The sequence below is a fragment of the Streptococcus sp. SP1 genome (assembly GCF_030440005.1).
In the GTDB taxonomy this organism is placed as follows: Bacteria; Bacillota; Bacilli; order Lactobacillales; family Streptococcaceae; genus Streptococcus; species Streptococcus parasanguinis.
In genome coordinates this window covers 1-43,114 of sequence record NZ_JAQFJJ010000016.1, presented here as the reverse complement: position 1 = coordinate 43,114, position 43,114 = coordinate 1, and the positions used below count along the sequence as shown (strand labels likewise).

At 37.9% G+C, this 43,114-nt stretch carries 44 protein-coding genes, 2 tRNA genes and 4 pseudogenes; 47 read left to right on the top strand and 3 right to left on the bottom strand.

Annotation, left to right across the window (positions count from 1 at the left end):
* The 27 genes and pseudogenes from PCY07_RS08720 to PCY07_RS08590 form a co-directional block, all read left to right on the top strand.
* Nucleotides 1-492, top strand: a 492-nt coding sequence (locus tag PCY07_RS08720; protein ID WP_301556733.1) for a TIGR01440 family protein, incomplete at its 5' end; no start/stop codon positions are given.
* A 128-nt stretch (nucleotides 493-620) separates the two neighbouring features.
* A complete protein-coding gene (gene tig / locus PCY07_RS08715; RefSeq protein ID WP_301354992.1) occupies nucleotides 621-1,904 on the top strand; it encodes a trigger factor in 1,284 nt (427 codons plus the stop codon).
* A gap of 371 nt (nucleotides 1,905-2,275) precedes the next feature.
* Entirely contained in the window at nucleotides 2,276-2,860 is a 585-nt protein-coding gene (gene rpoE / locus PCY07_RS08710; RefSeq protein WP_003004516.1) for a DNA-directed RNA polymerase subunit delta, read from the top strand.
* Between the two features lie 261 nt (nucleotides 2,861-3,121).
* Entirely contained in the window at nucleotides 3,122-3,817 is a 696-nt protein-coding gene (locus PCY07_RS08705; protein ID WP_301354993.1) for a B3/4 domain-containing protein, read from the top strand.
* Nucleotides 3,818-3,990: 173 nt separating this feature from the next.
* Nucleotides 3,991-5,604, top strand: a complete 1,614-nt coding sequence (locus PCY07_RS08700) for a CTP synthase (RefSeq protein ID WP_003004055.1) — start codon at nucleotides 3,991-3,993, stop codon at nucleotides 5,602-5,604.
* Between the two features lie 124 nt (nucleotides 5,605-5,728).
* A tRNA-Leu gene (locus tag PCY07_RS08695) sits at nucleotides 5,729-5,814 on the top strand.
* Between the two features lie 81 nt (nucleotides 5,815-5,895).
* A complete protein-coding gene (locus PCY07_RS08690) occupies nucleotides 5,896-6,348 on the top strand; it encodes a hypothetical protein (RefSeq protein ID WP_301354994.1) in 453 nt (150 codons plus the stop codon).
* Between the two features lie 189 nt (nucleotides 6,349-6,537).
* Complete coding sequence (locus PCY07_RS08685; RefSeq protein WP_003004573.1) at nucleotides 6,538-7,419, top strand: class II fructose-bisphosphate aldolase; 882 nt, start codon at nucleotides 6,538-6,540, stop codon at nucleotides 7,417-7,419.
* A gap of 83 nt (nucleotides 7,420-7,502) precedes the next feature.
* Complete coding sequence (locus tag PCY07_RS08680) at nucleotides 7,503-8,438, top strand: alpha/beta hydrolase (protein ID WP_301355022.1); 936 nt, start codon at nucleotides 7,503-7,505, stop codon at nucleotides 8,436-8,438.
* A 55-nt stretch (nucleotides 8,439-8,493) separates the two neighbouring features.
* Nucleotides 8,494-9,048: pseudogene (locus PCY07_RS08675) on the top strand (histidine phosphatase family protein).
* Between the two features lie 68 nt (nucleotides 9,049-9,116).
* Entirely contained in the window at nucleotides 9,117-9,464 is a 348-nt protein-coding gene (locus tag PCY07_RS08670) for a hypothetical protein (RefSeq protein ID WP_301354995.1), read from the top strand.
* A 37-nt stretch (nucleotides 9,465-9,501) separates the two neighbouring features.
* Entirely contained in the window at nucleotides 9,502-9,900 is a 399-nt protein-coding gene (locus PCY07_RS08665; protein WP_301354996.1) for a hypothetical protein, read from the top strand.
* 53 nt (nucleotides 9,901-9,953) lie between these two features.
* Nucleotides 9,954-10,361: a hypothetical protein gene (locus PCY07_RS08660; protein WP_014712923.1), complete on the top strand. Its 408-nt coding sequence runs from the start codon at nucleotides 9,954-9,956 to the stop codon at nucleotides 10,359-10,361.
* A gap of 380 nt (nucleotides 10,362-10,741) precedes the next feature.
* On the top strand, nucleotides 10,742-11,734 hold the full coding sequence (locus PCY07_RS08655; RefSeq protein ID WP_301354997.1) for an ATP-binding cassette domain-containing protein: 993 nt from the start codon (nucleotides 10,742-10,744) through the stop codon (nucleotides 11,732-11,734).
* A 1-nt stretch (nucleotide 11,735) separates the two neighbouring features.
* Complete coding sequence (locus PCY07_RS08650; RefSeq protein ID WP_301354998.1) at nucleotides 11,736-12,554, top strand: ABC-2 family transporter protein; 819 nt, start codon at nucleotides 11,736-11,738, stop codon at nucleotides 12,552-12,554.
* A 1-nt stretch (nucleotide 12,555) separates the two neighbouring features.
* Nucleotides 12,556-13,341 (top strand): ABC transporter permease, encoded by a 786-nt coding sequence (locus tag PCY07_RS08645; RefSeq protein WP_301354999.1) that lies wholly within the window; start codon nucleotides 12,556-12,558, stop codon nucleotides 13,339-13,341.
* Nucleotides 13,342-13,379: 38 nt separating this feature from the next.
* Nucleotides 13,380-13,841: a GNAT family N-acetyltransferase gene (locus tag PCY07_RS08640; RefSeq protein ID WP_301355000.1), complete on the top strand. Its 462-nt coding sequence runs from the start codon at nucleotides 13,380-13,382 to the stop codon at nucleotides 13,839-13,841.
* 46 nt (nucleotides 13,842-13,887) lie between these two features.
* Nucleotides 13,888-13,960 (top strand) — tRNA-Thr (locus PCY07_RS08635).
* A gap of 278 nt (nucleotides 13,961-14,238) precedes the next feature.
* Nucleotides 14,239-14,883: a hypothetical protein gene (locus PCY07_RS08630; RefSeq protein WP_301355001.1), complete on the top strand. Its 645-nt coding sequence runs from the start codon at nucleotides 14,239-14,241 to the stop codon at nucleotides 14,881-14,883.
* Nucleotides 14,884-15,278: 395 nt separating this feature from the next.
* Entirely contained in the window at nucleotides 15,279-16,397 is a 1,119-nt protein-coding gene (locus PCY07_RS08625; protein ID WP_301355002.1) for a hypothetical protein, read from the top strand.
* A 104-nt stretch (nucleotides 16,398-16,501) separates the two neighbouring features.
* Nucleotides 16,502-17,389, top strand: a complete 888-nt coding sequence (gene abiGI, locus PCY07_RS08620) for an abortive phage resistance protein AbiGI (protein WP_301355003.1) — start codon at nucleotides 16,502-16,504, stop codon at nucleotides 17,387-17,389.
* Entirely contained in the window at nucleotides 17,390-18,574 is a 1,185-nt protein-coding gene (locus PCY07_RS08615; protein WP_301355004.1) for an abortive infection system toxin AbiGii family protein, read from the top strand.
* Nucleotides 18,575-19,083: 509 nt separating this feature from the next.
* Complete coding sequence (gene pezA / locus PCY07_RS08610) at nucleotides 19,084-19,560, top strand: type II toxin-antitoxin system antitoxin PezA (protein WP_301355005.1); 477 nt, start codon at nucleotides 19,084-19,086, stop codon at nucleotides 19,558-19,560.
* Nucleotides 19,560-20,345 carry a type II toxin-antitoxin system toxin PezT gene (gene pezT, locus PCY07_RS08605; RefSeq protein ID WP_301355006.1) on the top strand — a complete coding sequence of 262 codons (786 nt, stop codon included), beginning with the start codon at nucleotides 19,560-19,562 and terminating at the stop codon, nucleotides 20,343-20,345. The genes pezA and pezT overlap by 1 nt, the downstream gene beginning before the upstream one ends.
* Nucleotides 20,335-22,374: pseudogene (locus tag PCY07_RS08600) on the top strand (ATP-dependent endonuclease). Before pezT ends, PCY07_RS08600 begins: the two are co-directional and overlap by 11 nt.
* Complete coding sequence (locus PCY07_RS08595) at nucleotides 22,356-24,281, top strand: ATP-dependent helicase (protein WP_301355007.1); 1,926 nt, start codon at nucleotides 22,356-22,358, stop codon at nucleotides 24,279-24,281. Before PCY07_RS08600 ends, PCY07_RS08595 begins: the two are co-directional and overlap by 19 nt.
* Before the next feature lie 43 nt (nucleotides 24,282-24,324).
* Nucleotides 24,325-24,915 (top strand): hypothetical protein, encoded by a 591-nt coding sequence (locus PCY07_RS08590; protein ID WP_070659545.1) that lies wholly within the window; start codon nucleotides 24,325-24,327, stop codon nucleotides 24,913-24,915.
* Nucleotides 24,916-25,190: 275 nt separating this feature from the next.
* Here PCY07_RS08590 and PCY07_RS08585 read toward each other — a convergent pair whose 3' ends face one another.
* The gene (locus PCY07_RS08585) at nucleotides 25,191-25,553 is read right to left on the bottom strand and encodes a MerR family transcriptional regulator (protein WP_070659547.1); all 363 of its coding nucleotides are present in this window, start codon (nucleotides 25,551-25,553) and stop codon (nucleotides 25,191-25,193) included.
* 119 nt (nucleotides 25,554-25,672) lie between these two features.
* Between PCY07_RS08585 and PCY07_RS08580 the strand changes: the two are divergent.
* Both PCY07_RS08580 and PCY07_RS08575 read left to right on the top strand, forming a co-directional pair.
* Nucleotides 25,673-25,921: pseudogene (locus PCY07_RS08580) on the top strand (acetyl-CoA C-acyltransferase); the annotation flags it as partial.
* 13 nt (nucleotides 25,922-25,934) lie between these two features.
* On the top strand, nucleotides 25,935-26,690 hold the full coding sequence (locus tag PCY07_RS08575) for an SDR family oxidoreductase (RefSeq protein ID WP_070659551.1): 756 nt from the start codon (nucleotides 25,935-25,937) through the stop codon (nucleotides 26,688-26,690).
* Between the two features lie 180 nt (nucleotides 26,691-26,870).
* Here PCY07_RS08575 and PCY07_RS08570 read toward each other — a convergent pair whose 3' ends face one another.
* Together PCY07_RS08570 and PCY07_RS08565 are read right to left on the bottom strand one after the other, a co-directional pair.
* Nucleotides 26,871-27,482 (bottom strand): Fic family protein, encoded by a 612-nt coding sequence (locus tag PCY07_RS08570; RefSeq protein WP_049518566.1) that lies wholly within the window; start codon nucleotides 27,480-27,482, stop codon nucleotides 26,871-26,873.
* On the bottom strand, nucleotides 27,475-27,663 hold the full coding sequence (locus tag PCY07_RS08565; protein WP_014713950.1) for a hypothetical protein: 189 nt from the start codon (nucleotides 27,661-27,663) through the stop codon (nucleotides 27,475-27,477). Before PCY07_RS08565 ends, PCY07_RS08570 begins: the two co-directional genes overlap by 8 nt.
* A 136-nt stretch (nucleotides 27,664-27,799) precedes the next feature.
* On the opposite strand from PCY07_RS08565, the pseudogene PCY07_RS08560 reads away from it, so the two are divergent.
* The 18 genes and pseudogenes from PCY07_RS08560 to PCY07_RS08475 all read left to right on the top strand — a co-directional run.
* Nucleotides 27,800-28,300: pseudogene (locus tag PCY07_RS08560) on the top strand (hypothetical protein).
* Between the two features lie 527 nt (nucleotides 28,301-28,827).
* The gene (locus PCY07_RS08555) at nucleotides 28,828-29,139 is read left to right on the top strand and encodes a hypothetical protein (RefSeq protein WP_041826524.1); all 312 of its coding nucleotides are present in this window, start codon (nucleotides 28,828-28,830) and stop codon (nucleotides 29,137-29,139) included.
* Nucleotides 29,140-29,439: 300 nt separating this feature from the next.
* Nucleotides 29,440-29,886, top strand: coding sequence for a LytTR family DNA-binding domain-containing protein (locus tag PCY07_RS08550; RefSeq protein ID WP_003004160.1), 447 nt, complete (start codon nucleotides 29,440-29,442; stop codon nucleotides 29,884-29,886).
* A 4-nt stretch (nucleotides 29,887-29,890) separates the two neighbouring features.
* Nucleotides 29,891-30,586 carry a hypothetical protein gene (locus PCY07_RS08545; RefSeq protein WP_301355008.1) on the top strand — a complete coding sequence of 232 codons (696 nt, stop codon included), beginning with the start codon at nucleotides 29,891-29,893 and terminating at the stop codon, nucleotides 30,584-30,586.
* Nucleotides 30,587-30,704: 118 nt separating this feature from the next.
* Nucleotides 30,705-30,893: a 50S ribosomal protein L28 gene (gene rpmB / locus PCY07_RS08540; protein ID WP_001140948.1), complete on the top strand. Its 189-nt coding sequence runs from the start codon at nucleotides 30,705-30,707 to the stop codon at nucleotides 30,891-30,893.
* Nucleotides 30,894-31,035: 142 nt separating this feature from the next.
* A complete protein-coding gene (locus PCY07_RS08535; RefSeq protein WP_003004393.1) occupies nucleotides 31,036-31,401 on the top strand; it encodes an Asp23/Gls24 family envelope stress response protein in 366 nt (121 codons plus the stop codon).
* 2 nt (nucleotides 31,402-31,403) lie between these two features.
* On the top strand, nucleotides 31,404-33,068 hold the full coding sequence (locus PCY07_RS08530) for a DAK2 domain-containing protein (RefSeq protein ID WP_013904691.1): 1,665 nt from the start codon (nucleotides 31,404-31,406) through the stop codon (nucleotides 33,066-33,068).
* 283 nt (nucleotides 33,069-33,351) lie between these two features.
* A complete protein-coding gene (locus tag PCY07_RS08525; protein WP_195190098.1) occupies nucleotides 33,352-33,906 on the top strand; it encodes an SP0191 family lipoprotein in 555 nt (184 codons plus the stop codon).
* Nucleotides 33,907-34,042: 136 nt separating this feature from the next.
* A complete protein-coding gene (locus PCY07_RS08520; RefSeq protein ID WP_061591342.1) occupies nucleotides 34,043-34,234 on the top strand; it encodes a hypothetical protein in 192 nt (63 codons plus the stop codon).
* Between the two features lie 72 nt (nucleotides 34,235-34,306).
* The gene (locus tag PCY07_RS08515) at nucleotides 34,307-35,224 is read left to right on the top strand and encodes an ABC transporter ATP-binding protein (protein ID WP_301355009.1); all 918 of its coding nucleotides are present in this window, start codon (nucleotides 34,307-34,309) and stop codon (nucleotides 35,222-35,224) included.
* Nucleotides 35,193-35,933, top strand: a complete 741-nt coding sequence (locus PCY07_RS08510; RefSeq protein ID WP_301355010.1) for an ABC transporter permease — start codon at nucleotides 35,193-35,195, stop codon at nucleotides 35,931-35,933. The genes PCY07_RS08515 and PCY07_RS08510 overlap by 32 nt, the downstream gene beginning before the upstream one ends.
* A complete protein-coding gene (locus tag PCY07_RS08505) occupies nucleotides 35,930-37,027 on the top strand; it encodes a sensor histidine kinase (RefSeq protein ID WP_301355011.1) in 1,098 nt (365 codons plus the stop codon). The genes PCY07_RS08510 and PCY07_RS08505 overlap by 4 nt, the downstream gene beginning before the upstream one ends.
* 1 nt (nucleotide 37,028) lies before the next feature.
* Complete coding sequence (locus tag PCY07_RS08500; protein ID WP_013904695.1) at nucleotides 37,029-37,628, top strand: response regulator transcription factor; 600 nt, start codon at nucleotides 37,029-37,031, stop codon at nucleotides 37,626-37,628.
* A 187-nt stretch (nucleotides 37,629-37,815) separates the two neighbouring features.
* On the top strand, nucleotides 37,816-39,516 hold the full coding sequence (locus tag PCY07_RS08495; RefSeq protein ID WP_301355012.1) for an acetolactate synthase large subunit: 1,701 nt from the start codon (nucleotides 37,816-37,818) through the stop codon (nucleotides 39,514-39,516).
* Nucleotides 39,509-39,985 (top strand): acetolactate synthase small subunit, encoded by a 477-nt coding sequence (gene ilvN, locus PCY07_RS08490; protein ID WP_023919316.1) that lies wholly within the window; start codon nucleotides 39,509-39,511, stop codon nucleotides 39,983-39,985. Before PCY07_RS08495 ends, ilvN begins: the two co-directional genes overlap by 8 nt.
* Before the next feature lie 68 nt (nucleotides 39,986-40,053).
* Nucleotides 40,054-41,076 (top strand): ketol-acid reductoisomerase, encoded by a 1,023-nt coding sequence (ilvC, locus tag PCY07_RS08485; RefSeq protein ID WP_003010246.1) that lies wholly within the window; start codon nucleotides 40,054-40,056, stop codon nucleotides 41,074-41,076.
* 71 nt (nucleotides 41,077-41,147) lie between these two features.
* Entirely contained in the window at nucleotides 41,148-42,398 is a 1,251-nt protein-coding gene (gene ilvA / locus PCY07_RS08480; RefSeq protein WP_003015520.1) for a threonine ammonia-lyase IlvA, read from the top strand.
* A 136-nt stretch (nucleotides 42,399-42,534) separates the two neighbouring features.
* A partial coding sequence (locus tag PCY07_RS08475; RefSeq protein WP_301556732.1) for an SPFH domain-containing protein occupies nucleotides 42,535-43,114 on the top strand: 580 nt, incomplete at its 3' end.

Here is a 43,114-nt window from a genome sequence, read left to right as displayed (position 1 = left end):
CAAGGACAAATCCTCGTCCTCGGGATGTCTTCAAGTGAAGTTGCAGGAGGACAAATTGGAAAAGCCTCCAACATCGACATTGCCGAAGCTATTGTCCAGACCTTGCTAGATGAGTTGAATCCAAGAGGGATTTATCTGGCGGTACAAGGATGTGAGCATCTCAATCGCGCCTTGGTGGTCGAAAGAGAATTGGCAGACAAGAAAGAGCTAGAAATCGTCAATGTCCTTCCGAGTCTCCATGCAGGAGGTGCTGGACAACTCGCAGCTTTCAAGTATTTTAAGGATCCTGTTGAGGTGGAATTTATCACAGCTCAAGCGGGGTTAGACATTGGAGATACCTCGGTGGGGATGCACGTCAAACACGTGCAAGTTCCAATTCGCCCTATCTTGCGTGAACTAGGTGGCGCCCACGTCACAGCCCTCACTAGTCGGCCAAAATTGATCGGCGGTGCCCGTGCTCTCTACCTCGATGATCCCATCCGAAAATCATAATCAGAACTAGCTTTTAAGGGCTAGTTTTTTTGGATGAAAAGAGAGGCAAAAACGTTTTAAAACTTGCAATTTCAAAGTTTTGTGGTAAAATTATAAGGAATGACTATATTATTTTAAGGAGAGACAGAATGTCTGTATCATTTGAAAACAAAGAAACTAACCACGGTGTATTGACTTTCACAATCAGCCAAGAGCAAATCAAACCTGCTTTGGACCGTGTGTTTGAGTCAGTTAAGAAAACTTTGAACGTACCTGGATTCCGTAAAGGTCATATTCCACGTCCAATCTTCAACCAACGTTTTGGTGAAGAAGCTCTTTACCAAGATGCTTTGAACGATCTTCTTCCAGCAGCATACGAAGCAGCTGTTAAAGAAGCTGGAATCGAAGTTGTTGCACAACCAACTTTCGATGTTGTATCTATGGAAAAAGGTCAAGACTGGACATTGACAGCAGCTGTTGTAACAAAACCTGAAGTAAAATTGGGTGCTTACAAAGACCTTGAAGTATCAGTAGAAGTTTCTAAAGAAGTAACAGACGCTGATGTGGATGCTCGTATCGAACGCGAACGCAACAACTTGGCTGAATTGGTTGTTAAAGAAGGTGCTGCAGCAGAAGGTGACACAGTTGTGATCGACTTTGTAGGTTCTATCGACGGTGTTGAATTCGATGGTGGTAAAGGTGACAACTTCTCACTTGGACTTGGTTCAGGTCAATTCATCCCAGGTTTCGAAGACCAATTGGTTGGACACTCTGCTGGTGAAACAGTTGACGTGATCGTAACCTTCCCAGAAGATTATCAAGCAACTGACCTTGCAGGTAAAGAAGCGAAATTCGTGACAACTATCCACGAAGTAAAAGCAAAAGAAGTACCAGCTCTTGACGATGAATTGGCAAAAGACATCGACGAAGAAGTTGAAACTCTTGACGAATTGAAAGAAAAATACCGCAAAGAATTGGCAGCAGCTAAAGAAGAAGCATACAACGATGCAGTAGAAGCAGCAGCAATCGATCTTGCCGTTGAAAACGCTGAAATCGTTGAACTTCCAGAAGAAATGATCCACGAAGAAGTACACCGTTCAATCAACGAGTTCCTTGGAAACATGCAACGTCAAGGTATCTCACCTGAAATGTACTTCCAAATCACTGGAACAACTCAAGAAGATCTTCACAAACAATACGAAGCAGAAGCTGAAAGCCGTACGAAGACAAACCTTGTGGTTGAAGCAGTAGCGAAAGCAGAAGGCTTCGAAGCAACTGAAGAAGAAATCAATGCTGAAATCGAACAATTGGCAGCAGATTACAACATGCCAGTTGAACAAGTTCGCAACCTTCTTTCACCAGAAATGTTGAAACATGACATCACAGTGAAGAAAGCAGTGAACGTGATCACAAGCACAGCAAAAGTAAAATAATTTAGATAAAAAAGGCTGGGCAACAACTGTCCAGCCTTTGATGTTTGATAGAAATAACTGTATGACGCAGTGGTTGATTGGCATCTTTGTTCGCCTTTAAGCTCCAAAGATGACCTAATCAACTGTGCGGGGGTGGGAAAACGAACTCTTTTTAACTAGTCGGAGTTCTTTCCCACTCCCTTTTCTGATTTCATGGAGAATCCTGGAATTTTCCTTTGACGAAAGGGGAAATTTATCGTACAATAGAGTGTAACGATAAAATGCGTGATAGATTTAGTGACGAGAAGTTTTCAATCTATCATTGAGGATAGGATGAGGTTGAAGACCGGATCCTTCTCCATTTAGGAAATGAAACATAAGGAGATTTACCCTTGGAATTAGAAGTATTTGCTGGACAAGAAAAAAGTGAACTTTCTATGATTGAAGTGGCGCGTGCGATTTTGGAATTACGCGGACGTGACCATGAAATGTACTTTAGCGATCTTGTAAATGAAATTCAAAATTACCTTGAAAAATCAAACAGCGAGATCCGTGAAGCTCTTCCATTATTCTACACAGAATTGAATGTAGATGGAAGCTTTATCCCGCTTGGAGATAACAAATGGGGTCTTCGTTCATGGTATGCCATCGATGAAGTTGACGAAGAAATCATCGCTCTTGAAGAAACAGACGAAGATGAAACTCCTAAGAAACGGAAGAAAAAACGTGTCAATGCCTTCATGGATGGAGACGAAGATGCGATCGACTACAACGACGATGATCCAGAAGACGAAGAAGTTTACGAAGCAGATCCAGCTCTTTCATATGATGAAGAAAATCCAGATGATGAAAAGAGTGAAGTCGAAGCTTACGATGCTGAAATCAATGAAATCGTACCAGATGATTTGGGTGAGGAAGTTGAATTAAGCGAAGAAGACGACGAAGAAGAGGATGCTGAAGACGAGGAAGAAGAATAAATCATAAGAAGAGGCTGGGACAAAAGTCCTAGCCTCTCAATTGTTTTTGGATTGTCGAGCAAGACGCAGTGGTTGAGTGGGCTCTACTACGCTGATTTCATCAGCTTTTACAGCCCTACTCAACTGTGCGGAGGTGGGACGACGAAATCGAATTCTAACGAATGACCGATTTCTGTCCCACTCTCTTTTTGTTTGCATTGAAAAAAGTGGCGAAATGGTGTATGATAAACGTGTAAGGATTCCCAATAGGAGGTGTTCCAGATGGACTTTCGTTTAGATCAAAGTTTAGTAGCTCTTGGTATTGATACAGTTGTGGTCGGAATTGCTAGAAATGTGGATCCTCAAGCAGTTTTGCCCCCTTCTTTTCTTGAAAAGAAGAAAGAGCTTGAACAATGGGCGCTCCAGTGTCAGATAGAAGAAGTAGTGGCATCTCCTGTCATCAAAGGGTATACAGACCTCTTGCAAAAAGTAGGGCGTAGCATCAAGAAAAATCCACCAACAGTCCTAGCTCTTATCCGAAATATCCAGCATCGAGGTGCTCTTCCTCAGATCAATAGCATCATTGATATCTATAATGTCGAATCTCTGAAGTCTTTTCTAGCGATCGGAGGACATGACCTAGATAAGATTGAGGGACCGATTGAATTTACAGTGAGTCAAAGAGACGATATCTTCCTCCCGATCCTTTCTAGCGAAAAACATGTCGCACCGACAGATCCTGTCTACCGGGATCAAAAAGGAGTTCTGGCTTGGTTGGATGTACGCGATAGTGACCATTACAAATTTGAGGAGACTACGCAAAACGCCCTCTTTGTCATCCAAGGAAATACCGAGACGTCAGTCGAGATGCGTTTAGAAGCGCTGGAACGAATCCACAAGGACCTTGCTTCTTGCATGCCTCGGCTTCAATTTGAGAAATTTCTCGTCACACAAAATGGAGTGGAAAAGGTCGTGTAAACAGAGAAAATAATTTTCATGAAATTTTCAATTTGACAAAGTAATTCATTTGCGGTAAGATATTGTTCGGGCACCTCATTTTGAGGTCGGAGCTCCCTAAGGATTAGGGAGCTATTTTTGTTTTTTCTGCAAAGAGGAATGGCCTCTACAACATTAGAAGAAGAGGAAAGCACATGTCAACAAAATATATTTTTGTCACGGGTGGTGTCGTATCATCCATCGGAAAAGGGATTGTCGCAGCAAGTCTTGGTCGCTTGCTCAAAAATCGTGGATTGAAAGTGACGATCCAAAAATTTGACCCTTATATCAATATTGACCCAGGGACAATGAGTCCTTACCAACACGGGGAAGTATTTGTCACAGACGATGGCGCAGAGACAGACTTGGACCTTGGTCACTATGAACGCTTCATTGATATCAATCTGAATAAGTATTCAAATGTGACAACAGGGAAAATTTATAGCGAAGTCCTTCGCAAGGAACGTCGTGGAGAATACTTGGGTGCGACTGTACAGGTGATTCCTCATATTACAGATGCCTTGAAAGAAAAGATCAAACGAGCAGCGACGACGACGGATTCAGATGTCATCATCACAGAAGTCGGGGGAACAGTTGGAGACATTGAGTCCCTTCCTTTCCTTGAAGCTCTTCGTCAAATGAAGGCAGATGTCGGTGCTGAAAACGTTATGTACATCCACACCACTCTTCTACCTTACTTGAAGGCTGCGGGAGAAATGAAAACCAAGCCGACCCAACACTCTGTGAAAGAATTGCGTGGTCTTGGAATTCAACCAAATATGTTGGTCATCCGTACAGAAAAACCAGCTGGTCAAGGAATTAAGAACAAGTTGGCTCAATTCTGTGATGTGGCACCAGAAGCTGTCATCGAGTCACTTGATGTGGAACATTTGTACCAAATCCCATTGAACTTGCAAGCACAAAATATGGACCAAATCGTTTGTGACCATTTGAAATTGGATGTTCCTGCAGCAGATATGACAGAATGGTCTGCAATGGTCGACAAGGTCATGAACCTCAAGAAGCAGGTCAAGATTTCCTTGGTTGGAAAATACGTAGAATTGCAAGATGCCTACATTTCTGTCGTTGAGGCCTTGAAGCACTCAGGGTATGCCAATGATGCAGAGGTCAAGATTAATTGGGTCAATGCCAATGATGTGACAGCTGAAAATGTGGCAGAACTCCTTGGAGATGCGGATGGGATCATTGTCCCAGGTGGTTTTGGTCAACGGGGAACAGAAGGAAAAATTCAAGCCATCAAGTATGCGCGTGAACAAGACGTCCCAATGTTGGGTGTCTGCTTGGGTATGCAGTTAACCTGTATCGAATTTGCCCGTCACGTTTTAGGCTTGGAAGGGGCCAATTCATCCGAATTGGATCCAGAAACCAAGTATCCAATTATCGATATCATGCGGGACCAAATTGATGTGGAAGACATGGGAGGAACGCTCCGTCTCGGTCTTTACCCATCTAAACTCAAACGAGGATCAAAAGCAGCCGCTGCCTATGACAATCAAGAAGTGGTACAACGTCGCCACCGTCACCGTTATGAGTTTAACAATGCTTTCCGTGAACAGTTCGAAGAAGCAGGATTTGTCTTCTCAGGCGTTTCACCAGACAACCGTTTGGTCGAAATCGTTGAAATCCCAGAAAACAAATTCTTTGTTGCTTGCCAATACCACCCAGAATTGTCAAGCCGTCCAAACCGCCCAGAAGGACTTTACACAGCCTTTATCACAGCGGCAGTTGAAAACCACGATAGCAAATAAAAATCAAGGGAGCAGGTCGAAGGACCTGCTCCCTTTTTGTGAAAAAATGACAAACTCTGAAAAAAGTTTGAAAAAAATCTTGACAAAAAAGTCGTTGATTGATATACTAGTAAAGTACTCAATCGCGGGGATGGCGGAATTGGCAGACGCGCAGGACTAAGGATCCTGTGACCGCTTTAGGTCGTGAGGGTTCAAGTCCCTCTCTCCGCATCGGATCAAGATAGCTTCGGCTATCTTTTTTTTGTTTTCAAATTTCTTTGTGGTAGAATAGGTGTGAGATGAGGTGAGAACATGAAGAAAAAGTATCTGGTTTTGGTCGATGGCCTCTTTGCACTATTGGGAAGTGCCATTAATTTTTTCGGTCCTATCCTGATTTTAGCGATGGCGATAGGCGCATACAAGGATACTTTTAGATATTTTATTGCCTTAAACATATGGAATGTTTTCATTTTTTTAGTGGCGATTGCTTCTAAGTATCTGCTCAGAGATGAAAAAAGAATCAAAAAATGGATTCTTCATCTCTTTCTGATAGCGGGCTTTATTCTCTTTCTTGCGTCAATCCTTGCTGTGGGTGAGAATATTCCCGTTCTTGAGGGTTTGGTAAACGAACTTCTTGGGAAAATGTTTACTGACAGTCAGTTATTTGCTGCTTATTTCTATTCTCAATGGGTTGCAGCGGTATCCTTTGTGATTTGCGGGATTGCTTTTCTCCTTTCGTTAAAAAATTTTAAAGAGAAAGATTGAAAGGGGCTTAAGCTCCTTTTTTGCTTTTTGAATAGGATGGAAGTCTTAGGAGGGAGAGGGTTCCTCCTCATTTATCAGAAGAAATCACGTAAAGCTAATGGAAAGACTAGCAATTTCATCTAAAAAGTGATAAAATAAACAATGTAAGTGGGATTAGCCCCACAAAAATTTATAGGAGGCCTATAACAAATGGCAATCGTTTCAGCAGAAAAATTTGTCCAAGCAGCTCGTGACAATGGTTATGCAGTTGGTGGATTTAACACAAACAACCTTGAGTGGACTCAAGCTATCTTGCGTGCAGCAGAAGCTAAGAAAGCTCCAGTACTTATCCAAACTTCTATGGGTGCTGCTAAATACATGGGTGGTTACAAAGTATGTAAAGCCCTTATTGAAAACCTTGTAGAATCAATGGGTATCACTGTACCAGTTGCTATTCACCTTGACCATGGTCACTACGACGATGCTCTTGAATGTATCGAAGCTGGTTACACTTCAATCATGTTTGACGGTTCACACCTTCCAGTTGAAGAAAACCTTAAATTGGCGAAAGATGTCGTTGAAAAAGCTCATGCTAAAGGTATCTCAGTAGAAGCTGAAGTTGGTACTATCGGTGGTGAAGAAGACGGTATCATCGGTGACGGTGAATTGGCACCAATCGAAGATGCTAAAGCAATGGTTGCTACAGGAATCGACTTCTTGGCTGCAGGTATCGGTAACATCCACGGTCCTTACCCAGCAAACTGGAAAGGTCTTCACCTTGACCACTTGCAAAAATTGACTGAAGCTGTTCCAGGATTCCCAATCGTATTGCACGGTGGATCAGGTATCCCTGACGATCAAATCCAAGCAGCGATCAAACTTGGTGTTGCGAAAGTTAACGTTAACACTGAATGCCAAATCGCGTTTGCAAATGCTACTCGTCAATTCGTACGTGAATACGATGCAAACGAAGCAGAATACGACAAGAAGAAACTCTTCGACCCACGTAAATTCTTGAAACCAGGTTTCGAAGCAATTACAGCAGCTGTTGAAGAACGTATCGATGTATTCGGTTCAGAAGGCAAAGCTTAATAAAAACAGGAAAACAAGGTCCCATGTGGATCTTGTTTTTTTGTTTGGGAAAAGTTGCTTCCGGGATTTAATTTTTGTACAATATGCCTATGAAAAAAATTAAACAGTTTAGCTGGATCATTTTTGTTGTTCTTATCCTTTTTCTAGGAGGTACATTTGGTTTTCACCAACTTAGTTTGCAAAAAGAAAGTAAGCTTCTCATGCCTATAGGTAAGAAGGTTGTAGTCAATGGACATCAAATGAATGTATACATTAAAGGTGAAGAATCTGAAACGATAGTATTTCTTTCAGGTGCAGGTATTGCTTCACCTATATTAGACTTTAAGAATATAACAGATTCCCTATCCCAAAAATACAAAGTAGTCGTCGTAGAGCGAGCGGGATATGGTTTTAGTGAAGATAGTGATCAATCAAGAGATGTGATGACGGTTCTTTCTGAGACCCGTCAAGCTTTGTCTCAAGCCGAAGTTTCGGGGCCTTATGTGATTGTTTCTCATTCAATGGCTAGTCTTGAAAGTCTGGCTTGGCAGGAAAAGTATCCTGATGAAGTGAAAGCCTTGGTTGGTCTGGATTGGGCATTACCAGCAAGTTATGAGGACTTAAAGGATAATCAGACCTTGCTTTCTGTGGCTTATTGGAGCAGTAAGATTGGCTTATTACGCTATTTCCCTGAGTCCTTTTATATAAAAAATCCAACTCTGACTGAAACTGAACGACAACAATATAAATTACTAGCATATAAGCAGTTGATGTCACTAGCCATGCTTCATGAATCCCGTTTGGTAAAGGAAAATGCCAAGAAAGTTCCCTCAAACATTAATCCGAAAATTCCGGCCTTACTAATAGTTTCTAATGGTGATGGTACTAGCTTTAGCCAATCAGAATGGCAGCGCTACGCAGAGAAATTTGCTAGTGAACAGTCTAATGTTCAAGTCATCTATATGGATGCACCACATGACCTCTATCATTATCAAAATAATGAACTTGTTTCTCGAATTGAAGAATTTTTAACAGAGTAACTGTGATTTAGAAAGTTATTTTGAACTGATGCCAATAATTGAGAGGTGACATTTTATGAAGAACACTTATATTGTACTTAGACATGCTCATTCAAGATTCTAGAGTGATGATTTTAATAGAACATTGTCGGAAAAAGGATTTTCTTCTCTTGAACAGTTGGAGTTTTTAAATGCTTGTAAAATAGATTACTTTATTTCAAGCCCTTATAAGCGAGCTTTTGAGACAGTAAATAGTTTTCCCGTTCATTTTGATAAGATAGTACTTGATAATCGTTTACGTGAAAGAACATTATCCTCAAGATTTATTGAAGATACTGAGTTTGAAAAAACAATTCAATATTTATGGCAAAATCCAGATAAATCTCTTATTGGAGGCGAGTCTAATAGAGAAGCATTGAAGAGAATATTAGATTTGTTAGAGGACTTGGAAGAAAGATATTCAGATAAAACCATTTTACTGAGTTCTCATGGAAATTTGCTAGGAATTTTAATCAATCATTTTGATTCAAGTTTTGATTATAAAAAATGGGAACAGATGACCTTTCCAGATTGCTTTCTAGTTGACAAAGATGAGAGTGTGAAAAGAATTATGCCAGATACTTTTAGGTAATCATTTAGCTCAATCTATGTGATTTTTGTTTTCTGTTATTGTAAATAGAATAGAAAGGAAAAATAGCCATGATATTCGATCAGTCCTTGCAAGCCTACGTTCATGAAGTAGATAATGTTCTTGTAGCTTGGGAAGAAAAACCAAGTGGAAATTTTGAGATGGAAGCTCAGTTGCTTGCAGCCAATTACCATAAAAATCTTTACCGTATTCTTGCATTTATACTGCCTCATTTACAAGAATTTTATGGGTATTTCACAGATGAAGAAGCTACTGAAAAGTTGGGTAAAGCCATCATCGAGCCAGAAAGACAAACCGTTACTTTCTGCGATCAAACTTTTGATGATATTCATATCTTTTCTTTTGACTATCAGGGGCAGGCATTTGAGAGTCTGGAGAATTTTGCCATTGATGGTTAAGGTCTGTTTTCAGTTTTAAAAAGAAGGAGAGAGACAGATGAGTACTGCTGATTTTGTCTTTATTGAGAGTAAAACCCCCATATTCCTAGATTTACAAGCCTTTTGTACTTCTTTGAGAGAAAAATTCCCAGGTATTTTGATCAGAGAAAGGACTAATCCTGAAAAAGCTTACTCGCTTTCTTGGGATTATCAAAGTCCTCAGCTTACCTTGGAAAGTTCTTTGAGTAGCAAGAAAAATGTTTTTGTGATTGATTACTTTGATTCAACGAACAGGTTACAGGATTATGACTCCTATATCATCTGGCTTCGGAAATGGTTTCCACCTGAAGAGAAGGTTTCCTTTTGTGATGAAGGATATGAGTATGTGTTTGAACTTCTTAGTGATTTATCCCAAAAGGAGTTTGAAAACTACTTACGAACAAGGTTTGATGAGTGAAGAAGAAGTTCGAAAACGAATAATGATATGGAACAGTTGAAAAGGAGAATCAGATGCTTACTAAAGATGATATGTTAGTTGCTTTGCATGATGCAATTACTGAAGACCAAGAATTTGAGTTGGCAGACGAGATTGTAGATGCCATGGAGGCTTACCCTCAACCCTTTGATTTGGTTGACCCCGTCTTAGACTTTATTTCCAAGCATCCAGAAGTAGATTTTGGGGCTCCAGGTGAGTTGGTTCACTTTGTGGAGCGATTTTATCATCAAGGCTATGAGGAATTATTGATGGAGTCAGTTCTAAAAAGTCCAACTGTGCATAACATCTGGATGCTTCATCGATGCTATAATGACAATGATCCAAATCTAGTCCGGCAGATTCAGACTTTGGTTGGAGAACTGAAGAAGGATAAGACTCTTGATTCACAAGTAAGAAGCATGATTGAAGACTTAACTTGGTAGAGGGAGGTGATGCAGCATCACCTTTTTATCTTTTCTTAGGGATAAAAATTTTCGATATAAATTAACACTTGTTTTCCGTAGACATTTGCACTATAAAAGGGTGTTATTAGGGCTTTCTTTCATTATGTTGAAAAAGAAGGCAGTTTTTTTGGTATTTTAAGGAAACGATGAAACCAGAATTTTTGATTAAAAGTTTCATTTTAAGAGAGAAATCTCTAATTTCATAATCAATAAGCAAACGCTTGCATTCCTTTTTTTATTAGATTATAATAGGTTGGTATAAAGCCTTCTGTAATAATATTGAGAAAGTGTAGAAAGTAAGGATTTAGAATATTTGTAGTCAAAAATACAATGTTGCTTCTTACGATAGGGAGATAGATATGGCAATGATAGAAGTGCAACATCTTCAGAAAAATTTTGTGAAGACAGTTAAGGAGCCGGGGTTAAAGGGAGCTTTGCGCTCCTTTATTCATCCTGAAAAGCAGACCTTTGAAGCGGTCAAGGATTTAACTTTTGAAGTTCCAAAAGGGCAGATTTTAGGATTTATCGGGGCAAATGGTGCTGGGAAGTCAACCACCATCAAAATGCTGACAGGAATTTTGAAGCCCACATCTGGCTTTTGTCGGATTAACGGCAAGATTCCCCAGGATAATCGCCAAGATTATGTCAAGGATATTGGAGTCGTTTTCGGACAACGCACCCAGCTATGGTGGGATTTGGCTTTGCAAGAGACCTACACGGTTTTGAAAGAGATCTATGATGTACCGGACTCGCTTTTCCATAAGCGCATGGACTTTTTGAATGAAGTTTTGGATTTGAAGGAATTTATCAAGGATCCTGTGCGGACTCTTTCACTAGGTCAACGGATGCGGGCGGATATTGCGGCTTCCTTGCTTCACAATCCCAAAGTTCTCTTTTTAGATGAACCGACAATTGGTTTGGATGTGTCGGTCAAGGATAATATTCGTCGGGCAATTACTCAGATCAATCAAGAGGAAGAGACAACTATTCTCTTGACTACTCATGATTTGAGTGATATTGAGCAACTCTGTGATCGGATTTTTATGATTGATAAGGGGCAAGAGATTTTTGATGGGACGGTTAGCCAGCTCAAGGAAACCTTTGGCAAGATGAAGACTCTCTCCTTCGATCTGACGCCAGGTCAAAGTCATCTAGTCTCCCATTATGAGGGCTTGCCTGATATGTCCATTGATAGACAAGGAAATACTCTCAATATTGAATTCGATAGTTCCCGCTACCAGTCGGCCGATATTATCAAGCAAACCTTATCTGATTTTGAAGTTCGTGATTTGAAGATGGTAGATACAGATATTGAAGATATTATCCGTCGCTTCTATCGAAAGGAGCTCTAAGATGGTCAAATTGTGGAGACGTTATAAACCCTTTATCAATGCAGGGATTCAGGAGTTGATTAGCTATCGAGTTAACTTTATTCTCTATCGGATTGGTGATGTCATGGGGGCTTTTGTGGCCTTTTATCTCTGGAAGGCTGTCTTTGATTCCTCCCAGGAGCCTTTGATTCAGGGCTTCAGTATGGCGGATATCACCCTCTACATCATCATGAGTTTTGTGACCAATCTTTTGACCAGGTCTGATAGCTCCTTTATGATTGGTGATGAGGTCAAGGATGGTTCCATTATCATGCGCTTGTTGCGACCAGTGCATTTTACGGCTTCTTACCTCTTTACGGAGCTTGGTTCCAAGTGGTTGATTTTTATCTCTGTTGGACTGCCATTTTTATGTGTCATTGTTTTGATGAAAATCTTGTCTGGGCAAGGTATTGTAGAAGTACTGGGATTAACCATCCTTTATCTCTTTAGCTTAACCTTGGCTTATCTGATTAACTTTTTCTTTAATATCTGCTTTGGATTTTCAGCTTTTGTATTTAAAAACTTATGGGGTTCCAATCTACTCAAGACTTCAATAGTGGACTTTATGTCTGGCAGTTTGATTCCCTTAACGTTTTTTCCAAAGGTGGTTTCAGATATTCTCTCCTTATTGCCATTTTCATCCTTAATTTACACTCCGGTCATGATTATTGTTGGGAAATACGATGCCAGTCAGATTCTTCAAGCACTTTTGCTTCAGTTTTTCTGGCTTATAGTGATGGTGGGCTTGTCTCAGTTGATTTGGAAACGAGTCCAGTCATTTATCACCATTCAGGGAGGTTAGTATGAAAAAATATCAACGCATGCATCTGATTTTTATCAGACAATACATCAAGCAAATCATGGAATACAAGGTGGATTTTGTGGTAGGTGTGTTGGGAGTCTTTCTGACTCAAGGCCTAAACCTCTTGTTTCTCAATGTCATCTTTCAACACATCCCCTCGCTAGAAGGTTGGACTTTTCAAGAGATTGCCTTTATCTATGGATTTTCCTTAATTCCAAAGGGATTAGATCATCTCTTTTTTGACAATCTCTGGGCTTTGGGTCAACGGCTAGTTCGAAAAGGGGAGTTTGACAAGTATCTGACTCGTCCTATCAATCCTCTCTTTCACATCCTCGTTGAGACCTTTCAGATTGATGCCTTGGGTGAACTTTTGGTCGGTGGCATTCTATTAGGAACAACAGTAACTAGCATCTCTTGGACTCTTCCAAAATTCCTGCTTTTCCTAGTTTGTATTCCTTTTGCGACCTTGATTTACACTTCTTTAAAAATCGCGACAGCCAGCATTGCTTTTTGGACCAAGCAGTCAGGTGCCATGATTTACATTTTCTATATGTTTAATGATTTTGCCAAGTATCCTATTTCTATTTACAATTCGCTCCTTCGTTGGTTAATTAGCTTTATTGTACCTTTCGCCTTTACGGCCTACTATCCTGCCAGCTATTTCTTGCAGGACAAGGATGTCTTCTTTAATATTGGTGGTTTGATTCTGATTTCTCTTATCTTCTTTTGCATCTCTTTAAAACTCTGGGACAGGGGGTTAGATGCGTACGAAAGTGCTGGTTCGTAAGAGGTAAAGTAAGACTAAAATCAAGAAAGGAACTGATGATGCTTGTTATTAAAGAAGTTAAGGATGAAGAGCAAAAAATGGCAGTTGTCGCGGAGGTTTTAAAGGATTTGCTAGAATGGTTTGGAATACCAGAAAGCACGCAAGCCTATATCGAAGGAGCTAAGGATTTACGAGTTTGGGCTGCTTATCAAGAAAGTGATGTAGTAGGGTTTATAAGTTTATCATATTCGAGTGAAGATTGTGCTGAAATTGACTGTCTAGGCGTGAAAAAATCATTCCAAGGTCAAGGAATTGGAAGGGAATTAATTACGACTATAGAAAGAGAAGCAGTCAAACAAGTGGACTACCTACAGGTCAAAACAGTCGCAGAAGGTTCAAATAAAGATTATGACCGAACAAATGTCTTTTATCGCAGTCTTGGTTTTAAAAAAATAGAGATTTTTCCTCAACTATGGGATCTTAAAAATCCCTGTCAGATTTTGATTAAAAAGATCAACTAAAAGTGCTTGACATCCGCTATCAGAGTGCTATACTAAGAAGGTAATCGCCGATTTAGCTCAGTTGGTAGAGCAACGCACTCGTAACGCGTAGGTCACAGGTTCGATCCCTGCAATCGGCATCAGATGATACATTGAAAAGCCTGTTGTGACGGGCTTTTTTGACGTTGAATTACTTCTTGTACCAATGAAACTCTAACAACATTTTATTTACGTTGATTTTCTATTTCTGATGATTATGTAACAAAGAATATAGAAATCTTTTACTTTGTAACCCTATGCGCCACCCTTTAAAAATTTAGATAAATTACAAATGTTACAAAAATATTTCAAAAACACTTGACATTCTATAACTTTGTAATATAATAGCTAATATAAATTTAGGTGAGGTATCATAATTATGAAAAAATGGACAAGTTTAGCACTTTTAGGCTTAACTTCTGCAACTCTACTAGTAGCTTGTGGTTCTAAAAAAGAGGAGATCAGTTCTTCTGTAAAAGAAACACAGACTTCTATGAAATCTGGTCAGAATAAAACAAATCAGTCTTCTAAAAAGAAAAATACAAAAGCTACTGAATCTAGTTCAGAAGAAACAACACAATCAAGTCAAACAACCACAGCGTCTAATACAACGAGTGGTGACAAAGCTACAGATTCATCTCAAATGGTGCCTGCAGAGCTAGTAGGGACTTGGACAGGTACAACTGAAATTGCGAAAGATGTCCAAATGACAGTGGCTGCGGACGGAACGGTCACTACGACAGCAAACTTTTATCAAGCAGATGTGAACCCAATTCGTACAGCAACGACTAGAGCAAAAGCTGTTCAAGCTTCTGGTAATATCTATTACTGGGAAACAGACGAACCTGGAGCTTTTGATGCCCTTCTTCCAGGTATTGCTGGACTTGGGGGAGCCAATGCCAAGGTAAAAGCCGGTTTCATTTTGGAAGAGGGACATTATACACCAATTGTATTTGTAACAGGTCTCAATGAAGAGTTTGATTACAGCAAATACAATGATTTCCGTGTTTCACTCACAAAATAAAGACATATTCAACACTCTTAAAATTGACAACACCCCAAAAGTTAGATTTTCCTATCTATCTTTCAGGGTGTTTTCTTATAACCTAATATAAATAAGAAATCAAAACTTCATCGCTCTATTTCTACTTATTATATTGTTGAAGTGCTTTATTATATGCTTTACAGCCTTTTTGGTAATATTCATGTTCTATTCCAGATATATCGATTGTAATGGTGCCATCCTAAACTTTCGGGAAAATAGGTCTTTTTCGGAAAGTTATACAAAATAGTATGATGGATATGGTTACAATGGAGGCACTAATTTTTTAAAAGATATCGGAATTTGCTAATATTTAGTGTTATAATGAAATTAATGTAAAAAGGATTTAAAAATGTGAGGAATAGACTAAGTTACAAATGAGAATAGCAAGAGAACAACTTTACAGTGAAAAAAAGAGTTTATGTAAATTAGCTAACACGTACATTGAAAAATTGGGTGTAATTGAGAGTTATTCTAAACTATTTCAGAAATATAGTCCGTGGGATGACAAAAATGTAGATCCGCTAATTGATAATTTTTTGGAGTCTTTGAAAAATGACAGTACTACATTTTCTTGGTTGAATATTGAGAAAAATTTGCCCAATAGTACTGAAAAGAGTATTAGATATGGTGTTCCAAATCATATAAAAGGAAATATTGATACAGCAACACTCTTTCTTTGTTTAGTTAATCCTAATATTGCTAGGGTAAAAACAATTAGATCAAGTGGTCTTCTCACATATTATAAAAGTGCAAGAGAAATAAAAACAAATGATGATTCTCTCAAGATTATTGATTTAGATGAGAATTTGCTGGGTCAATATCTGAAAAAACATATTGTAGATGTCAAGGATACCAGTAGTATTCTATATAATGAGTTGAAAATTGTAAGAGAAACTAAGGTGAAAGAAAATGGTTATTATTTCAGTCATTATTTACCACACTTTTTAATGGAGTCTTTAAACAAGAAAGGAACTCTAAAAAAGCTGATAGAAACGCTTGATATTGATGAATGGAATCACTTAGAAAAAATATCGAAGCAAATAGCTAATATTGAAGCATTTCCTTTTAGGAGTCAGAATCCAAATTATATTAGTGGCCCTAGAGGAGAAAAAAATTTTACAAACCAGCTGGTCAATTCAGATTCAAAAGTCAGTTTGTTAAGTGCAAGAATTATTATTTGGCGAGTAGTCAATCATATACTAACTTCTAAAAATAAACCTATTTTTATTTTTAGAAGATTTAATACGTTCTGGTTACCATCTCTATCAAAGGTTTTAAAATATGATCTGGGTTTAACGTCAGAAGAAATAGATAATATCCTGTATGATTTACATGAAGATTATTTTCTAACTGTTAGAAAAAAAGAATATAATGGACAAAGTGGTTATTTTGGAAGAAATTTTTGTAAAAATAATTTAAGACTAAGTGATAATGAATTCAAGGATCTGGTTGAAACAACTTTAGGAAAGTATCAAAAAGATAACAATTTGTAATTGTTTAAATAATTTTTGGAAAGTTAAGGGTGTCATAAATTTTTAACAAAAAATAAGATGTTCTATCCATTGAAAAAAGAAATTCAATTTACTAGGAGATTATTATGACCAAAAATATTCTACATGCAGCAGGTATCGATAAAAGTAAAAATGAACTATCAAAAATTACTGCTAATGCACTTTTTAATTTTATGAGGGAGTATTCTTATTTAGAGAATATTCTACTTAATATGTATATTTGTCCGAGATATTATCCAGAGGAAGTCGAATATTTAGATCTAAAATATAACTCAGAACCTTTAACTGAATGGTATATCCCTATGACATGTTTTTGTGATATACCGTTACACCAAATTAGTTATCATGCTGAGGGTAACCCTTTGGATCCTAATGATTTGGGCTATGGGAAGTTTTCAATAGCATTTCACAAAGAATTTGGTATAAAGAAAGGTATTCAACCTATCCATTATTTAAACGAGAATTCAATTAATTTGAAAGACCTAAGTAGTACAATGAATTTTCTGATTGACCAATATTCTTATGAAACAAGTGAAAATGTTGATGTTAGTGTTTTAACAAATTTTATTTTTGAATATATTAGAATAATTAAACCATATTGTGGAGTGATGAAACGTAAAGATCATAATAACAAGACAATAAAGGTTAAGAAAAATTTTCAAGATGAACATGAGTGGAGATATATCCCTAATATTAATCAAGCCGAACTACCTTTAATGCTTATTGATGAGAATTATAAAAAAGCAGAAGAACTGAGCCATATTTATACTGATAGTATTCTAAATACAAAAGAAGGAGTTTTGAAATTTGAAGTTGAGGATATAAGATATATATTTGTAGATAGTGTTCAGAATAGGGATAGATTAATTAACTTTATTAGAAGAAAAAAGAAGGGGAGGAGACTCTCTTTACAAGAAAAAGATGTTTTAATCTCTAAAATAATGGTTTTTGATGAATTAAAGGAGGATTGGTAAATGATTAATTCAAAATTTCAATCAGTCTTTTCAAAAAGTGATTCTAGGAAAATTAAGGCTCCTAGAGCTTTAAAAAAGCATTTAAACGAAAATGCCCCCGAAGGTTATTCATATGAATTATTTGAGGGCAGCAAAGATATATACGTTTTACGGCCTAAAAGTAATAAAGAAAAAAATAGCTTTCAAATAAGAATAAAGTTTCCATTAATATTTGAAGGTATAGAAATTAAAAGTATCGAAGAATTACTTGAAGTTATGTACCGAACACAAAAATGTTTTAAATTAGATGAAGAATTACAAAATGATCCTCCAACCATTATTCATATAGGTGGTGATAAGATTCTTAATCAATTTATTGCTTCAACAGAAGAATTTCCTGAATTACCTTCTTTGAAAATTAAAGTGGGAGGAAATGAAGTTGAGGTACCTATTAAAAGGATTCCATATCCAAGTCTTGATGAATTAAAAATAGTTTCAGAAAAGAACAGTCTTTTCAAAGTTGAAATGCTGATTAATGAAAGTTCAAGTGTAATGGAACTTACTGTGAACTTAAATTATGATATCATTGAAACTGTAGATCAATATTTCGATAATTTTGGGTATATTAGTTCTTTTAATAAAGAAGGTGTAACTATATTTGGTAAAGTTTTTCTTCCAGAAAAACATCAAACAAATGTATTTGAAAAAAATAACGAATTCTTAAATGCGTTAAGAAAACTACAAGAATATTTTGGAATTAAGTTTAAATTTCCCCATGAATTAGAGAAGGATGATATTTATTATACTCAAATACTATTTGAATCTTTTGTAAATAACAGAATGGTCTCCATTGGAAATAATGATCAAGTTAGTTTTCTATTTGAAAAAGAAAAATTTGATTTTAGTAACCCATATTTAGAAAAAGATAAAGAACTAGGTGTGGTTCTTCATAATGAATTATCACTAGAGTTGTTTGGTACAAATATCAAAATAATGGAGTACAAAGTTTATCCTCGAATGAATTTTGAAAAAATAATAACTGAGAATGAAGAAGTGAGAGTTATATTTAATCTACCTCCTAATAGTAGATATTATATAAGATACTATCCTGATTTAATAAGTGAAGATGAAACAAAGGAAATTGACAACCTATTATTTGAGTTGACTAAAACTGCAATTGAAATTGAAAGAATCAACTTCTCTTAAAATGTAACCTGAGTGTAATAGTGGATTATTTTATATAGTCTGATACGGTTGAAATCATTTTAATTATCTATAACAAACAGAAATGTAAATTTTCCTTTTTTAATGAAACTTATATAAATTTTATGAAATAAAAGCGCAGAAATTAGCTATTGAAAGTTGATATAAAGTTATTCTTTAACTGTATGAAATTTAACCTTGTCAAACCAGGCTTGAAAAAAGCTCGTAAAGCATCACAATTCTCAAAACGTTAATCAACACGATTATATCAACGTTTACAGACATTCAGGAATTTTCTCTTGGATGTCTTTTTTTGATTTGCTTAAAAATTTAAAAACTATGGGAAATAGCAGGATATCAGTGCTTTTCAGAGTTTTCATTATGTAGTCTTCAATATCTAAATTTTAGATGTTAACATCGCTAATAAGGTTTGTCTGTTTTTTTGGACGCACCAAAAATGGTGCATATCTCTTTTTTGTGCTATAATAGGAAATAATTTAAGGAGGACCCTCATGATCGGAGAAAATATTAAAACGTTACGCAAGGCACATAACCTAACTCAGCCTGAGTTCGCAAAGATTGTTGGTATCTCTCGAAATAGTCTGAGTCGTTATGAAAATGGGACAAGTTCAGTTTCGACAGAATTAATAGATCGTATCTGCAAGAAATTTAATGTTTCCTATATCGATATCGTAGGAGAGGAAAAAATGCTCACACCAGTAGAAGATTATCAGTTAACTCTGAAAATTGAAGTGATTAAAGAACGAGGGGCGAATATCTTAGCGCAACTTTATCGTTTTCAAGATGAACAAGGAATTGCATTTGATAATACTTCGAATCCTTGGGTTCTAATGAGCGATGATTTGTCTGATTTGATTAACACGAGGATTTATCTTGTTTCAACTTTTGAGGATATTGAGCGATTTAATGGCTATTTGGATGGTATTGAACGTATGCTAGAACAAGCTAGTCATCTGGTGGTGGCTTAATGAAGCTAGAAGAATTTAGTCAAGATAATTTTGAACAAGCCTCCAAACGACTCGTTCGTTCTTTAACTCGTGGAAAAACAACCTCATCTCATCCTAAGGCTATTTTGCTCGGTGGACAGAGTGGTGCTGGGAAAACAACGATTCATCGTATTAAACAAAGGGAATTTCAAGGTAATATCATTATCATTGATGGGGATAGTTATCGCTCTTTTCATCCGAACTACCTTGGCCTACAGGAAAAGTATGGCAAAGATAGTGTGGATTATACCAAAGTATTCGCGGGACAAATGGTTGAATATCTTGTAGATGAGTTGAGTAAAACAGGTTATCATTTATTAATCGAGGGTACCTTGAGAACAACAGAAGTTCCCCGAAAAACGGCCCAATTATTGGCAACTAGAGGATATCAAGTCTCACTTGCACTGATTGCGACCAAGCCAGAGTTGTCCTACCTTAGCACCTTGATACGTTACGAAGAGCTTTATACTATAAATCCTAGTCAAGCTAGAGCAACTTCTAAAGCACACCATGATGGAATTGTAGAACATTTAGTTGATAACTTACGGGAGTTAGAAAATGACAAGATTTTTAATCAAATTCAAATTTATCAAAGAGATCAATCGTGTGTTTATGATTCGCAAGTAGACGAAACCTCAGCAGCAGAAGTTCTACACAAATGCCTATTTGGAAAATGGAGTAAGGTGGAGGAAGAGATGTTGAAGTTGGGACAGGAACGATTGAGAGAATTAATGGAAATGAAAAAAGATATGATTGATGGAAATTAAAAAAATCTATATTCAACATTATCGTTTATTAAACGATTTTTCTTTAGAGTTGAAAAATGATTTATCCTTAATTGTGGGTAAAAATAATTGTGGCAAGACTTCGGTTTTATCTGTGTTAGAAAAAATATTCAATAAAAATTCCAATCGCAATTTGGTATGGGAAGATATTAACTTAAATCATAGGAGGGAAATCTTTGAGGATATAAAGAGAGTCTCTGATATTCCTGATTCGGAATTATCGTCTATTTTAGGGATTAATCTTCAAATTTGGATTCAATACTCAGAATTAGATTCTTATCAAAATATCCAAGGATTTATGATGGATTTAAATCCCGAAAATAATTTTATTATTCTTGAATTTTCGTATATAATTCCTACTCAAAAGCTTCGCGAGATAAGTAGTTTGACTTGTGATTTTGCAGATGATTTTTCAAAATTTGAATCATTTATGAAGAAAAATCTGAATAAATTTTTCGAAATACAGATTTATTCACGTGGATATAATCCCATTACTCAAGAAATGACAGAAGAAAAGTCTGATTTACATGAAATGAAAGATGTTCATAAAATTATTAAAGTAAGAGGGATTAGTGCTAGTCGAGAAGTATCTAATAAAGAAAATAACCATTCATTATCTAAGACATCAAATCGATTTTATAAATTAAATAATGGCGAAGAAATTAACAGTAAAGCAAATAATTTACTGCAATCTGCTATTTTAAAGGCAGATGAAACTTTAACCAGAGCATATAGTGGTGATGATAGCGTCGAAGGAATTTTTACTTCAGTCTTTGAACGCGTCAAAAGATTTGGTGGAAATGATAGTGAATCAGAGTTAGCAATTCATTCATCACTGTCTGAGAAAGATATTTTAAGTAATAATACGACACTGTATTATAAGCATGACGATAGTCTATTACCTGAAACATATAATGGTTTGGGATATTTAAATTTATATGGAATCATTTTTGAAATTGAAACTTTAATGGCAGATATAAAAAACTAACCTGCTGATATTAACCTAATATATATTGAAGAACCAGAATCACATACACATCCACAATTACAGTATATTTTTATCAAGAATATTAAAGATTTGCTAAAGGAACACAATGATGAACTAAAAGAAAGTGGAGATTTTAGTTGTATTCAAACTTTAATTACAACTCATTCCTCTCATATAGTTTCTGATTGTAACTTTGATGATCTAATTTATTTTAAACGTGATAACGGTACAGCAGTATCAAAGGCTTTTAATTCATTGAAAGAAGAATATGGTGATGAACAACTAGGATATAAATTTGTAAAGCAGTACCTTACTCTCAATAGTAGTGAATTATTTTTTGCTGATAAAGTCATTTGTGTTGAAGGTGATACAGAAAGGATTTTAATTCCTACGATGATGCAAAAGGTAGATACAACCAATCCAATAAATCAAGCTTCTAATACAATGCCATTGCTTTCTCAAAATATTTCAATCATTGAAACAGGTGCCCATTCACAAGTGTTTAGGAAGTTATTTGATTTTTTAGGAATAAAAGTATTGATAATTACGGATATTGATCCAGCAAATAAAAATGAAAAAAATCGCTTGACTTCTTGCTCAGCAGTAGATGCTACCTCTACGACAAATACTTCAATTAAAAGTTTTTTTGATATTTCTGGAGATGAAGTTTTTTCAATAGTAGCCCAAAAGAGTTCTGCAGAAAAAATAACATCAGATGATAGAATTCGTATTGCATATCAAATTCCCGAAGATGAAAATAGTTATCAGCCTGCTAGTTTTGAGGATGCTTTTATCAGTTTAAATAAACAATTCATTATTAATCAAAAAGCTGGTTTTATTCAATTTGAAGCTTTAAAAGACTTTGATGATAGTGAAATAGAAGATTTCTATAAATTTGCTAGGGATAAAGTAAACAAAAAATCTGCATTTGCATCAAGTTTATTATATTTTGAAGGTGAAGAAAATACTTGGAAAGTACCTAACTATATTTCGGAGGGATTATTATGGTTGAGAGAACAGTAGAACCAGAGGTAGAAAAAGTACTTGAAGTAATAAAACAAGGTCAAAATTTTATTCTTGAGGGTGGTGCTGGGAGTGGGAAAACTTATTCATTAATTTCCATTATTGAAAAAATATCTATGGAAGAACCAAAAAAATCGATTGTATGCATCACTTATACTAACAATGCTGTTGCAGAGATTAGAGCTAGAATCATTAATGATAATTTACGGGTTTCAACAATTCACGATTTTATATGGCATGTCATTGAAAATTTCCAAAAAGAGATTAAAGAATGTCTTGTTGAGTTAATAAATGATGATGCACAAATCTTATTTGTTGCTCCAAAGGAAGTATTAGGTGAGGAACTTATTTCGCTTGATTACTTTGATGGTGTTCGTGTTGAATATACTGAATGGTATTCTATGAGCATAACTGAGCAAAATAAAGTTCAAATAAGTCATGACCATATTCTTATAGTTGCTGAAAAAATGTTTTCTAAATATAAGAAGTTGAGTGATATTTTAAAGGATACTGCAAACTATATTTTTGTTGACGAGTATCAAGATACGAGTCCCTTAGTTGTAAAAATTTTGTTAGAGCATCTCAAAAAGAGTACTAGAGATAATATTGTTGGTTTTTTTGGAGATTCAATGCAGTCTATCTATGACTCAGGCGTGGGAAACATAGATTCCTATGGCCTTGAAAAAATACAAAAAAATCAAAATAGACGTAATCCACAAAAAGTTATTAATTTAGCGAATAAATTTAGAAGTGATGGATTAGTTCAGGTTCCTTCAAGTGATGTAGCTGCTCCGAACATGAATAATGGTAATGTAATTCAAGGATCGGTGAAATTCATCTATGGCGATGGAATTAATCATCTTGAAGATCTTAGAAATAGCAAACTATTTAAGGACTTAGAGTTTGATATACCACAGAAAACAAAGGAGTTGCGATTAACACACAAACTTAATGCGGAAATGGCAGGATTTTCTAGACTATTTGAATTATATAATTCTGATTTGCTTGTGAAATTAATTACAGATATGAAGAAAAAAATTAATGCAAGTGAGATAGTTGATAAAGGAGAATCTTTTGAAGAATTAGTAGAAGAAGCTCAAATAGTTGTTAGAAGGGGTGGTCCATTAATAATTGATGTTGTCAAATCTACCCCAGACCTTTTAGCTATTTACGATGAAATTAAGACGTTTTCGTTTGAAGAAGTGATTAGTAAGAGTAAAGTTAATAAAGATTCCTTATTGGCTTATAAATTTAATGGTTTAAGTAGTAGGTATGAGGCAGGTACAGATAGAGATAGGATTCTTAAAAGATTAGATTTAATCTATGAACTATTAGAACTATATAAAATAGGTAAGCATAATGAATTTTTACGTATTACGAAATTTAAAGTAACTTCGACAAAAGATAAAATTAGTCTATCTAAAGTTATGACAGAAATCTCAGATGATGATATAACAGTTGGAAAAGTTATAGAGCTTGCAGAGGAAAATGAATTAATTTCAAAGGATGACCTATTTACTAATTTTATTGAAAATAGGGGATATTATTTATGGTCACGACTTAAGATATTACCATTTCAAGAATATGTAAATAGTATCGCTTATCTTAGAGAATATGTATCTGTTATAACTCAGCATAAGGTTAAAGGCAGTGAATATGAGAATGTCTTAGTTTTGTTAGATAATGGAAGATGGAGTCAATATAATTTTAATTCTCTATTTGGCAAAGGTTCAGCTAATGAGAATGTTCAAAACAGAACTAAGAAACTATTTTATGTTACAATCACTAGAGCAATGAAAAATTTAATTGTTTATATGCCAAGTAATGATCAACAGATTGTTGAAAAAGCTAAAGATTATTTTGAACAGAGTGATATTGTTAATGTTCTGTCATTAGTTGATGAGTAAATAAACTTTAACAATTGTTGAACTTAATGTTGAAGGAGCAATTATGATTACATTGGAAAATGATTTACTTGAATTTGATATTACAGGAATTTTAGGCTATGAAATCAATCAACATATTGATTTTTATAATACTGGAGTCGAAGAAGCTTATGCGGCAATAAAAAATAAAGATGACAGAACAGCACTGTCCATTTTAAGAATATTAAAATCACAACTAGACATAGAGTATAAGTATTTTGATTCTAAAAGGTTTTGGGATTTTGGTGCATTAAACGATGCTTATAGTTATGTTGATGGTATAAAAAGAGCTAGTCGAGCATTGGTGGGAGCACCCAATTATCGAAATATGAAATCCATGCTTTATGACATTCAAGATTATATGACTAGAACAAGGTTTGACGATGATAGGTATTACGGGAACATATTCGCTTTAGCTGTTGACAGATATTTAGATGAGATGATGCCTTCGGAACGTCATTCGCGTTTAGGAATATTCCTTCAAGGGATTAGAACATTTTACCATCGACCAGGAAAAGGTACAGCAAAACAATGTCATGCTCTATCTAAAGGTCTCCGTTCCAAGGATATAGAACCTTTTGTCTTCATAGAGTATATTGAGAAATATTTGCGATAATTTATAATGCACTCCGTATATCAAATGTACAAAACAATAACAATTCAAATGGTGTGAACTTTTGGTAAAATATAGCTCAATTTGTGTATTTTTAGGGTAAAATTCACACCATTCAATTGAAAGTTATTCAAATTAGATGAAATATTTCTTTCTTAAAATGTGGGGAAACATTGATATTAAGCATATATTGAAATTCATTCAAATGCGAGATGTTCAAAAAGGGATTGAAATTTTATTGTCAATCCCTTTTTTAGATAAAGAAAATAATAATGGTGCTAATTAGGATTAATACCTAAATAAGTTTTAATTTTCTTTTCAAGAAAATCAATATGTTGGTTAATTTCAGTTTGTTGCTTATGAAGTTCATCAAGTTGAAAAAATAGTAGTCTAAGTCGTTGAGGAATTGTGGAGTCTCCTTTATATCTTAGGTCAGCGTATTCTTGCATATTTTTAATAGACATTCCCGTCTTTTTTAATCTAATAATGAATTGAGTCCACGCTATATCAGAGTCATCATAGTATCTACGATTATTTTCTTCTCTGTGTGAGTAAATCAATTTTTCTTGCTCATAGTATCGAAGTGTGGGAATAGGAAGTCCAGTTTTTTTAGCAAATTCTCCAATAGAATAGTGAGCCATAATATTCCCCCCTTTATTTTTTATTATTTTAGCATAATTTTTAAAAAAATCAAAAAAATTTCAGTTTTCTCTTGACATAAAGTGCACTTTACTATGTAAAATACATAGTATCAAAGGAAAATGAAGCATTTGCTGCACAATCAATAGCTTGCATAAGACAATTGGGAATCAATGATATGGATAAGGTTAATCCTAAGAGTGGTGCCATTGCTTTAGGGCATCCAGTTGGAGCTTCAGGAAGCAGAATACTGGCTACTCTAATTTATGAGTTGATTGAAAATAAAGGAAATTATGGAATCGCTTCTTTGTGTATCGGTGGCGGAATGGGAGCAGCGACTCTTATAAAAAATGCAAATAGCAATCTGTAAAGGAGAAAATAGTATGGAACAAACGAAGAATTATACTTGTATTACTGGAGCCAGTGCTGGTATAGGAGCGGAGACAGCAAGACAATTTGCAAAATTAGGAACGAATCTTATTTTAATTGCTCGGCGTCAAGAACGACTAGAAGAATTGAAGCAAGAGATTTTGAACCATTATCCGGATTTAGATGTTGTTATTAAAGTTGTTGATTTATCGAAGTCCAGTAATGTTTTTGCTCTTTATGAAAGCTTGAAAAAATATCACATTACTACTCTAATAAATAATGCTGGTTTTGGAAATTATGATAAGGTTGAATCTCAAGATTTAGAAAAGATAATAACATTAATCCATCTAAACATTGAAGCTTTAACAATTCTATCAACTCTATATGTGAGAGATTATAAAGATTGTAAAGGCGCTCAATTGATTAACTTATCATCTAGAGGCGGATACATGATGGTTCCAAATGCAGTTACATACTGTGCAAGTAAATTTTATGTCAGTGCTTTTACAGAAGGCTTGGCATTGGAACTAGAGGCAAATCAACATCAATTAAAAGCTAAGGTTTTAGCTCCAGCTGCCACAAAAACGGAATTCGGTCAAGTTGCTACAGATTCTAAAGAATATGATTATGATGAGCATTTTGCTAAATATCACACAAGTGAAGAGATGGCACAATTTTTGATGGAATTATATCAAAGTGACAAAGTTGTTGGTTTAGTTGATGTTACAAATTTTGAATTTCATCTTAGCGGACCACTACTTAAACATTAATTATTTTAATAAATATAGATAATGTGGTATCGATTAATAGTTGCAGTCGTTTTATGATAAGAAGAAAGCTTCTGAAACGTTAGATTTCAGAAGCTTTTTGTATTTAAGTTTTGAGTAAGTTATAATTTTCTGTGATATTTAGGATATTTAAAAAATATACAAGTGTTTTTGTAGATTAATTTACAATTTTTCCAGTATTTTACCAAGTAGTTCTTCTAACTTTCCTAAGTCCCCATAGACTGTCCCATCCATATAAAGATTGTAAACTTCATCATCTTGTTCCACGCGTATTTGTGCAGAGTATCCTTTTGATAATGCTAAGGAACGAATGACTTCTCGTTGAGTTCGTCCATTCCCTTCTCGAAAGGGATGGAAATAATTAAGATTATCAAGAATTTTTGCTAATTGTTTAATAATCTCATCTTTTGAATTAGCAGTTTGATAATAGGTATGAATAAGGCGGTTTATATATGCTTGGGCAGTACTGAAAGATTGTATTGACATAAAAGGATTCCCATTTTTTGAGATATTCACCTTGCGAAATTGTCCCGCCCAAGCATAGACATCTTGAAATAAATATTTATGAATGGCTAAAATATCACTAATGGAGTAGACTTCTATGGTTTTCAAGCGCAAGTCTGCAAGCCTTCTAGTAACGAATAAATGCTCATTCCGGTAGGCTTCTTCAATATTTGTAATATTTTGTTTGTTGATTAAGACTGTAGAATTTGGATAGGTATATTGGTGATTGGGGTCAATGTACTCATAGCCTTCGTATTGATTTTTAACCAATATTCAATTCCTTTCGTCTGTTGATAACATAAGTTTTTAAGTCAATCACATCTTGAACAGTAGGTTCATAATTTTCAATCATTGATGACCCAATAGCATACCAGACAGTATCAAAATCTGAAAAGTTATCAAAGGGAATCCCTAAAATTGTTAATTCTTCTTTATTTACATCAAGAGTCATGGCACACCTCCTTGTATAGAGTTATCCTTATTATACCATAAAATCGGTATTTTCACCTAAAGGATAGAGACTGTTATTAAAGTATGAATTTATGATAAAATAATTTTATTATAAAAAGAAATAACAGAGGTATAGCATGGAGCCATATATTACAGAAGCTTTAGTAAAAGCAGGGATTGAGTTGGGAACTCTAACATTTAAGGGAACAACAACACTAGTGAATAGTAAAATTCAATCATTAAAGGAAGAACGTAACGCCGATAAATTACGAAATACTTATGATGAAATTGTAAATGAGTTACTTTCGGAACGAGAACAGGCAATTAGAATTGCTCAGGCATATAAAGAAGAATATGAAAAAGTACATATTGACGATAAAGATATCGAGTATTTGCACAACACTTTAGAACGGGTTATTTCTCTTCTATCTTCATTTACCAATGTTGAAGATGGGAAAGAAGATTCAATGAAACAATTGGTTGCTTTACTTAATAAGGATACTTTAAAGACTATGTAATTATTAGGATTTAATTACAAGGAGGCGATAGGAGAACCTTTAACGGAGGTTTGCTCAAATGCTATAAGAAATAAATTAGGAAGTCTATCATCTAAGAAAAATGTACGTAACAAAAAATAATTGAACCAATGGTGTGAACTTTTTGGTAAAATCTAGCTCAATTCGTTTATTTTTAGGGTAAAATTCACACCATTCAATTGAAAGTTATTCAAATTAGATGAAATATTTCTTTCTTAAAAACATGGGGAAACATTGATATTAAGCACATCTTGAAACTTATTCAAATAGAAATGTTTCCAACCAGGTCATACGCAAAGTTTTTATTTGTACCAAATTGAATTTTATTCTATTTGTATATGAAATCTCATTTAGTTAAATTACCTTTAAATTCGGTATATTATTGTTGATTGTAGCTCGTTAAAACAATTAGAATGCTTGCAATCGGCATAGGAAGAAACGGCTTTGAAGGAGCGAGACGACGAATGATGGTGATAACCGATTCGTTCTGTCTCGCTCTTTTTTTGACCGCATAGGCGCCATTTTTGACCGCTTAGTCAAAAGTCCTTGTCTCCAATATGGGCTTTCTGCTATCATAGAATCATCAAAGGAAGCAATACTTCCAATTAATGAAAAAGAGGTATATGATGATGAAAAAATTACTTGGACTTGGATTTATTCTGGCAGCTCTTGCGGTTGTCACAATGGGAATGGTTGGCTTTCCAAAGATCGATGTGAATATCTGGCCTTTATTCCCCGTTCTCTTATTTGCCTTCTTCACTCTTGAAAATCTGATGAAACAGGACTACAAGGCAAGTGTTATCTGCGCTTTGATCGCGTTGATGATCGCAAACGCGATCTACGATCTCTTGCCGGTTTCAAATGGCTTAGTGATCACAGCGGGTGTCCTTACTTGCGTGGGTCTTAGTTTTCTTTTGCCGGATAAGAATAGCAACAAATAAAGTAAAGAGACTGGGACAAAAGTCCTAGCCTCTCAATTGTCTTTGGATTGTCGAGCAAGACGCAGTGGTTGAGTGGGCTCTACTACGCTGATTTCATCAGCTTTTACAGCCCTACTCAACTATGCGGAGGTGGGACGACGAAATCGAATTCTAACGAATTACCGATTTCTGTCCCACTCTCTCTTTTACTTCTCAAAAACTACCTCTTGATGGGCAAAATGTGCCACTTACTGAAAAGCCCTTGTTTTGTTTTCAACAGCTGTTATAATGGTACTATCAAAACGTTGGGAAAGGAGTTTTATGAAAGTTAGAATCGAATTGGATCCATCAATGGATGAACCTGAGATCTTGATTCGAGCCCCGCGCTTGACCCCGGAGTTGACCCAGCTGCAAGAGAGAATCCTAGAACAAAAAGTCGCTCCATTAGCCTTCTACAAGGACCGAAGTGAGTATTTTCTAGATGTAGCATCGATCCTCTTTTTTGAGACGGATGGGGAGAAGATTTTTGGACACACCAAGGATGAGGCCTATGAGGTCAAGCAGAAGCTCTATGAGTTGGAGGAGCTGCTTCCCATCGCCTTTTGTCGGATTTCCAAATCCACCATTGTCAACGCAAAGCAGATCTACTCTCTGGAAAAGTCTTTTTCAGGGACCAGCACGGTCAATTTCTACCAGACCCATAAGCAGGTCCACGTATCTAGACGCTACTATCAACTCTTAAAAGAACGACTAAATGAAATGAGGTAATATCATGAGAAAAAAATTAATCGGAGTATTCTTAATCTTATTAGCAGCCTTACTCCTCTTACAAGGCTATTTTGTAAAATGGGATATCAGCATCTGGACCTTAGCTTGGGTCACCTTGCTTGCAGTCCTGTCCCTCTCTAGTTTCTTGAAACGCCATTTTGGTTGGGGCTTCATCTATGGACTTTTAGCTCTCTTTTGTCTCAATGGGCAATACCATTTCCTTCCGGTGTCAAATTCAGTTGTCATCCTTTCTTCAATTCTCGCTGTGATTGGACTTAACATCTTGTTCAAACCCTCTAAGAAAACAAAAGCCCGCCTAGCTTCCTATTCTGCTGGGTCCATGAGTAAGTCTGATGGCAATGACATCGATGTCACTTTTTCCACAGTGACAAAATATCTCAATGACCAACACTTTACCCACGGAAGTGCAGATGTGAGTATGGGAGAAGCATCGGTTTATTTTGACAATTGCCACATCGAAGGTCCTTCTGCTCAGTTTGTTGTCGATGTTTCCCTTGGAAGTTTGAGCCTCTATGTGCCAAGTGATTGGCGCGTCCATGTTAATGTGGATAATTCCCTTTCAGCGATCCAACATCAGGAAAATCCAAGTACTCTCACTAGCAAGGATTTCTACATTACGGGCGATGTTTCCTTAGGAAATCTGGAAATTATCTATGTAGGCACGAATTCGTTTTCTTAAGCCAGAAATGAAAAACTTTGTCCAAAAGCTTGCCAAGAGAGATTTTTTTTGGTAATATAGTACGGTATGTGGTGCTAGCACATCCGTTATATTAGATCTAATAGGAGGAAACACAGAAATGGCTAAAGTATGTTATTTCACAGGTCGTAAGACTGTATCAGGTAACAACCGTTCACACGCTATGAACCAAACAAAACGTGCCGTAAAACCAAACCTTCAAAAAGTAACTGTCCTTATCGATGGTAAACCTAAAAAAGTTTGGGCTTCAGCTCGTGCATTGAAATCTGGTAAAGTAGAACGCGTTTAATAAAGAATATAGAACCTCATAGAGGTTCTTTTCTTTTTCTCTAGAGACAGCTGTCACAGCGGGAGAAGAATAGTCCCTACCCTTTTACAGTTGACCTCTTTTATGGTAAAATAGAATATAAAATACTTTTGAGGTAGAAATTATGACAGTAAAAATCAATACAAAGGACGGTCAAATTGAATTGACTGATGAGGTTATCGCAACTGTTGTAGGCGGTGCTGCTACTGAGATCTTCGGTGTGGTTGGAATGGCCAGCAAAAATGCGATCAAAGATAATTTCCAAGCCCTCCTAGGGAAAGAAAACTTCTCTAAAGGTGTTGTTGTCAAAACAACGGAAGCAGGAACTATCGCAGTTGATGTTTACACTGTTTTGAGCTATGGAACAAAAATTAGCGAAGTCTCAAAAAATATTCAAGAACGTGTGAAATTTAGTTTGGAAAATCAACTTGGAATCACTACGGATACTGTGAATGTCTATATTCAAAATATCAAGATTGTGGGAGAATAATCGTGGCTAATATTACTACAAGTTTATTTCAAGAAATGGTTCAAGCGGGGGCTACGCGCTTAAATAAACAAGCGGAATATGTAAACTCTTTGAACGTCTTTCCTGTACCAGACGGGGACACAGGAACCAATATGGGAATGACCATCGAAAATGGGGCCAAAGAAGTATCTGACCGTTCTGCTTCAACTGTTGGTGAAGCAGCAGGGATCTTCGCTAAAGGACTATTGATGGGCGCGCGTGGGAACTCAGGAGTCATCACTTCTCAATTGTTCCGTGGATTTTCTCAAAGTGTCAAAGACAAAGAAGAATTGGATGGAGCAGCACTTGCAGCAGCCTTTCAGTCTGGTGTAGAAGTCGCTTATAAAGCCGTTATGAAGCCGGTTGAAGGTACCATTTTGACGGTTTCTCGTGGGGCAGCCATCGGTGCCAAGAAAAAAGCAGAATCTACCAATGATGCAGTAGAAGTCATGCGTGCAGCTCTTGAAGGGGCTAAAACAGCTCTTGCGAAGACTCCAGATATGTTGCCGGTCTTGAAAGAAGTTGGTGTGGTAGACTCTGGTGGTCAAGGTTTGGTCTTCATCTATGAAGGGTTCTTGTCAGCCCTGACAGGAGAATTCATCGCTTCTGAAGAGTTCCAAGCAACACCTGCAACCATGTCAGAAATGATCAATGCAGAACACCACAAGTCAGTCGCTGGCCATGTCGCAACTGAAGACATCAAGTTTGGTTACTGTACAGAAATCATGGTCGCTTTGAAACAAGGTCCAACTTATGTCAAAGACTTCGATTACGATGAATTCCGTAACTATTTGAACAACCTTGGGGATTCCCTATTGGTGGTGAATGACGATGAGATTGTCAAAGTTCACGTCCATACAGAAGATCCAGGTCTTGTCATGCAAGAAGGTCTTAAATACGGAAGCTTGGTGAAAGTGAAAGTTGACAACATGCGCAACCAACACGAAGCGCAAGTTGAAAAAGAAGAACGTCAAGCCAAACCAGTTGAAGAAAAAGAATATGCGATCATCGCAGTCGTTGCGGGTGATGGATTGGCTGATATCTTTAAAGCGCAAGGGGTGGATTACATCATTTCTGGTGGTCAAACCATGAACCCGTCAACAGAAGACTTTGTCAAAGCTGTTGAAGAGTTGAATGCGCGCAACATCATTATCTTGCCAAACAACAAAAATATCTTGATGGCTGCTCAATCTGCAGCAGAAGTGATTGATCAACCTGCAGCAGTTGTTGAGACCAAGACCATCCCTCAAGGATTGACTAGTCTTCTTGCCTTTGATGAAAGCAAATCGATCGAAGAGAACTACGAACGCATGAGCGCTTCATTGGGCGATGTTGTGTCTGGTAGTGTGACAACAGCGGTTCGCGATACCACTATTGATGGGCTTGAAATCCATGAAAATGATAATCTTGGAATGGTCGATGGCAAAATCGTTGTTTCAAATCCAGATATGATGGAAACCTTGGAAGAAACATTCGCTCATATGTTGGATGAAGACAGTGAAATTGTGACCATCTATGTTGGTGAAGACGGCAGTGAGGAGTTGGCAAATGAATTGGCCCAAGCCCTTGCTGAGAAGTATGAGGATGTAGAAGTGGAAATCCACCAAGGTGGCCAACCGGTCTACCCATACTTGTTTAGTGTAGAATAATTGAACAGAAGGTTCCTTTCGGAACCTTTTTTTGTATATAGATAAACGAGGAGATTCCTATGAAATCAGTGTGATTCAAAGGGATTGAGACTAAAGCGAACCCTCCACTGAGGCTTTATTCGTGAGAAAAAGGAGTTTCTGCAAAAAGTCTCACATTCATCAGATTTTTATTCAAATTGAAGAGCTTGAAAAGAGGGAGAAATGGTTTGAGCAGTGGAGTTTTTAGACAAGAAAGACGCGATATGTTATACTGGTATCAGTATGTGAAAGGAGAGTTATAAAAATGAAGAAATTTTTTGTAACCCTTGGGCTAGCCATTTTGGTATTGACTGGTTGTTCGCAATCCCAAACGAAGAAAACTACAACCGCTAGCTCATCTAGCAGTTCCTCTGTTAAAAATGAAGTAAAAAATGAAGAAAAAACCACAACCTTAGTAGGAGATATCAATGGAACAAAACACCGGGATATCATCAAGTCTAAGGGAGATAAGGTTGAAAATCTTCGCATCGAAGTGACGGCTGATCTGCCCCAACAGCTTGGGACCATTGCAGCAGAAAAGTCACCTGAAGAACTCACAGCAGCTATTCAAGCTTTGTTGGAGCAAAATGAAGACTACAAGAAGTTAAAAACCGTTCCTGGTTTTAGCTTGGAATACACAGTCACACCAGAAAAGAAATTGCTCTCAACCAGTGTGATTGACCTCAACCAAATTGATGCCAAGTCTCTAGAAGAAATTTCTTACTTCAAAGATGCTGGTCTCAATGATTTGAAAAACATGAAGGCAGATGCCTTGGTCAAGGCCTTGAAATTGCATGGCATGAAAGAAGAAGGCCAGTAAGAAGAATAGAAAAAGTCGAGTGAAGTCACTTGGCTTTTTTTTAGTGACTTTTGTCATGTGAGCGAGTGACAAAATTATCTAGTGGCTGTTATTTTCTTTCGCTATAATATAGTCAGAAAGTAAGAGGTAAGGAAAAATGAAACAATGGTTCTATAAAGTGTTTACGTTAACAGTGGTGGGGATGGTCGTCTATTTGATCTTTTCAAAGGATGATAGTCTCTATTACCATTTCCCTTGGGAATTATTTGCTGGGATTGGCATCATGAGCTGGGCGGTTCAAGAAGGATTGAAAATGATCAAGGATGTTAAAAAGGAAATGGAGCAGTGAAAAAAACGGGAGTGACCTTGGTTGTTTTTGTCATCATTCCAGCTAGCCAAGCCTGCTTGAAAGGAGAGTATCATGAGCGTCATTAGAGTAGAGAACTTGAAAAAAAGCATCAAAGGAAAAGTCATTTTAGAAGATCTTTCTTTTGTGGTTGAACGGGGGGATTGTCTGGCCTTAATCGGGCCAAACGGAGCTGGGAAAACAACCTTGATGAACTGTCTTCTGGGAGATAGGAAAGTGACTTCTGGAATCATTGAAGTAGAAGGGAAGGCTCCTGGTCATCCTCGATTAAAGGCTAGTGTGTCCTATCTCCCTCAAGAGAATGCTATCGTTCAAAAGTTAACCGTGCAAGAACTGATCAACTTCTTTCGCTCTATTTATCCCAACCCCTTAACAGGGGAAGAAATTGATGATCTATTGCGTTTTACTCCAGAACAAAAGAAGCAATTAGCCAGTAAGCTGTCTGGTGGGCAAAAGCGTCTCTTATCCTTTGTGTTGACCTTGATTGGTTGTCCGAGTCTTTTGTTTTTGGACGAGCCAACTGCTGGAATGGATACGTCTACTCGCCAACGCTTTTGGGAGATCGTCGGGCATTTAAAGGATCAAGGCGTGACCATTGTCTATTCTTCCCATTACATCGAGGAAGTAGAACATACAGCTGATCGGATCCTGGTCTTGCATCAGGGCCATTTGCTTCGGGATACGACACCTCTCGCTATGAGAAGCGAAGAGGTAGAAAAACATTTCACCCTACCTCTACGCTACCAAGCTCTAGTGGCAGAGATGGAAGGTATTGGTGAAGTGGTCATTAAACCCGATGCCCTTCAGGTTGTGACACGGGATGCCAATAGTTTGTGGACTCGATTACAAGAAGAAGGATGTTCGATCCAAGAAATCGAAGTAACCAATCGAAGTTTATTGGATTCTATTTTTGAAAATACAAAGGAAGTAGGTAGAGAAGATGAAACGCATGAAAGCTCTCGGCGTGGTTGAGTGGCATTTGACCAGTCGCCAAGCTATTTATTACTTGTTATCAATTGGGATGCCCACGGCCTTTTATCTCTTCTTTTCAGGGATGTACCAGGACACGCCAGGGGCCCCCGCTCACTTTATGAGGGATTATCTCCTCTCCATGACGGCTTTTTCCATGATGTCTACGGCTATCTTTTCTTTTCCAACCGTTCTTGAAACCGATCGACTCAATAATTGGCAAAAAGTCTTGCGCCATACCCCCGTATCTATGGTAGAATATTATCTAATAAAGGTTGTGGGTCTCTTTGTCGATTTTCTCCTATCGATTGGAGTTGTCTTTACCGTGGGCCATGTGGTGCGGCATGTGAATATGTCCCTACAGGATTGGGTCTTGTCGGCCTTTATTCTCATCCTAGGAAGCCTAGCGTTTGTGGCTCTCGGTCTGGTCTTGACCCTGCTTCCTTCTAGTCAATTGATGTCTGTTGTAGGTAATCTCCTTTACATGGGACTGGCTGTCATGGGTGGACTATGGATGCCGATTAGTCTCTTTCCAGAATGGATGCAAGCCATCGGCAAATGCTTGCCAACCTATCAATTGATGGAACTGATTAAGACCTTTTTAAACAAGGGGCAGGTTAATGTCTTTGCGAGTGCCTATTTAACCTTGTTTACCCTGGTCTTATTTGTCCTTGTTATCGTCTATCGTCGTCATTCTGAGGTTCGTTCATGATTGAAAAACTCAAACATATTCACCATATGTTTTACGTAGGCTTAATCTTTATGGCCTTTCCCTTTGCTTCTATTATCTTTGGGCAGATTCCCTGGTGGCATTTCTTTTTAGCCATCTTCTTTATGATAAGCTATCTAGGAATCCTCGTTACTGAAAATAAGAAACTGACCTGGCTTTTTTGGATTTATCTTCTGCTGTATATTGCAGGAAATACCTTTTTTGTTGGAACTAGCTTTTGTTGGTTTTACTATTATCTGAGCAATATTTTGATCTATCGTTTTGGGATTCGCGATTTTCGCTCGCCCTTTCTTTGGACGGCTGTTGGATCACTACTGATCCTTTTTGGAGCCCTATTATTTAATAGGGAGATGAGAGAAAATGATTGGCTTTTTGTCCTGATCGTCTCTTTGTTTATCGCGGTTATGACCTTTAGTATGGTTCGGATGGAGATGATGGAAGAGTTGAAAGCTGACCATGCCAAACAAAACGCCCAGATCAATCTCTTGCTGGCAGAAAACGAGCGCCATCGGATTGGCCGTGATCTGCATGACAGTCTAGGACACACCTTTGCCATGCTCAGTGTCAAGGCGGACCTAGCTGATCAATTCTTAGCATTGGGTCAGGTTGAGAAGGCCCAGGAACAGGTGCAAGAGATTCAAGCCATCAGTCAAGAGTCCATGCACCAAGTCCGAGAGATTGTCGAGAACTTGAAGCAGCGAACCCTGGCAAGAGAGCTAGAAACCGTCAAGCAAATGCTGGAAGTAGCTCAAATCAAAGTGGAGATTCAGAACGAGCTTGATACTGCTAGCATCTCGCCGATCCTAGAATCTGCTCTGGCTATGGTATCTCTGGAATTAGCTACCAATATGATCAAACATGCCAAAGCGACGCAAGCTCTTCTCTCTTATCGCTCCACCGAGACAGGTGTGGAAATGGTCGCAGAAGATAATGGCATCGGCTTTGCCACAGTCTCCGATAAAGACCTGCACTCGATTCGCGAACGGATTGCCTTGTTGGGAGGAGAGCTGGAGATCAGTCATCAACACAAGCCGACCCGGATAGAAATACGGATCCCCTATCAAGAAAGGAAATAAGATGCGCTTATTAGTTGCTGAAGACCAAAGTATGTTGCGCGATGCTCTCTGCCAGCTCTTGCTCCTGCAAGAGGATGTGGAAGATGTCTTGCAGGCTGGCGATGGACAAGAGGCCATTCGTTTACTCGGAACACATCCAGTCGATATTGCGATTTTAGATATCGAAATGCCCATCAAAACAGGGTTAGAAGTGTTGGAATGGGCTAAAAGTCAACAACCCCAGCTCAAGGTCGTAATCGTTACCACCTTTAAGCGACCGGGCTATTTTGAGCGGGCTCTCAAGGCTGGAGTAGATGCCTATGTCTTAAAAGAACGCCGCATCACAGATTTGATGGCGACTCTTCATGCAGTTTTAGCAGGGCAAAAAGAATATTCGCCTGAATTAATGGAAGGGATCTTGACCCATCCCAATCCTCTAAGTCCTCAAGAAAAGGCGGTTTTAAAAGAAGTCGCTAAAGGGGCTTCTAACCAAGAAATTGCCGATCGCTTATTTCTTTCAAACGGAACCATCCGCAATTATATGTCGGCTATTTTGACCAAGTTGGATGCGGAAAATCGGACGGAGGCAGCAAAGATCGCCCAAGAAAAGGGTTGGTTATAAGGAAGAAAAGTTTCTAGGATTTCCTAGAGACTTTTTTGTGATAGACTTAGCAATTCTTGAAAGACTCTCATTATTCGGATTTGGATAGAAAATTCAGAAAATTTACTATTTTTCCTTGAAATATTTTCTAAAAATGGTATGATAGTAGCATGCTAATTTGATATACAAAGTACTGGAAAGGAGAGACATGGAGAAAATTACCTTAGAAACTGCGAAAACCGGTTCAGAGCTCGTTCTTGAAACCCTGCGTGATTTGGGCATTGACACGATTTTTGGTTATCCTGGTGGAGCGGTTTTGCCTTTATACGATGCCATCTATAGCTTTGAGGGTATCCAGCATATCTTGGGTCGTCATGAACAAGGATGCTTGCATGAGGCTGAAGGCTACGCTAAATCAACTGGAAAGCTGGGTGTCGCAGTCGTCACTAGTGGACCGGGGGCGACCAATGCCATTACAGGGATTGCAGATGCCATGAGCGATAGCGTTCCTCTACTAGTTTTCACTGGTCAAGTCAATCGTGCTGGGATCGGGAAAGACGCCTTCCAAGAAGCGGATATTGTGGGAATTACCATGCCCATCACCAAGTACAACTATCAAGTACGTGAGACGGCAGATATTCCACGAATCATCACCGAAGCTGTCCATATCGCGACGACCGGCCGTCCTGGTCCGGTGGTGATTGACCTTCCAAAGGATGTGTCTGCTTTAGAGACAGATTTTATCTATGAACCAAGTGTGAAGCTTCCAAGCTACCAGCCTACCATTGAACCCAATGAATTGCAGATCAAAAAGATTTTGAAGCAATTGAGTAAGGCTAAAAAACCAGTTCTTCTTGCTGGTGGTGGAGTGAGTTACGCTGGAGCTGCAAAAGAGTTGATTGCTCTAGCAGAGCGCTATCAGATTCCAGTAGTGACCAGTCTTTTAGGTCAAGGAACGATTGCGACCAGTCATCCTCTTTTCCTAGGGATGGGAGGAATGCACGGATCCTTCGCGGCCAATATCGCTATGACAGAGACGGATTTCATGATCAGTGTTGGTTGTCGATTTGACGACCGTTTGACAGGTAATCCAAAGACTTTCGCTAAAAATGCTAAGGTTGCCCATATCGACATTGATCCTGCAGAGATTGGGAAGATCATTGCTGTCGACATTCCTGTGGTTGGCGATGCAAAGAAAGCCTTGCAGCAGTTGCTAGCAGAGCCGACGGTTCATAACAACACAGAAAAATGGATCGAAAAGGTGACCCAAGATAAGAACCGAGTTCGTTCATATGACAAGAAGGAGCGGGTTGTGCAGCCACAAGCTGTGATTGAACGCATCGGAGAGTTGAACATGGGGGACGCTATTGTCGTCACAGACGTTGGACAACACCAAATGTGGGCAGCTCAATACTATCCTTACCAAAATGAGCGACAATTGGTGACATCTGGTGGTCTAGGAACGATGGGATTCGGTGTTCCTGCAGCTATCGGAGCGAAAATTGCCAATCCAGATAAAGAAGTTGTTCTCTTTGTCGGAGATGGTGGTTTCCAAATGACCAACCAAGAATTGGCGATCTTAAATATTTATAAGGTTCCGATCAAGGTCGTTATGCTCAACAACCACTCGCTTGGAATGGTCCGCCAATGGCAAGAAGCCTTCTATGATGGTCGGACGTCAGAGTCAGTCTTTGATAGCCTTCCGGATTTCCAATTGATGGCGCAAGCCTACGGGATCAAGAATTATAAATTTGATAATCCTGAAACTCTTGAGAAGGATTTGGAAGTCATCACAGAAGATGTACCAATGTTCATCGAAGTAGACATTTCTCGGAAAGAGCATGTTTTACCGATGGTACCAGCTGGTAAGAGTAATCATGAGATGTTGGGGGTGAAGTTTAATGCGTAGAATGTTAACAGCCAAACTTCAAAACCGCTCAGGTGTTCTGAACCGCTTTACTGGAGTCTTGTCGAGACGTCAGGTCAATATCGAAAGTATCTCTGTTGGAGCAACAGAAAACCCTAATGTATCGAGGATTACCATTATCATTGATGTTGCTTCGCATGATGAAGTAGAGCAAATCATCAAACAGCTCAACCGCCAGATTGATGTGATTCGCATTCGTGATATCACAGATAAACCACACTTGGAGCGTGAAGTGATCTTGGTGAAAGTTTCTGCACCAGCTGAGAAGCGGGCAGAAATATTGGCCATTATCCAACCTTTCCGTGCGACCGTGGTCGATGTGGCTCCAAGCTCTATCACCGTTCAAATGACGGGAAATGCAGAAAAGAGCGAAGCCCTTATTCGGGTTATTCGTCCGTATGGGATTAAAAACATCGCCCGCACCGGTGCAACTGGATTTACTCGAGATTAATTCTCACCTTAACATTGTTAACTCCGCCTTAAAAAGGCAAATAATAAAATAGAAAAGAGATTTTACTTATGGCAGTTCAAATGGAATACGAAAAAGACGTTAAAGTTGCAGCATTAAACGGTAAGAAAATTGCTGTGATCGGTTATGGTTCACAAGGACATGCGCATGCACAAAATTTGCGTGACTCAGGTCATGATGTCATCATCGGTGTACGTCCAGGTAAATCATTCGATAAAGCAAAAGAAGATGGTTTTGATACCTATACAGTAGCAGAAGCGACTAAATTGGCAGACGTGATCATGATTTTGGCTCCGGATGAAATCCAACAAGAATTGTACGAAACAGAAATTGCGCCAAATCTTGAAGCGGGTAATGCTGTTGGTTTTGCACACGGATTCAATATCCACTTTGAATTCATCAAAGTTCCAGCGGATGTCGATGTCTTTATGTGTGCACCGAAAGGACCAGGTCACTTGGTTCGTCGTACTTATACTGAAGGATTTGGTGTACCAGCACTTTACGCAGTCTATCAAGATGCTACAGGTAATGCGAAAGATATCGCTATGGACTGGTGTAAAGGTGTTGGTGCGGCACGCGTTGGTCTTCTTGAAACAACCTACAAAGAAGAAACGGAAGAAGATTTGTTCGGAGAACAAGCTGTACTTTGTGGTGGTTTGACTGCCCTTATCGAAGCTGGTTTTGAAGTATTGACTGAAGCCGGTTATGCTCCAGAATTGGCATACTTTGAAGTTCTTCACGAAATGAAATTGATTGTGGACTTGATCTACGAAGGTGGCTTCAAGAAAATGCGTCAATCAATCTCTAACACTGCTGAATACGGTGACTATGTATCAGGCCCACGTGTAATCACTGAACAAGTGAAAGAAAATATGAAAGCTGTTCTTGCTGACATTCAAAATGGTAACTTCGCTAACGACTTTGTTAACGACTACAAAGCTGGACGTCCAAAATTAACTGCTTACCGTGAACAAGCTGCTAACCTTGAAATTGAAAAAGTTGGTGCTGAATTGCGTAAAGCGATGCCATTCGTTGGTCAAAACGACGATGACGCCTTCAAAATCTACAACTAATTGTCTGTAGAAGACTAAGCAAGTTGGGACACCCTGGCTTGCTTTTTTGATCAATACACAAGAGGTATGAAATGATAACAGCAAAAGATGTGGCTAAGGCCCATAAAATATTAAGAGGAGTCGTTGTTAATACGCCCCTTGAATACGACCACTATTTATCTGAAAAATATGGGGCAAAGATATATTTGAAAAAAGAAAACGCCCAACGTGTTCGTTCGTTCAAGATTCGTGGAGCGTATTTTGCAATTTCTCAACTCTCAAAAGAAGAGCGTGAGCGTGGGGTAGTGTGTGCTTCTGCGGGAAACCATGCGCAAGGGGTTGCTTATACTTGTAATGAAATGAAGATTCCAGCGACCATCTTCATGCCGATTACAACACCTCAACAAAAGATCGGCCAAGTCCGATTCTTTGGTGGGGATTATGTAACAATCAAGTTGGTGGGGGATACCTTTGACGCGTCAGCTAAGGCTGCCCAAGAATTTACTCTCGCAGAAAAGCGGACCTTTATTGACCCGTTTGATGATCCACATGTACAGGCTGGCCAAGGAACAGTGGCCTATGAAATTCTTGAGGAAGCTCGAAAAGAATCGATTGCCTTTGATGCTGTCCTCGTTCCTGTTGGTGGAGGAGGCCTCATTTCAGGTGTTTCTACCTACATCAAAGAAACGGATCCTCGGATTGAGGTCATTGGAGTAGAGGCTGAAGGAGCACGCTCCATGAAGGCTGCTTTTGAAGCAGGTGGTCCAGTCAAATTACCAGAAATCGATAAGTTTGCAGATGGGATTGCCGTGCAAAAGGTGGGCCAATTGACTTATGAAGTAACCCGCCAGCATGTGGAAACTCTTGTTGGAGTCGATGAAGGCTTGATTTCAGAGACCTTGATTGATCTTTATTCTAAACAAGGGATCGTAGCTGAACCAGCGGGAGCTGCCAGTGTGGCATCCCTTGAAATCTTGCGCGAATACATCAAGGGGAAAACCATTTGTTGTATTATCTCAGGTGGGAATAATGATATTAACCGCATGCCTGAAATGGAAGAGAGGGCTTTGATCTACGATGGGGTCAAACACTACTTTATCGTCAACTTCCCACAACGTCCAGGGGCCCTTCGAGAATTTGTAAATGATATCTTAGGGCCAAACGATGATATCACACGTTTTGAATACATCAAGCGTGCTAGTAAGGGAACAGGCCCTGTCTTGATTGGGGTTACTTTGGCCAATAAGCATGACTATGCAGGTTTGGTCAATCGTATTGAGCGTTTTGATCCGTCTTTCATTAACTTGAACGGAAATGAAACTCTCTATAATATGCTGGTCTGAGAATAGTATAGCAACATCGTATTTCTATACAGTGGATGGTTTTTATCAAATTAAGCAATATATTTTTATGGAATATATTGCTTTTTTGTTAGGACTTGTGATATGATATGCATAAATTACAAGGAGGGATACTTTTATGTCTGTATTCTTTTTATTTCTATTGTTCTTACTGTTGGTCATAGGTGGAATTGTGATTAGCTCACTTTATGTGGTCAAGCAACAATCCGTTGCCATCATCGAACGTTTTGGTCGCTATCAAAAAATTAGCGATAGTGGCATTCATATGCGAGCGCCTTTTGGCATCGATAAAATTGCTGCACGAGTTCAATTGCGCGTCTTGCAGAGTGAGATCGTGGTTGAAACAAAAACTCAGGATAACGTGTTCGTTACCATGAATGTGGCGACGCAATACCGAGTGAACGAAAGCAACGTAAAGGATGCCTACTACAAACTCATGCGTCCAGAATCACAGATTAAATCATACATTGAAGATGCTCTTCGTTCTTCTGTGCCTAAGTTGACCTTGGATGAATTATTTGAGAAAAAAGATGAAATCGCCCTTGAAGTTCAAAAACAAGTAGCAGAAGAAATGTCAACTTATGGATATATTATTGTTAAAACCTTGATTACCAAAGTTGAGCCAGATGCTGAAGTGAAACAATCCATGAATGAGATCAATGCAGCGCAAAGAAAACGCGTGGCAGCTCAGGAGTTGG

Excerpts from the sequence above, each read along its gene's own strand:
- tig (WP_301354992.1), top strand. The coding sequence starts at position 621 with ATGTCTGTATCATTTGAAAACAAAGAAACTAACCACGGTGTATTGACT.
- PCY07_RS08705 (WP_301354993.1), top strand. The coding sequence starts at position 3,122 with ATGGACTTTCGTTTAGATCAAAGTTTAGTAGCTCTTGGTATTGATACA.
- PCY07_RS08700 (WP_003004055.1), top strand. The coding sequence starts at position 3,991 with ATGTCAACAAAATATATTTTTGTCACGGGTGGTGTCGTATCATCCATC.
- PCY07_RS08690 (WP_301354994.1), top strand. The coding sequence starts at position 5,896 with ATGAAGAAAAAGTATCTGGTTTTGGTCGATGGCCTCTTTGCACTATTG.
- PCY07_RS08685 (WP_003004573.1), top strand. The coding sequence starts at position 6,538 with ATGGCAATCGTTTCAGCAGAAAAATTTGTCCAAGCAGCTCGTGACAAT.
- PCY07_RS08680 (WP_301355022.1), top strand. The coding sequence starts at position 7,503 with ATGCCTATGAAAAAAATTAAACAGTTTAGCTGGATCATTTTTGTTGTT.
- PCY07_RS08670 (WP_301354995.1), top strand. The coding sequence starts at position 9,117 with ATGATATTCGATCAGTCCTTGCAAGCCTACGTTCATGAAGTAGATAAT.
- PCY07_RS08665 (WP_301354996.1), top strand. The coding sequence starts at position 9,502 with ATGAGTACTGCTGATTTTGTCTTTATTGAGAGTAAAACCCCCATATTC.
- PCY07_RS08660 (WP_014712923.1), top strand. The coding sequence starts at position 9,954 with ATGCTTACTAAAGATGATATGTTAGTTGCTTTGCATGATGCAATTACT.
- PCY07_RS08655 (WP_301354997.1), top strand. The coding sequence starts at position 10,742 with ATGGCAATGATAGAAGTGCAACATCTTCAGAAAAATTTTGTGAAGACA.
- PCY07_RS08650 (WP_301354998.1), top strand. The coding sequence starts at position 11,736 with ATGGTCAAATTGTGGAGACGTTATAAACCCTTTATCAATGCAGGGATT.
- PCY07_RS08645 (WP_301354999.1), top strand. The coding sequence starts at position 12,556 with ATGAAAAAATATCAACGCATGCATCTGATTTTTATCAGACAATACATC.
- PCY07_RS08640 (WP_301355000.1), top strand. The coding sequence starts at position 13,380 with ATGCTTGTTATTAAAGAAGTTAAGGATGAAGAGCAAAAAATGGCAGTT.
- PCY07_RS08630 (WP_301355001.1), top strand. The coding sequence starts at position 14,239 with ATGAAAAAATGGACAAGTTTAGCACTTTTAGGCTTAACTTCTGCAACT.
- PCY07_RS08625 (WP_301355002.1), top strand. The coding sequence starts at position 15,279 with ATGAGAATAGCAAGAGAACAACTTTACAGTGAAAAAAAGAGTTTATGT.
- abiGI (WP_301355003.1), top strand. The coding sequence starts at position 16,502 with ATGACCAAAAATATTCTACATGCAGCAGGTATCGATAAAAGTAAAAAT.
- PCY07_RS08615 (WP_301355004.1), top strand. The coding sequence starts at position 17,390 with ATGATTAATTCAAAATTTCAATCAGTCTTTTCAAAAAGTGATTCTAGG.
- pezA (WP_301355005.1), top strand. The coding sequence starts at position 19,084 with ATGATCGGAGAAAATATTAAAACGTTACGCAAGGCACATAACCTAACT.
- pezT (WP_301355006.1), top strand. The coding sequence starts at position 19,560 with ATGAAGCTAGAAGAATTTAGTCAAGATAATTTTGAACAAGCCTCCAAA.
- PCY07_RS08595 (WP_301355007.1), top strand. The coding sequence starts at position 22,356 with ATGGTTGAGAGAACAGTAGAACCAGAGGTAGAAAAAGTACTTGAAGTA.
- PCY07_RS08590 (WP_070659545.1), top strand. The coding sequence starts at position 24,325 with ATGATTACATTGGAAAATGATTTACTTGAATTTGATATTACAGGAATT.
- PCY07_RS08585 (WP_070659547.1), bottom strand. The coding sequence starts at position 25,553 with ATGGCTCACTATTCTATTGGAGAATTTGCTAAAAAAACTGGACTTCCT.
- PCY07_RS08575 (WP_070659551.1), top strand. The coding sequence starts at position 25,935 with ATGGAACAAACGAAGAATTATACTTGTATTACTGGAGCCAGTGCTGGT.
- PCY07_RS08565 (WP_014713950.1), bottom strand. The coding sequence starts at position 27,663 with ATGACTCTTGATGTAAATAAAGAAGAATTAACAATTTTAGGGATTCCC.
- PCY07_RS08555 (WP_041826524.1), top strand. The coding sequence starts at position 28,828 with ATGAAAAAATTACTTGGACTTGGATTTATTCTGGCAGCTCTTGCGGTT.
- PCY07_RS08550 (WP_003004160.1), top strand. The coding sequence starts at position 29,440 with ATGAAAGTTAGAATCGAATTGGATCCATCAATGGATGAACCTGAGATC.
- PCY07_RS08545 (WP_301355008.1), top strand. The coding sequence starts at position 29,891 with ATGAGAAAAAAATTAATCGGAGTATTCTTAATCTTATTAGCAGCCTTA.
- rpmB (WP_001140948.1), top strand. The coding sequence starts at position 30,705 with ATGGCTAAAGTATGTTATTTCACAGGTCGTAAGACTGTATCAGGTAAC.
- PCY07_RS08535 (WP_003004393.1), top strand. The coding sequence starts at position 31,036 with ATGACAGTAAAAATCAATACAAAGGACGGTCAAATTGAATTGACTGAT.
- PCY07_RS08525 (WP_195190098.1), top strand. The coding sequence starts at position 33,352 with ATGAAGAAATTTTTTGTAACCCTTGGGCTAGCCATTTTGGTATTGACT.
- PCY07_RS08520 (WP_061591342.1), top strand. The coding sequence starts at position 34,043 with ATGAAACAATGGTTCTATAAAGTGTTTACGTTAACAGTGGTGGGGATG.
- PCY07_RS08515 (WP_301355009.1), top strand. The coding sequence starts at position 34,307 with ATGAGCGTCATTAGAGTAGAGAACTTGAAAAAAAGCATCAAAGGAAAA.
- PCY07_RS08510 (WP_301355010.1), top strand. The coding sequence starts at position 35,193 with ATGAAACGCATGAAAGCTCTCGGCGTGGTTGAGTGGCATTTGACCAGT.
- PCY07_RS08505 (WP_301355011.1), top strand. The coding sequence starts at position 35,930 with ATGATTGAAAAACTCAAACATATTCACCATATGTTTTACGTAGGCTTA.
- PCY07_RS08500 (WP_013904695.1), top strand. The coding sequence starts at position 37,029 with ATGCGCTTATTAGTTGCTGAAGACCAAAGTATGTTGCGCGATGCTCTC.
- PCY07_RS08495 (WP_301355012.1), top strand. The coding sequence starts at position 37,816 with ATGGAGAAAATTACCTTAGAAACTGCGAAAACCGGTTCAGAGCTCGTT.
- ilvN (WP_023919316.1), top strand. The coding sequence starts at position 39,509 with ATGCGTAGAATGTTAACAGCCAAACTTCAAAACCGCTCAGGTGTTCTG.
- ilvC (WP_003010246.1), top strand. The coding sequence starts at position 40,054 with ATGGCAGTTCAAATGGAATACGAAAAAGACGTTAAAGTTGCAGCATTA.
- ilvA (WP_003015520.1), top strand. The coding sequence starts at position 41,148 with ATGATAACAGCAAAAGATGTGGCTAAGGCCCATAAAATATTAAGAGGA.